The sequence below is a fragment of the Streptomyces sp. NBC_01077 genome, assembly GCF_045162855.1.
In the GTDB taxonomy this organism is placed as follows: domain Bacteria; phylum Actinomycetota; class Actinomycetes; order Streptomycetales; family Streptomycetaceae; genus Streptomyces.
Genome location: NZ_CP108669.1, coordinates 7460905 through 7518366 on the forward strand (window position 1 = coordinate 7460905; position 57462 = coordinate 7518366).

Annotated in this window: 48 protein-coding genes and 1 tRNA gene (1 of these 49 only partly in view); 23 read left to right on the plus strand and 26 right to left on the minus strand. The window is 71.8% G+C overall.

Features of this window, described 5'->3' with window-relative positions; genetic code table 11:
- Nucleotides 1–22: 22 nt before the first annotated feature.
- Nucleotides 23–1018, minus strand: a complete 996-nt coding sequence (locus tag OG462_RS33775) for a LacI family DNA-binding transcriptional regulator (RefSeq protein WP_406063553.1) — start codon at nt 1016–1018, stop codon at nt 23–25.
- A gap of 481 nt (nt 1019–1499) precedes the next feature.
- On the opposite strand from OG462_RS33775, the gene OG462_RS33780 reads away from it, so the two are divergent.
- Both OG462_RS33780 and OG462_RS33785 read left to right on the plus strand, forming a co-directional pair.
- Entirely contained in the window at nt 1500–2939 is a 1440-nt protein-coding gene (locus OG462_RS33780; RefSeq protein WP_406063555.1) for an RICIN domain-containing protein, read from the plus strand.
- Nucleotides 2940–2995: 56 nt separating this feature from the next.
- Nucleotides 2996–5443 carry an RICIN domain-containing protein gene (locus tag OG462_RS33785; protein ID WP_406063556.1) on the plus strand — a complete coding sequence of 816 codons (2448 nt, stop codon included), beginning with the start codon at nt 2996–2998 and terminating at the stop codon, nt 5441–5443.
- Nucleotides 5444–5586: 143 nt separating this feature from the next.
- Here OG462_RS33785 and OG462_RS33790 read toward each other — a convergent pair whose 3' ends face one another.
- The gene (locus OG462_RS33790; RefSeq protein ID WP_406063558.1) at nt 5587–6258 is read right to left on the minus strand and encodes a DUF4097 family beta strand repeat-containing protein; all 672 of its coding nucleotides are present in this window, start codon (nt 6256–6258) and stop codon (nt 5587–5589) included.
- Nucleotides 6259–6500: 242 nt separating this feature from the next.
- Between OG462_RS33790 and OG462_RS33795 the strand changes: the two genes are divergently transcribed.
- Nucleotides 6501–7253 (plus strand): helix-turn-helix domain-containing protein, encoded by a 753-nt coding sequence (locus OG462_RS33795; protein ID WP_406063560.1) that lies wholly within the window; start codon nt 6501–6503, stop codon nt 7251–7253.
- A gap of 64 nt (nt 7254–7317) precedes the next feature.
- Here OG462_RS33795 and OG462_RS33800 read toward each other — a convergent pair whose 3' ends face one another.
- The 4 genes from OG462_RS33800 to OG462_RS33815 form a co-directional block, all read right to left on the minus strand.
- Entirely contained in the window at nt 7318–9072 is a 1755-nt protein-coding gene (locus OG462_RS33800; RefSeq protein WP_406063562.1) for a glycoside hydrolase family 35 protein, read from the minus strand.
- Between the two features lie 377 nt (nt 9073–9449).
- On the minus strand, nt 9450–9938 hold the full coding sequence (locus tag OG462_RS33805; RefSeq protein ID WP_406063563.1) for a molybdopterin-dependent oxidoreductase: 489 nt from the start codon (nt 9936–9938) through the stop codon (nt 9450–9452).
- A 163-nt stretch (nt 9939–10101) separates the two neighbouring features.
- Nucleotides 10102–12906, minus strand: coding sequence for a molybdopterin-dependent oxidoreductase (locus OG462_RS33810; protein WP_406063565.1), 2805 nt, complete (start codon nt 12904–12906; stop codon nt 10102–10104).
- Nucleotides 12903–13775: an FAD binding domain-containing protein gene (locus tag OG462_RS33815; RefSeq protein WP_406063567.1), complete on the minus strand. Its 873-nt coding sequence runs from the start codon at nt 13773–13775 to the stop codon at nt 12903–12905. Before OG462_RS33815 ends, OG462_RS33810 begins: the two co-directional genes overlap by 4 nt.
- 394 nt (nt 13776–14169) lie before the next feature.
- Here OG462_RS33815 and OG462_RS33820 point away from each other — a divergent pair, with 394 nt between their 5' ends.
- Nucleotides 14170–14640: an SRPBCC domain-containing protein gene (locus tag OG462_RS33820; protein WP_406063569.1), complete on the plus strand. Its 471-nt coding sequence runs from the start codon at nt 14170–14172 to the stop codon at nt 14638–14640.
- Nucleotides 14641–14704: 64 nt separating this feature from the next.
- Here the strand turns inward: OG462_RS33820 and OG462_RS33825 are convergent, their stop codons facing one another.
- On the minus strand, nt 14705–15124 hold the full coding sequence (locus OG462_RS33825) for a hypothetical protein (RefSeq protein ID WP_406063571.1): 420 nt from the start codon (nt 15122–15124) through the stop codon (nt 14705–14707).
- A 147-nt stretch (nt 15125–15271) separates the two neighbouring features.
- Complete coding sequence (gene helR, locus OG462_RS33830) at nt 15272–17476, minus strand: RNA polymerase recycling motor ATPase HelR (protein ID WP_406063573.1); 2205 nt, start codon at nt 17474–17476, stop codon at nt 15272–15274.
- A 315-nt stretch (nt 17477–17791) separates the two neighbouring features.
- Here helR and OG462_RS33835 point away from each other — a divergent pair, with 315 nt between their 5' ends.
- Nucleotides 17792–19033, plus strand: coding sequence for a cytochrome P450 (locus tag OG462_RS33835; protein ID WP_406063575.1), 1242 nt, complete (start codon nt 17792–17794; stop codon nt 19031–19033).
- Between the two features lie 108 nt (nt 19034–19141).
- Here OG462_RS33835 and OG462_RS33840 read toward each other — a convergent pair whose 3' ends face one another.
- Nucleotides 19142–22411 (minus strand): ATP-binding protein, encoded by a 3270-nt coding sequence (locus tag OG462_RS33840; RefSeq protein ID WP_406063577.1) that lies wholly within the window; start codon nt 22409–22411, stop codon nt 19142–19144.
- A gap of 54 nt (nt 22412–22465) precedes the next feature.
- Nucleotides 22466–23668, minus strand: coding sequence for a serine hydrolase domain-containing protein (locus tag OG462_RS33845; RefSeq protein ID WP_406063579.1), 1203 nt, complete (start codon nt 23666–23668; stop codon nt 22466–22468).
- A gap of 214 nt (nt 23669–23882) precedes the next feature.
- On the opposite strand from OG462_RS33845, the gene OG462_RS33850 reads away from it, so the two are divergent.
- The 4 genes from OG462_RS33850 to OG462_RS33865 all read left to right on the plus strand — a co-directional run bounded on the left by OG462_RS33850 (nt 23883) and on the right by OG462_RS33865 (nt 27902).
- Nucleotides 23883–23956 (plus strand) — tRNA-Ala (locus OG462_RS33850).
- Nucleotides 23922–25703 carry a methionine--tRNA ligase gene (gene metG / locus OG462_RS33855; protein WP_406063581.1) on the plus strand — a complete coding sequence of 594 codons (1782 nt, stop codon included), beginning with the start codon at nt 23922–23924 and terminating at the stop codon, nt 25701–25703. The genes OG462_RS33850 and metG overlap by 35 nt, the downstream gene beginning before the upstream one ends.
- 108 nt (nt 25704–25811) lie before the next feature.
- Complete coding sequence (locus OG462_RS33860) at nt 25812–26957, plus strand: hypothetical protein (RefSeq protein WP_406063583.1); 1146 nt, start codon at nt 25812–25814, stop codon at nt 26955–26957.
- 159 nt (nt 26958–27116) lie between these two features.
- The gene (locus OG462_RS33865) at nt 27117–27902 is read left to right on the plus strand and encodes a DUF4239 domain-containing protein (RefSeq protein WP_406063585.1); all 786 of its coding nucleotides are present in this window, start codon (nt 27117–27119) and stop codon (nt 27900–27902) included.
- A gap of 39 nt (nt 27903–27941) precedes the next feature.
- Here OG462_RS33865 and OG462_RS33870 read toward each other — a convergent pair whose 3' ends face one another.
- From OG462_RS33870 to rpmB, 3 genes are all read right to left on the minus strand, one after another.
- Nucleotides 27942–29075 carry an ABC transporter substrate-binding protein gene (locus tag OG462_RS33870; protein WP_406063587.1) on the minus strand — a complete coding sequence of 378 codons (1134 nt, stop codon included), beginning with the start codon at nt 29073–29075 and terminating at the stop codon, nt 27942–27944.
- 194 nt (nt 29076–29269) lie between these two features.
- Nucleotides 29270–29575, minus strand: coding sequence for a 30S ribosomal protein S14 (rpsN, locus tag OG462_RS33875; protein ID WP_406063589.1), 306 nt, complete (start codon nt 29573–29575; stop codon nt 29270–29272).
- Nucleotides 29575–29811, minus strand: a complete 237-nt coding sequence (rpmB, locus tag OG462_RS33880; RefSeq protein WP_406063590.1) for a 50S ribosomal protein L28 — start codon at nt 29809–29811, stop codon at nt 29575–29577. Before rpmB ends, rpsN begins: the two co-directional genes overlap by 1 nt.
- Nucleotides 29812–29879: 68 nt before the next feature.
- Between rpmB and rpmG the strand changes: the two genes are divergently transcribed.
- From rpmG to OG462_RS33895, 3 genes are all read left to right on the plus strand, one after another.
- Nucleotides 29880–30044, plus strand: a complete 165-nt coding sequence (gene rpmG, locus OG462_RS33885) for a 50S ribosomal protein L33 (protein ID WP_406063592.1) — start codon at nt 29880–29882, stop codon at nt 30042–30044.
- Nucleotides 30045–30127: 83 nt separating this feature from the next.
- Entirely contained in the window at nt 30128–30373 is a 246-nt protein-coding gene (locus tag OG462_RS33890; protein ID WP_229315468.1) for a type B 50S ribosomal protein L31, read from the plus strand.
- Nucleotides 30373–31578: a GTP-binding protein gene (locus OG462_RS33895; RefSeq protein WP_406063595.1), complete on the plus strand. Its 1206-nt coding sequence runs from the start codon at nt 30373–30375 to the stop codon at nt 31576–31578. The genes OG462_RS33890 and OG462_RS33895 overlap by 1 nt, the downstream gene beginning before the upstream one ends.
- 38 nt (nt 31579–31616) lie before the next feature.
- On the opposite strand, the gene OG462_RS33900 is transcribed toward OG462_RS33895, so the two are convergent.
- Nucleotides 31617–33164, minus strand: a complete 1548-nt coding sequence (locus OG462_RS33900; RefSeq protein WP_406063597.1) for a carboxylesterase/lipase family protein — start codon at nt 33162–33164, stop codon at nt 31617–31619.
- Between the two features lie 251 nt (nt 33165–33415).
- Between OG462_RS33900 and OG462_RS33905 the strand changes: the two genes are divergently transcribed.
- Entirely contained in the window at nt 33416–34681 is a 1266-nt protein-coding gene (locus OG462_RS33905; protein ID WP_406063599.1) for an NAD(P)/FAD-dependent oxidoreductase, read from the plus strand.
- Between the two features lie 48 nt (nt 34682–34729).
- Here the strand turns inward: OG462_RS33905 and OG462_RS33910 are convergent, their stop codons facing one another.
- Nucleotides 34730–35686, minus strand: a complete 957-nt coding sequence (locus OG462_RS33910; RefSeq protein WP_406063601.1) for a helix-turn-helix transcriptional regulator — start codon at nt 35684–35686, stop codon at nt 34730–34732.
- Nucleotides 35687–35781: 95 nt separating this feature from the next.
- Between OG462_RS33910 and OG462_RS33915 the strand changes: the two genes are divergently transcribed.
- The 3 genes from OG462_RS33915 (at nt 35782) to OG462_RS33925 (ending at nt 38366) form a co-directional block, all read left to right on the plus strand.
- Complete coding sequence (locus tag OG462_RS33915) at nt 35782–36249, plus strand: hypothetical protein (protein ID WP_406063603.1); 468 nt, start codon at nt 35782–35784, stop codon at nt 36247–36249.
- Nucleotides 36246–37385, plus strand: a complete 1140-nt coding sequence (locus OG462_RS33920) for a winged helix DNA-binding domain-containing protein (RefSeq protein ID WP_406063605.1) — start codon at nt 36246–36248, stop codon at nt 37383–37385. Before OG462_RS33915 ends, OG462_RS33920 begins: the two co-directional genes overlap by 4 nt.
- A gap of 561 nt (nt 37386–37946) precedes the next feature.
- Entirely contained in the window at nt 37947–38366 is a 420-nt protein-coding gene (locus OG462_RS33925) for a molybdopterin-binding protein (protein WP_406063606.1), read from the plus strand.
- A gap of 205 nt (nt 38367–38571) precedes the next feature.
- On the opposite strand, the gene OG462_RS33930 is transcribed toward OG462_RS33925, so the two are convergent.
- From OG462_RS33930 to OG462_RS33940, 3 genes are all read right to left on the minus strand, one after another.
- Nucleotides 38572–40575 (minus strand): ABC transporter permease, encoded by a 2004-nt coding sequence (locus OG462_RS33930; RefSeq protein ID WP_406063608.1) that lies wholly within the window; start codon nt 40573–40575, stop codon nt 38572–38574.
- Between the two features lie 82 nt (nt 40576–40657).
- Nucleotides 40658–41485, minus strand: a complete 828-nt coding sequence (gene modA / locus OG462_RS33935) for a molybdate ABC transporter substrate-binding protein (RefSeq protein WP_406063611.1) — start codon at nt 41483–41485, stop codon at nt 40658–40660.
- A 91-nt stretch (nt 41486–41576) separates the two neighbouring features.
- Entirely contained in the window at nt 41577–41972 is a 396-nt protein-coding gene (locus tag OG462_RS33940; protein ID WP_406063613.1) for a molybdopterin-binding protein, read from the minus strand.
- Nucleotides 41973–42294: 322 nt separating this feature from the next.
- Here OG462_RS33940 and OG462_RS33945 point away from each other — a divergent pair, with 322 nt between their 5' ends.
- Nucleotides 42295–43824: a PucR family transcriptional regulator gene (locus OG462_RS33945; RefSeq protein WP_406063615.1), complete on the plus strand. Its 1530-nt coding sequence runs from the start codon at nt 42295–42297 to the stop codon at nt 43822–43824.
- Nucleotides 43825–43833: 9 nt separating this feature from the next.
- Here the strand turns inward: OG462_RS33945 and OG462_RS33950 are convergent, their stop codons facing one another.
- Complete coding sequence (locus tag OG462_RS33950; protein ID WP_406063616.1) at nt 43834–44232, minus strand: molybdopterin-binding protein; 399 nt, start codon at nt 44230–44232, stop codon at nt 43834–43836.
- Between the two features lie 100 nt (nt 44233–44332).
- On the minus strand, nt 44333–44491 hold the full coding sequence (locus OG462_RS33955; RefSeq protein ID WP_406063618.1) for a hypothetical protein: 159 nt from the start codon (nt 44489–44491) through the stop codon (nt 44333–44335).
- Nucleotides 44492–44511: 20 nt separating this feature from the next.
- Between OG462_RS33955 and OG462_RS33960 the strand changes: the two genes are divergently transcribed.
- Together OG462_RS33960 and OG462_RS33965 are read left to right on the plus strand one after the other, a co-directional pair.
- Entirely contained in the window at nt 44512–45105 is a 594-nt protein-coding gene (locus tag OG462_RS33960) for an SDR family NAD(P)-dependent oxidoreductase (RefSeq protein WP_406063620.1), read from the plus strand.
- A 30-nt stretch (nt 45106–45135) separates the two neighbouring features.
- Nucleotides 45136–45573 (plus strand): NUDIX domain-containing protein, encoded by a 438-nt coding sequence (locus OG462_RS33965; RefSeq protein ID WP_406063621.1) that lies wholly within the window; start codon nt 45136–45138, stop codon nt 45571–45573.
- A 71-nt stretch (nt 45574–45644) separates the two neighbouring features.
- Here OG462_RS33965 and OG462_RS33970 read toward each other — a convergent pair whose 3' ends face one another.
- Nucleotides 45645–47018: a hypothetical protein gene (locus OG462_RS33970; RefSeq protein ID WP_406063623.1), complete on the minus strand. Its 1374-nt coding sequence runs from the start codon at nt 47016–47018 to the stop codon at nt 45645–45647.
- 607 nt (nt 47019–47625) lie between these two features.
- Entirely contained in the window at nt 47626–48732 is a 1107-nt protein-coding gene (locus OG462_RS33975) for a magnesium and cobalt transport protein CorA (protein WP_406063624.1), read from the minus strand.
- A 193-nt stretch (nt 48733–48925) separates the two neighbouring features.
- Here OG462_RS33975 and OG462_RS33980 point away from each other — a divergent pair, with 193 nt between their 5' ends.
- Complete coding sequence (locus OG462_RS33980; protein WP_406063626.1) at nt 48926–50041, plus strand: winged helix DNA-binding domain-containing protein; 1116 nt, start codon at nt 48926–48928, stop codon at nt 50039–50041.
- Between the two features lie 21 nt (nt 50042–50062).
- On the opposite strand, the gene OG462_RS33985 is transcribed toward OG462_RS33980, so the two are convergent.
- Complete coding sequence (locus OG462_RS33985) at nt 50063–50905, minus strand: helix-turn-helix transcriptional regulator (protein WP_406063628.1); 843 nt, start codon at nt 50903–50905, stop codon at nt 50063–50065.
- A 91-nt stretch (nt 50906–50996) separates the two neighbouring features.
- Between OG462_RS33985 and OG462_RS33990 the strand changes: the two genes are divergently transcribed.
- Together OG462_RS33990 and OG462_RS33995 are read left to right on the plus strand one after the other, a co-directional pair.
- Nucleotides 50997–52673 carry an AMP-binding protein gene (locus OG462_RS33990; protein ID WP_406063630.1) on the plus strand — a complete coding sequence of 559 codons (1677 nt, stop codon included), beginning with the start codon at nt 50997–50999 and terminating at the stop codon, nt 52671–52673.
- 2 nt (nt 52674–52675) lie between these two features.
- Entirely contained in the window at nt 52676–54283 is a 1608-nt protein-coding gene (locus tag OG462_RS33995; protein ID WP_406066827.1) for an AMP-binding protein, read from the plus strand.
- A 41-nt stretch (nt 54284–54324) separates the two neighbouring features.
- On the opposite strand, the gene OG462_RS34000 is transcribed toward OG462_RS33995, so the two are convergent.
- From OG462_RS34000 to OG462_RS34010, 3 genes are all read right to left on the minus strand, one after another.
- Nucleotides 54325–54885 (minus strand): GNAT family N-acetyltransferase, encoded by a 561-nt coding sequence (locus OG462_RS34000; protein WP_406063632.1) that lies wholly within the window; start codon nt 54883–54885, stop codon nt 54325–54327.
- Between the two features lie 19 nt (nt 54886–54904).
- Nucleotides 54905–55717, minus strand: coding sequence for a TIGR04222 domain-containing membrane protein (locus OG462_RS34005; protein WP_406063634.1), 813 nt, complete (start codon nt 55715–55717; stop codon nt 54905–54907).
- Between the two features lie 135 nt (nt 55718–55852).
- Complete coding sequence (locus OG462_RS34010) at nt 55853–57004, minus strand: hypothetical protein (RefSeq protein WP_406063636.1); 1152 nt, start codon at nt 57002–57004, stop codon at nt 55853–55855.
- A 332-nt stretch (nt 57005–57336) separates the two neighbouring features.
- On the opposite strand from OG462_RS34010, the gene gcl reads away from it, so the two are divergent.
- A protein-coding gene (gene gcl, locus OG462_RS34015) for a glyoxylate carboligase (RefSeq protein WP_406066828.1) crosses the window boundary here: on the plus strand, nt 57337–57462 show its start. The gene runs 1653 nt beyond the window's last position; 126 of the gene's 1779 nt are visible here — the first part of the coding sequence; its start codon is at nt 57337–57339; its stop codon lies off the right edge, out of view.

Genomic DNA, 57462 nt, shown 5'->3' on the forward strand with positions numbered 1-57462 from the left:
TGAGGGCGGGCCGTGTGCCGGGTCAGGCCGAGGTTCCCGGCGGTGGCGGGGCCGTACTCGAGCGGATCACCAGGACCGGTTCCACCGCCCTGCGGCGCGGGCCGTCCGTGTGGCCCTCGATCTGGTCGAGCAGCAACGAGACACAGTGGCGGCCGACCACCTCGAAGTCCTGGTGCACCGTCGTCAACGGCGGATGGAGATACGCGGCCTCGGCGATGTCGTCGAAGCCGGCCACGCTGATGTCCCCGGGCACGTCCCGCCCCGACTCGCGCAGGGCTCGCAGCATCCCGAGCGCCATCTGGTCGTTGGCGGCGAAGACGGCGGTCACCTCCCGGCGGCGCCCGAGGCCGAGGCCGGCCCGGTAGCCGGACTCCGCCGTCCAGTCCCCGTACAGCACCGGGGGTACGGGCGCGCCCGCGGCGGTCAGGGTCCGCTCCCAGGACTCGGCGCGCCGCCGCGCCGCGAACGAGTCGCGGGGGCCCGACAGATGCCAGACCGTCCGGTGCCCGAGGCCGAGGAGATGGCTCACCACGCTGTGCGCGCCGTGGGCCTGGTCGAAGTCGACGTTGGGGTAGCGGTGGCCGGTGTCGCCGTCGGCGACGACCACCGGCATCGACGGTGGCAGATGGAGGGACGGGGTGTCGAGCATCTGCGACTCGACGAGCACGATGCCGTCGACGGACTGCAGCATCAGATGCTGGAACGCACGACGGACGGCGGCCTCCGTCTGGGCCCGGACGCCCATGAAGTTGACGGAGAAGTCGGCCTCGCGGGCGGCGTCGGCGATGGCGGCGAGGGTACGGGCGTTGCCGTGCGCGCCGACGTCGAAGCTGACCACGCCCAGGGCACCGAACCTGCCCGTGACCAGGGCGCGGGCCGCCGTGTTGGGGCGGTAGCCGAGCACCTGCATGGCGGAGAGCACCTTCTCGCGGGTGTTCGCGTCGACGTTCTCCCGGTTGTTCGCCACACGGGACACGGTCTGCGAGGAGACGCCCGCCATCGTGGCGACGTCCGCCATGGACGGCCACTGCCGGGCGGGCCGCGACCGCGGAGACTTCGTTTTCCTGTCCGTCACCACGCACGCGACCTTCCGCAGGGAACTGGGGGGCCGACCGCGCGCGCGGGCAACCGTACTGCGTGCATGTTGACGCAAACATGAGGGGCGGTCAAACCCTCGACGGATGTTGTCCGACTCCTTGACAGTCCGATTCGCCCCTCCCAGACTCTCCCCCGAACCGCTCGTGTTAACGCGAACATGGAAGGGTGGCACCTCCGTGACACACGGCGGACATCCAGGCCGCGGCGTGCGCGACCCCGCTCCGGCCGGCTCCCCGCGCCAGCTCCGGCCGACTTCCCGCACCCCGCTCCGGCCGACTTCCCGCACCTCGCTCCGGCCGACTCCCCTCACCCGCTCCGGCCGACTTCCCGCACCCCGGTGCGTCCGGCCGCCCCGCACCGCCCTCCCCTTCCCCTTCCCCCCAGCCGCGAGGTACGCGATCATGCGACGCACCCCCTCGGGGACGTTCACGGTGCTCACCGCACTCTGTGCCGTCCTCCTCACCCTTCTCGGCCCGCTGGGCACGGCCCACGCCGCCACCGCCACCGTCACCAACGCCACCCAGTTCACCGACCCGGCGGGCAACCCCGTCCACGCCCACGGCGGCGGAGTCGTCAAGGCCGGCTCGTACTACTACTGGTTCGGCGAGAACCGGAACGCCGACAACACCTTCCGTCACGTCTCCGCCTACCGCTCCACCGACCTGAAGACCTGGGAGTTCCGCCACCACGTCCTCACCCAGGGCACCGACCCCGAGCTGCAGTCGGCCAACATCGAGCGCCCCAAGGTCATGTACAACGCGGCCACCGGGCAGTTCGTGATGTGGATGCACAAGGAGAACGCCACCGACTACGGCGAGGCGCGCGCCGCGGTCGCCGTCTCCTCCACCGTCGACGGCGACTACACCTGGCTCGGCAGCTTCCGTCCGCTCGGCCACATGTCCCGTGACATCACGACCTTCGTCGACACCGACGGCGCGGGCTACATGATCTCCGCCGCCAACGAGAACGCCGACCTCCACGTCTACCGGCTGACCGCCGACTACACCGGCATCGCCTCCCAGGTCCAGAAGCTCTGGCCCGGCCAGTGGCGCGAGGCACCCGCCCTCTTCAAGCGCGACGGCGTCTACTTCCTGCTCACCTCCGGCGCCACCGGCTGGTCCCCCAACCAGCAGAAGTACGGCACCGCGACCAGCGTCACCGGTACCTGGAGCGGTCTGAACGACATCGGCGACGGCACCACGTACGGCTCCCAGACCGCGTACGTCCTGCCCGTCCAGGGCACCGCCGGCACCTCGTACCTCTACCTCGGCGACCGCTGGGGCGACTCCATCGGAGGCAACGTCAACGACTCGCAGTACGTCTGGCTGCCGCTCCGCTTCCCCACCGGGACGACCATGGCCATGGACTACTTCCCGCAGATCACCGTCGACGCGGCCGCCGGCACGGTGAAGGGCCTCGGCAGCTGGGAGACCCTCACCGCCGCGCACAGCGGCAAGTGCGCCGACGTCGCCGACCGGTCCACCGCCGACGGCGGTGCCCTGATCCAGTGGAGCTGCGGCGGCAACAGCGTCAACCAGCAGTTCTGGCTCCGGAGCGTCGGCAGCGGCCACGTGCAGATCGTCGCCCGCTTCAGCGGCAAGTGCCTCACCGTGAGCGGCGGTTCGACCGCCGACGGCGCCGCGGTCGCGCAGTACACCTGCGACGGCAGGGCGGGGCAGCGGTGGAGCGTGACCGGCGCGAACACGGCCGTCCGGCTGGCCGCCGTCCACAGCGGCAAGTGCCTCGACGTCACCAACACGTCCACGGCCGACGGGACCGCGCTGGTCCAGTGGACCTGCAACAGCGGCACCAACCAGCGGTGGAGCCGTACGGCGGTCTGAGCACCGTCGCACGGACACGCCCGTCCATGTCCTCGCACACCTCAGGGAGTGAACACGTGCAGACCTCCTCCGTTCGGGGCGCCTCCGGGCGCCGACGGAAAGTCCGGCTCGGCGCGCTCGCCGCGGGAGCCGCGCTCGCCCTGCCCACCCTCGTCGGCGCCCCGGTGGCCGCCGCCTCGGCGGCGCCGACCGCCGAGGCCGGATCCGAGGCCGAGGCCGACGCGCTGACCGTCCGGCCCGACCCCAGCTACCAGCAGCCGGCCTTCGAAGGCTGGGGGACCGCCCTCGCCTGGTTCGCGAACGTCACCGGCGGCTGGCCGGACGAGCGGCGCAACGCCCTCGCGGACGCCCTCTACGGCGCGGACGGCCTCGGATTCACCGTCGCCCGCTACAACATCGGCGGCGGCGACAGCCCCGAGACCGTCCCCTACATGCGGGCCGGCGGTGCCGTACCCGGCTACTGGAACCGGCCCGGTGCCGAGTCCCCCGACTGGTGGGACCCGGACAACCCGGCCCACTGGAACGACCGGGCCGACGCCAACCAGCGCTGGTGGCTCTCCGCCGCCAAGGCCCGCGGCGCCTCCACCTTCGAGGCCTTCTCCAACTCCGCCCCGTACTTCATGACCCGTAGCGGTCTCGTCTCCGGCGCGGCCGACCCCCGGCAGGACAACCTCCGCTCCGACCAGTACGAGCGGTTCGCCGCCTACCTCGCCGGTTCCCTCCATCGCGCCGAACAGGGTTCCGGTGTCACCTTCGACTCGATCTCCCCGGTCAACGAGCCCAACACCGACTACTGGCGGGCCGGCGGCCGACAGGAGGGATCCCACTGGGACCCCGCGTCCCAGGCCCGGATGATCAGCACCCTGCGCGCCACCCTCGACGCCCGGGGCGTCACCACCCCGATCGCCGCCATGGACGAGACGAACCCGTCGACGGCCCGCGCGAACTGGGAGCAGTACGCGCCGGCCGTCCGTGATGCCGTCGGCCGGATCAACACCCACACATACGGTACGAGCGGGCGCACCGGGGTCCGTGACGTCGCCAAGGGCGAGGCCAGCCCGCTGTGGATGTCGGAGGTGGACCTCGGCGGCAGCGTGCCGCAGAGCTTCACCGACATGAGTCCGGGGCTCGACCTGGCCCGCCGGATCAACGACGACATCAGGGAACTGGAGCCCCGGGCCTGGGTGTTGTGGCAGGCCGTCGAGGACTACGAGAACATGACCCCGGAGCGTGAGAACTCCAACTGGGGCCTCATCCAGACCGACTTCACCCCCACCGACGCGGCCACCGAACCGCTGCGCAAGAACAAGAAGTACGGGGTGATGGCGCAGTACAGCCGATTCGTCCGGCCCGGCGCCCGTGTCCTCGCCACCGACGACCCCGACACGCTCGCGGCCGTACGGCCCGGAGGCCAGGGGCTCGTCCTCGTCCACACCAATCGCAGCGGTGCCGCCCGTGAACTCACCCTCGACCTCGACGGTTTCGGGACCGTCGGCGGAGCGGTCGAGCGGTACACGACCGACGCCACCCGCGACGTCCAGCGCGGTACGGACCTCAGCACCGCGGGGAGGACGATGACGGCCACCGTAGGCGCCGGCTCCGTCACCACCTTCGTCCTCCCCGGCGTCACGGGGGTGAACCCCGCCGCCACGAGCGCGCCCGTCGGCGCGGCCCGGCAGATCCTCAACGACCACAGCGGGATGGCCCTCTCGGTCACCACCGCCGCCGGGAAGGACCTGCCGGTGCAGCGCGCCTCGAACCCGGCCGACACCGCCCAGCAGTGGACCTTCACCAAGCTCGCGGCGACCGACTGGGGCAACGCGGCCACGTACCGGGTGACCAACGCCAGGACGGGCAAGGCGCTCGCGGTCACGTCCGGGACGCTCGGCCTCGCGGCCCCCGGGACCGGTGCCGAACAGCGGTGGATGCGTTCCACCACGGGCGACGGTCACGCCACGCTCCTCAACAGCGCGTCCGGGCTCCTCCTGGACGTCTTCGGCGCGGCGGCCCACGACGGCGCCGAGGTGGGCGTCTACCGGCCGACCACCGGGGCCAACCAGTCCTGGACCTTCCGCCCGGCCGCGTCCGCCGCCTGGCAGACCCCGGTGTTCCGACACAGCTCCAAGTGCCTGGACGTGGTGGGTGGTTCGACGGCCGACGGCACGTCCGTCGTGCAGTACGGATGCAACGGCGGAACGAACCAGCAGTGGTCGCTCCGGCCCGCCGCCGCCGGCTACGTGAGCGTCGTCGCCCGGCACAGCGGCAAGTGCCTGGACGTCAGCGGCGCTTCGACCGCCGACGGCGCCCAGGTGTTCCAGTACACCTGCAACGGCGGCCGGAACCAGGAGTGGGCGGTGCGGTCGGCCGCCACCGGACATGTCACGCTCGTGGCTCGGCACAGCGCCAAGTGCCTTGAGGCGGAGGGGTCTTCGACGGCCGACGGCGTCGCCCTGCGCCAGTACGCCTGCAACGGCGGAACGAACCAGCAGCTGCGGTTCGGCTGACGGACGGAAGGCGGCCGAGAACGCCGACAGGGCGGCGTACTCCGACTCGGTGTCGGAAGTACGCCGCCCTCGGGTGGGACGAGGCTCGGGCGGCGGAGACGGCCCGCCTTGTCACGGTGGCCGGCTCGGTCGCGGTGACGGTTTCAGAGGCTGCGGGCGGTGATGTCGCCGTAGGAGGTGGTGGCGTGGATGTTGAGGCCTGCGGTGGTGCCGGCGGTGTGGGTGAGGGCGTTGTGGATGCGGCCGTAGGCGGTGCCGGCGTCGAGGGTGGCGGAGACGCCGCGGGCGGCGCCGACGGTGATCTCGCCGGACTGGGTGGTCAGGGTGACCGTGCCGCTGACGGCTTCGGTGATGCGGAGGTCGCCCTTCTGGGTGCTGATCTCGGCGGGGCCGCCGAGGCGGCCGACCGTGATGTCGCCGGCCTGGAGGGTGAGGCGGGCGGTGGCGGTCTCGTCGAGGTTGACCGTGCCCTGTGCGCCCTCGACGGTGACGTCGCCGAGGCGTCCGACGCCGCGGAGTTCGGCGGCGGCGGTCTTGGCCTCGACGTGGGAGCCGGCGGGCAGCTGGACGGTCACCTCGACCGATCCGGAGTCGCCCAGGATCCGGTTCTTCGCCGGGGCGGCGGTGATCCGCAGGACGCCGTCGGCGTACTCGACGGTGATCTGCTCGGCGGCCTTCACGTCGGCGCCCTTGGCGGCGTTCGCGGGGCGGACGTCGACGGTGGCGTCGGCCCGGTCGGCGGCGATGAGCTGGATGCGGCCGGCGGGGATGTCGAGGACGGTGGAGATCGCGGCGGTGGTGGCGAACTTCTGCAAGGTTCTTCTCCTTCTTGGGGCGGGCCCACTGTCGGGCCGCCGTTTCCGATGAGGAAAAAGCTACGTTGCGTTCACGATATGGGCAACAGTTCTGTTGCGTGAAATCATGATTATCGCAGGTGAGGGCCTAGAATTCATTGCAATGGTTCTGGCCTTAACGCAACACCCCCACGTCTGTTCGTTGCAATGGATTGAGGGTGAACGCTAAGGTGGGGATTCCACGGACCACGAAGGAGACCGCGATGCCGGGCGGCAGACTCACCCAGCAGGAACGTCAGCAGATCGCGCTGGGGCTGGCCGAAGGCCTCGCCTACGCCGAGATCGCCAGGCGTCTCGACCGTCCGACCTCGACGATCACACGCGAGGTCATGCGGAACGGCGGCCCCACCGCCTACCGCTCCGACCTCGCCCACCGCGCCACCGAACACCGGGCCCGCCGCAAGCAGTCCACGGTCCGGGACCCGAAGGTGCTCCCGCAGGCCCACGGACGCGACGCCGAGGCCGTGCGCGCGTACGAGGAGGTGTTCACCACCGTCATGATGCAGTCGGGCATGCCCCAGATGATGGCCCGGGTGATGGGTTCCCTCTGCCTCGCCGACACGGGCAGCCTCACCGCGTCCGAACTCGCCCAGCACCTCCAGGTCAGCCCGGCGTCCATCTCCAAGGCGATCACGTTCCTGGAGAGCCAGGGCCTCGTCCGCCGGGAACGCGACGAACGCCGTCGCGAGCGTTACATCGTCGACAACGACGTCTGGTACCAGTCGATGATGGCCAGCGCCCGGTCCACCGCTCGGATAGTCGAAACCGCACGCGAGGGCGTCGGCGTCCTCGGCCCCGGCACCCCGGCCGGCGCCCGCCTCGAGAACATCGCCCGCTTCCTTCAATTCGTCTCCGAGAGCACCGCCCGCGCGGCCGAGCAGGCCCGCGAAATCCTCCACACGAAGCCCGAGGCTGGGCCCTCGCCCGAGGCTGCGCCCTCGGACAGCGCCACCTGAGCCACACACGGATCGCGGCGCCCTGATCCCCCCGGGGGGTCAGGGCGCCGGCCGGTGAGAAGTCCTACTCCTCCGTCGGACCGAGGTCCGGCGTCGCGCGGAAGGTGACCGTGCGCGCCCGGTGGCCGGCGTGGAGTTCGAGGACGACCAGCTCGTTCGCACCGGAGCGCAGCACCGGAGCGGGGACGTACAGGGAACGCTGCGGCCCCCGGGACCAGTAACGGCCCAGCGGGAAGCCGTTGATCCAGGCGTTGCCCTTGGTCCAGCCGTCGAGGTGGAGGAAGGTGTCGGCGGCCTCGTCCACGTCGAAGAAGGCCCGATGGAAGGCGGGTCCGACGGGTGTCGTCGTGGTGGGCGCGAAGGGGATGCCGGCCGGGCCGGGCAGGGGGAGGGGGCGGTTGGTCCAGCCCGCGAGTTCGACCCCGTCGAGGAGGACCTTTCCGAGCAGGCCCTTGCGGTCGTGGATGCCCTGGCCGTAGTTCACCCGTCCCTGGTTCTCGACGAGGACGGTGAGGACACTGCCCGCCCGGGGCACCGTGAAGGACAGTGCGTGCTCGTGCTGTTCGCGCTCCAGGACGCCCACGGGCTGCCCGTCGACGAACACCTGGGCGCGGTCGCGGACGTGCTCGACCTCAAGCAGTGCCGGTCCCCGCACGGGCAGCGTCGTCTCGTAGAGAACGAAACCGAAGTCCTGCTCCAGCTCCTCCATCGTGAGCGGGCGGCGCGACTCGACGGCCACCGGGGCGAGCGCGGCCGCGTTCGGCAGCAGCTCGGCGCTCTCCGTCAACGCGAGGGCGGGCAGGGCGAGTTTGGGGCCGGGAGCCGGTACGGGCTCGCTCGGAACCGGTGCGTACTTGGCGATGACCTCACGGAAGGCCGTGTACTTCGCCGTCGGGTCCCCGGCCTCGTCGAGCGGGGCGTCGTAGTCGTAGGAGGTGACGGTGGGGCGGTAGGTCCCCTTGTCGTTGGCGCCGTTGGTGAAGCCGAAGTTGGTGCCGCCGTGGAACATGTAGAAGTTCACGGAGGCGCCGGAGGCGAGGAGTTCGTCCAGCTCCCGGGCCGCCGTGTCCGCGTCCCTGACCACATGGTGCGCGCCCCAGCGGTCGAACCAGCCGATCCAGAACTCCGTTGTCATCAGCGGCCCTTCGGGACGCCGGGCGCGCAGGGCGGCCAGATGGTGGGCCGAGCGGCTGCCGAAGTTGGCCGTGGCGAGGACGCCGGGCAGCGCGCCGCGCTCCAGGTCCACCGGCTGGTCGCAGGTGAAGAGGGGGACGTCGACTCCGCAGCGGCGCAGGGATGCGGCGAGGTGCTCCAGATACGCGGTGTCGTCGCCGTACGCCCCGTACTCGTTCTCCACCTGTACGGCGAGGATCGGGCCGCCCTGTGAGGCGAGGTACGGCCGGAGGGGCGTCAGCAGGCGGGTCAGGTAGTCGTCGACGGCCGCGAGGAACCGGGGGTCGCGGGAGCGCAGGCGTATGTCCGGTTCGGCGAGCAGCCAGGACGGAAGGCCGCCGCCCTCCCACTCGGCGCAGATGTACGGGCCGGGCCGGAGCAGGACGTGCAGTCCCTCGGCGGCGGCGAGTTCGAGGAATCGCGGCAGATCGAGGCCGCCGTCGAGGTGGAAGGTGTCGGGGCGTGGCTGGTGGAGGTTCCAGGGGACGTAGGTCTCGACGGTGTTGAGGCCCATGAGCCGGGCCTTGCGCAGGCGGTCGGCCCACTGGTCGGGGTGGACCCGGAAGTAGTGCAGCCCGCCGGACAGGAGCCGGAAGGGGCGGCCGTCGAGCAGGAAACCGGCCTTGTCTGTCTGGAGATCGGGCATGGGGTGGCGGCTCCTGTACTCGGGAATTGCTGCTACGAGTATGTTTACGTAAACATACTCGTAGGGCAAGCCTTGCGGTGCGACCGCGACTCGTGGGTGGAATTCGGGTCCCGCAGTCGTGCCCTCAAGGCCGCCACCCGCCTCGTGGGACTGGGGCTCACCACCGCCTGCTCGTCCGGCAGGACCGCATCCGGCGACTCCGCCGGGTCCACCGGCGGCTCGGCCCCGTCAACGACACCGCCGCCCGCCTCGCCGGCACCCGGATCAAGCGGTACCTGATCGCGGTGTACGCCCTGATCGGCATCGTCGCTGCCGTCGCGCGGCGAACGCGCGGTCGGTCTCCCCCCGACTGAGCGCCGCCGCGACCCGCCCCCGGGTCAGGCCGGTACCGGTACCGGGCAGGCCCCGATCCAGATCCCGGTCACGGCGCTGACGTACCGGGCGCCGCAGCGGTCGGAGGGGACGACGAGCTGCGTACCGGCCGCGTCGAGGTCCGTGTCGTCCATGCGGGTCGCGAGGAGGACGGGCGCGTTGCCGAAGTCGGCGTCGATCTCCGCCCACGACAGGACCGTGTGATGGCCGTCGCCCCCGCTCACGGCGAGCACGAACCGCGAACGCTCCTTGCGCCGGGCGGGGTCGAAGTCCGGCCGGACGTGGGCGAGCACTTCGCGGAGCAGGGGCCCTTCGAACGTGTGGTGCTGGGGCCCGGCGGTGGCGCAGTCGAAGACGACCTCGGCCCGGTGCTGCTCCCAGCCGGTCCGGAGATCGGCGACGGTCAGGCGGTTCGGCCGCGCCACCTCCCCCCACAGCGTGAACTCACCCGCGCGGGTGACGGGCGGGGCGGGCGGAGCGCTGGGTCGACTCATCGGAAATCCCCTTCGGACGGCCGGACAGCCGGGCGGTCGGTGCGGCGACTGCGCCCAGTGATACCCGACCGCCGGTGCGAGGAACCGTGTGTGCCAGGTGAATCCCACTCTCCAGTCCGCGATTGTGAGCTTTCTACGAGTGTTCCGATCGCATCTTCCGGGTTCAAAGCCCAACGGGTCGTGGGTCGCCCCCGGCGGCTGCGCGCGCCTGTTCGAGCGCCAGCCACACCCGGTCCCGGGTCACGGGCAGTTCCGTGAAGCGGATGCCGGTCGCGTCGCGGAGCGCGTTCGCGAAGGCGGGGCCCACCGGGTTGAAGGGGCTCTCGCTCATCGACTTGGCGCCGAGCGGTCCGATCGCGTCGGCCGTCTCCGTGAAGTGCACCTCGGTGCGCGGCACATCGGCGTACTGGGGGAGCCGGTAGCGGCGGAAGGCCGCTGTGGTGACCTCGCCGCGCTCGTCGATCCGGACCGTCTCGAAGAGGGTGGCGCCGAGCGCCTGGGCGACACCGCCCTCGACCTGGCCCCGGCACTGCATCGGGTTCATGACCTTGCCGGCGTCGGCCGCGTGGACGCTGCGGAGGATACGGATCTCCCCGGTGTCCGGGTCGACGGCCAGCCGGAACCACTGGGCGTTGAAGGCCACCGAGCGCGGGGATCCGCCCCAGTGCCCGTCCGCCCCCAGCTCCTCCGCCGCGCCGAGCGCGTGCCCCGCCTCGTACAGCTCCTTGAGGGGCACCGTACGGCCGGCGCAGTCGACGGCCTCGGCGCCGAGCACGCACAGATGGCGGGCGACGCCGGTGTGGCGGGCGGCGAGGGTGCGCAGCCGCTCGGCGAGCGACTGCGCGGCGAGGAGGACGGCCTTGCCGGCGACAACGGTGCCCGCCGATCCGAAGGCGCCGGTGTCATGGCGCACGACGTCGGTGTCGGACTGGCGGATCGTGACGCGGTCCCCGGTGGTGTGCAGGGCGCCGGCGGTGATCTGCTGGTGGACGGTGGTGGTGCCGTTGCCGAACTCGGCGGTGCCGACAGCGACGTCGTACGTCCCGTCCTCCAGGAGCGAGACGCGCGCGTCGGCGTAGTGGCCGCCGGGCGGGCCGGTGGCGATCATCGCCATCGCCGTGCCCTGCCCGGTGAGCCAGCCCTCGGGCACGTCCTGCTCGCTCGTGTCCTCGGCGATGGCCGTACGGACGACCGCGAGGCACTGGTCGAGGCCGTACGAGGCGATGTGGAGGTCCTCCTCCTCGCCGATGGGGCTGTGCATGGCCTCACCGGGGCCGATGATGTTCTTCTCGCGGACCACGAGCGGGTCCATGCCGAGGCGGCGGGCCAGTTCGTCCATGACGGACTCGACGGCGAAGGTGACCTGGCCCAGGCCGTAGCCGCGGAAGGCACCCGCCGGGACCGCGTTGGTGTACACCGACCAGGCGTCGACCTTCTTGTGCGGGGCGCGGTAGACCGCGAAGGACTCGCCGACGCTGTGGAACATGACCGCCGGACCGTGATTGCCGTACGCGCCGGTGTTGGACACCACCCGCATCTGTACGGCGGTCAGGGTGCCGTCGGCGCGGGCGCCCACCTTGATGCCGATGGTGAACGGATGGCGGGTGGTCGCCCCGTAGAACTGCTCGGCCCGGGTGTACTCCAGCTTCACGGGCCGCCGCAGCTTCAGCGCGGCCAGCGTCACGATGTCCTCGGTGAGCATCTCCTGCTTGCCGCCGAAGCCGCCGCCGACGCGCCCCGCGACCACCCGGACCTCGTCCTCCGGCAGGCCGTACAGCGCGCAGAGCGCCCGCCGGGTCAGGAACGGCGTCTGCGTCGAGGAGCGTACGGTGAGCCGCTCGCCCGTCCCGTCCTCCTTCGGCTCGAAGTACGCGACGCAGCCGTGGGTTTCGAGACTCGCGTGCTGGACCCGCTGGGTACGGAAGGTGTCCTCGACGATGAGGTCCGCCTCGGCGAAGCCCCGTTCGACGTCCCCGATCTCGCCGTGCACCTCACCCGCCACGTTGTCCGCGGCGCGGGCGATCCGCGCCTGCGGACCCTTGTCGCCGTGGAGCGCCGGAGCGCCCGGCCGCATCGCGGCCTCCGGGTCGGTGACGTACGGCAGTTGCTCGTACGTCACCTCGATCCGGCGACAGCCCTCCTCGGCCGCCTGCTCGCTGTCGGCGACCACGGCGGCGACCCGTTGCCCGACGTACCGGACGACGTCGTCCAGGACGCGGGTGTCGTCGGGGTCCTCGGTGGGATGCTCGTGGCGGGCGCTGGAGTACAGCGTCGCCGGCGCGTCCTCATGGGTGAGTACGGCATGGACCCCGGGGACCCGGAGCGCGGCCGAGGTGTCGATCGCGAGGATGCGGGCGTGCGGGTGCGGGGAGCGCAGCAGCTTCATGTGGAGCAGGCCGGGGACCTCGATGTCGAAGGTGTAGCGGGCCCGTCCCGTGACGACCTCGGGCCCGGCCGGCGCGCCGACGTTCCGGCCGACCGACTTGCCCGCGCAGGGCCGTTCGGTGTGCTGGACGCCGTGGACAGCGTCCTCGATCGCCCGGTAGCCCGTGCAGCGGCAGATGTTGCCCTTGAAGGCACGGGGCAGATCGTCCAGCTTGCCGTCGTCGTGCGCGGTGCCCCGCTCGGCTTCGAGGGCGGCCGTGGTCATCAGGAAACCGGCCGTGCAGAAACCGCACTGGTATCCCTGAGCATCGAGGAACTTCCGCTGTACCGGGTGGAGTTCACCCTCACGGGAGGCGAGGCCCTCGACGGTGGTGACGCTGCGCCCGTCCGCCCGTACCGCCGGATAGAGACAACTGTGGACCGGCTCGCCGTCGACATGGACGGTGCAGGCGCCGCAGTCCCCGGCGTCGCAGCCCTTCTTCACTCCGAACCAGCCGCGTTCGCGCAGATAGGTACGCAGGCACTGGCCGGCGCGCGGAGCGTCCTCGAAGGGACGGTCGTTGACGTGGATGCGGAAGCTCATCGGGGGTCCTCCTGGGTGCCGGGCCGGGTCGGTTCACGGCGGGCTTCCGCGGCTTGGGGTCGGGTCAGTTCGCGGCGGACCTCCTCCGCGAGGCGCAGCCCCATGTGCCGTCGCCAGGCGGGCAGTCCGTGGATGTCGTCGAACCAGTCGTCCTCCGCGACGGTCGACTCGACGGCCTGCCGGAGCCGCTCGGCGTCCGGTGGCAGCGGAAACCAGAACCGGAACGGGCGCACGGTCGCTGCGCTGATCGTCACCGCCATCGAGCCGTCCACCGGATCGAGCGTCCCGGTCACCAGAGCACCGGAGCGGCCGAGGCCGTACAGCGACGCCTGACGGAAGGCCGTACGGCAGCGCAGGGCGCGCGCCGGCAGGGTGACCGACCGCAGGAGCTCCCCCTCGGCGAGGTCCTTGCGGCCGGCACCGGTGATGAAGTCGACGACCTTCACGCGCCGCAGCGAGCCGTCCTGGGCGCGCAGCAGACACTCCCCGTCGAGGGCGGCGGTCAGCGAGATCATCGGCCCGGCCGGAAGGCCGTTGCAGAGGTTCCCGCCGACGGTCGCCATGTTCCAGATCTTGAACGAGGCGAGGAAGGCCCGGCAGCACTGCTCGAACAGCGGTGCCGCCGCGGCCCGCGACGAGCGCCCGAACCGGGACAGCTGGGCGACCGTGCAGGTCGCGGCGATCTCCAGGGACCCGTCCGCCCGGTGCGTGAGCGGCTCCCAGCCCATACGGCTCAGATCGACCAGCCGGCGGAGGTGCGGCTGAGGCTCGGAGAACAGATACGTCCCACCGCCCAGCCATGCGTCCCCCGGCCGCCAGGGTTCCTGCCGCCGGGCGTCCCGTACGTCCGTCACGGTGTTGAGATCCATGCCTCTCCCCGCCTCCTGACCTGTTCAATTCAGGCCAGTGAAGCTCGGGAGGGGCGAGGCGGACGACTGGTGCGGCAGCCGGAAAATCCCAGCTCGGAGGGTGGGTGCACTGGAGGATCAACCAGGAGGAATTCCGGACGGGTCTCGCTGATCACCGGGATCCCGGCCTCGTCGGCCGGTGGAGGTGACCGCGGTCATGGGGGTGCTTCGGAGCACCTCAAGGTGCTGCGGGACGCCGGTCTGGTTACGCTGCGCAAGGACGGGACGAAGCGGTTCCACCGGGCGGACCGGGAAGCGCTCGGCCCGCTCGCCGACTACCTCCAGGCGATGTGGGCCCCACGCTCGACAGCCTGGCCCGGCTCGCCGAAGAGGCCGAACGGAGCGAGAAGCCCCGATGACGATCCCCCCGACCCCCATGGACACCGTCACCCTGGAGCGGCGCATCGCCGCCCGCCCCGAGACCGTCTTCGGCTTCTTCACCGACCGGGAGAAGTGGCTGTCGTGGATGGGCACCGACGGCATGTTCTTCTTCGAGCCGGGCGGTTCCTACCGCGCCCGGCTCACCGGCGAGAACATCGTCTCCGGCCGCTTCATCACCGTCGACCCGCACCGGCGGATCGTCTTCAGCTGGGGCTGGGAGTCCGGCCCCATGCCCGTCCCGCCGGGTTCCAGCACGGTCGAGATCACCCTCGAACCCACTGCAGACGGCACCGTCCTCCGCCTGATCCACAGCGGTCTGCCCTCCCCGGAGGCCTGCGAGGCCCACGCGGAGGGCTGGCAGCACTACGTCGACCGCCTCGCGACCCGCGCCGAGGGCGGCGACCCGGGCCCGGACGCCTGGATGCGGGAACAGCCGGAGGGCTGAGCGCCGGACTCCTTCGAGGGGCTGAGCGTCGGACTCCGTCAGGAGTCGAGGTCAAGGGTCGACGTCAGGCGCCCACCGGTACGGGGGTCCGGCCCGTGGCCCCGGCGCCGAGTTCGCGGACGAGCCGGAGCCCGAGCCGCAGGTACGCGGCGAGGTCCGCGCGCGGGGCCTTACGGACGAGCTGACGGATCGCCTGCATGGCCTCCCAGGCGGAGGTGTGCGCGAGGGACCCGCCCCAGGTCTCACCGAGACCGTCCGAGAGGTAGGCGCTGAACCCGAGCTGGAGCGCTCCCGCCCGGCGCCGCTCTTCCTCGTGCGCGTCCAGAGCCCGTACGAAGAATCGTTCCGCCTCTACGGGGGGAAGGGCGGAACGGATGATGCGCAGGTACGGCGCGACAAGCGACGCGACCTCGGGGCACTCCCCACCGGGAACGACCTGGTCGTTGAGAACGGGAGCGGCGGCGTGTTCGCGTGTCTGAGTCATGAACCTATCGATACGTCATCTCATCGCAGGAACGTCCATGGCGCGCCCACGTACGACACCGGTTCGCCCCACGGAGGCAGGGAAGGCCTGGTCCGGCACCTGAACAGGTGCCGGACCAGGCCTCCGCGTGCTGCCGTCCGGTGACCGTCAGGCGCTCGTCAGGACGACGAGTTGCCTGGTCGCGCGGGTCATCGCCACATAGCGGTCCACCGCCCCCTCGATGCCCTCGCCGTACTTCTCCGGGTCGACGAGGACGACCAGGTCGAACTCGAGGCCCTTCGACAGGGTCGGCGTGAGCGACTGGACTCGGGGCCTCGGCCGGAACCTGGGATCGCCGATGACACAGGCGGTCCCGTCGGCGTGGGCGTCGAGCCAGTCGTCGAGGATCGCGTCCAGCTCCGTCACCGAGTCGTGGACGACGGGAATGCCACTGCTGCGCACCGACGTCGGTACGTTCGCGTCCGGGAGCGCGGCCCGGATGGCCGGCTCGGCCTCGGCCATGACCTCTTCCGGCGTCCGGTAGTTGATGCTCAGGGACGCCACGGTGATCCGGTCGAGCCCGACCCGCTCCAGACGCTCCTGCCACGACTCCGTGAAGCCGTGCCTGGCCTGGGCGCGGTCGCCGACGATGGTGAAACTGCGTGACGGGCAGCGGAGCAGCAGCATCTGCCACTCCGCGTCCGTCAGTTCCTGCGCCTCGTCCACGACGATGTGCGCGAACGGGCCGGCGAGCAGGTCGGGTTCGACACCGGGCAGCGCGGCCGTGTCGACCAGACTGTCCTTGAGGTCCTGTCCGCGCAGCATCGTCACCGCGCCCTCGCCGTCGACGTCGGCGGCGAGCACGTCGGCGATGACATCGGCCATGCGCGCGCGTTCGGCGGCGACGGTGGCCTGCTGCCGGCGCCTGCGCCGTGCCGCCTCCGGGTCGCCGAGCCGCTGCCGCGCCGCGTCCAGGAGCGGCAGGTCGGACACCGTCCAGGCCTGCGCGTCCTCGCGCTGCAGCGTCCGGACCTCCTCACGGTCGAGCCACGGGGCGCACTTCCGCAGGTACGCGGGGACCGACCACAGGTCCCCGACCAGGTCGGCGGCCTCAAGCAGCGGCCACGCGCCGTGGAGGGCCGCGGACAGCTCCTCGTCCTGCCGCAGTGCCCGGCGGAACTCGTCCTCCGGGACCTCGTCGCCGAGCTTGCCCAGGAGGATCGTTCCCACCTCCTCCCAGATCTGCTCGCGCGCCTCGTTGTGCGGCGTACCGGCCTCCGGCGCTTCGAACGCCTCGGCCCAGTCGCCGACGCTCAGCCGGACGTCGGCCCAGTCGGTCGAGACCGTGATCCCGTGCGTGGGCGGCTCCTCGTAGAACCGGACGGCCGCCTCGATCGCCCGCACCATGCCCGCGGACGACTTCAGACGCGCCACCTCGGGATCACGCTCGGTCGCCGCCTTCGCTCCCTCGGCGACGAGGTCCCGCACGGTGCAGGTCTGGACGCCCTCCTCGCCGAGGCTGGGGAGGACATCGGCGACGTACGCCAGGTAGGGCTGGTGCGGACCGACGAACAGGACGCCGCCCCGACGGTGCCCGAGCCGCGGGTCCGCGTACAGGAGGTGCGCGGAGCGGTGCAGCGCGACGACGGTCTTTCCCGTGCCCGGCCCGCCGTCGACGACGAGGGTGCCGCGGGAGCCCGCCCGGATGATGGCGTCCTGGTCGGCCTGGATGGTGGCGAGCACGTCGCGCATCCGGGGCGACCGGCTGCTGCCCAGGCTGGCGATGAACGCGGACTGGTCGTCGAGCGCCGCGTGCTCCTCGAGCCCGTCGGCGGTGAACACCTCGTCCCAGTAGTCGCTGATCCGGCCGCCGCTCCAGCGGTACCTGCGACGGCTCGCGAGACCCATCGGGCTGGCGTGGGTCGCCGCGAAGAACGGCTCGGCCGCCTGGGAGCGCCAGTCGACGAGGAGACGACGGCCCGTGCTGTCGGTGAGGCCGAGGCGACCGATGTACACGGGCTCCGCGCCGTCCGCCCCCTCCGTACCTTCCGCACCTTCCGCACCTTCCGTGCCGACGATACGGCCGAGGCACAGGTCCAGGCCGAAGCGACGCAGGGTGCGCAGGCGCCCGGTCAGCCGGTGGATCTCCGCGTCCCGGTCCATCGCCTCCCGGCCGGCACCGCCCGGGGCCTTGCGCGTGGCGTCGAGCCGGTCGGACAACTCGGCGATCGTCTCTTCGAGGCTCTTCGCGATGGCCGCGAAGTGCCGCTCGTCGCCGGCGATCAGCGCCGGGTCGGCCTTGGGGGAGAGGCGGTCGGGAAGGTCGAAGGCACTGGTGCCGCGCGACTGGTCCACCGACGAAAGCACACGCACTGGGTAAGTCTCATTTCTGCAGGTCCTGGCTGAGGAGAGTGATTCTGCGGTACGACGGGGGCCTTGCCGCAAGCCCCCCTGTGCGCTATAAGTTGTAAGTGGCGAGAGGTGAGTACACCTTCTCGCCCTTCCTTTTTCGGGCGTCGCCGCCGCCGGTTTCAGACGCCCGGTCTCACACGCCCGCTCTCGGACGACCGCTTTCAGGCGCCGGCACTGCGGCCCCCGCCCTGAAACCAGCCTGAAGCCACGCTGAAGCCGGCCCCGGCCAGGCTCTGCCTCATCACCTTCCCACAGGGCTTCGAAAGGCAGACCGACATGACCGCCGTGCACCTCACCCCCGAGCAGGTCCAGCACACCGCCCCCGGTTACGCCGGACTCCGCCGGCGCCCCGAGCTGCCCCACGTGGTCCTGCCCGGCCTCCGGACCCCCGCCCGGCTCGTCACCGGGTACGCCGACGTCAAGGCCGCACTCACGGAGCCCCGGCTCGTCCGCGACCGGGGTGCGATCCCCAGCGGCTCCGAAGAGGCCGACCCGCAGGACGAGTTGATGGAGGCCGCGTCCGCCGGACTGCCCGCCGAGTACGTGAAGTACTTCTCCGGTCACCTCGCGCTCTTCGACGCCGAGGAGCACGCCCGCCGCCGCGCCCCGCTCACCCGGGCGTTCACCGCCCGCCGGATCGCCGCCCTGCGGGAGTTCGTCGAGCGCAAGGCCGACGAACTGCTCGGCGCCGCCGAGCCGGACGGCGACGTCATCGACCTCCTCGGCGAGTTCGCGTACCCCCTGAGCACACACGTCATCTGCGAGCTCGTCGGAGTCGACGAGAAGGACCGCGACCAGGTCTGCGCGTGGATCCGCGACTTCGCGTACGGCGACGGAAGCCGGATGGGCGAGGCCCTCGTCGGCATCGTCGAGTACTGCAAGGAGCTCGTCGTCCGTCGCAGGGCCGAGCCCACCGAGGACCTGATCTCCGCCCTCGTCGAGGGCGCCAGGGAGAGCGAGGACCCGCTCAGCGACGACGAGTTGGTCGGCATCGTGTTCCTGCTCATCAACACCGGCATCACCCCGCCCGCGCTGTTCCTCGCCCACGGCGCGCTCGCCCTGCTCGACCACCCCGAGCAGGCCGCCCGCCTCCACGCCGAGCCCGAGCTGCTCCGGACGGCCGTTCCCGAACTCCTGCGGTACATCACCCTCGTACGGATCGGGGCCACGCTGTACGCCGCCGAGGACTTCGACTTCGCCGGGACCGCGCTGACCGCCGGCGAGGCCGTGACCGTGGCCCTGCTCGCCGCCGACCACGACCCGGAGGAGTACGGGGAGAGCGCCGAACGACTCGACATCACCCGCGAGTTCGGCCGGGGCGACGGTCGCCTCGCCTTCGGTCACGGTGCCCACTACTGCATCGGCGCCGCGCTCGGCAGGCTCGTCACGACCGTCGTCCTCGACCGGCTGTTCGTCGGCCGTGACAGCCTCCGTCTTGCCACCGACCGCGAGGAGCTGGAGTTCGGGCACTGGCCGGCCGACGGCTTCCACCTGGTGAGCCTGCCCGTACGGCTGTGAACGGCTCAGGGGCCAGGCTCCGGGGCCCAGGACTCAGGCCCCGGGGCCCAAGACCCAGGGGCCCGGGGTCCAAGACCCAGGGGCCCAGAGTCCAAGACCCAGGGCTCGTCAGTCCTTCCGCTCGGCGAGCAACGCCAGGGCTACGGATGCCAGTTCGTCCCGTTCCAGGGCGACGTACTCCGACACCGCGTCGGCGTAGGCCGCCCGGTCGGCGTCCTCGGCGGCCTGCCGGGAGCGGGTGGAGGACATCGTCGGCTGGAAACTGCGCAGACAGCGGAACCGGTCCGCGAGGGCGACGAGCCGGACCCCCGTATCCGTACGGCCCCGGTCCAGATCCGCGTATCCCAGCGCGAGGAGCAGCGCCCCGCAGACGGGGAAGCCGACCGGGACGAGCCGCCCGGCGCCGCCCTCCCGTTGGGAGAGCAGCGAGGCGAGTTCGTCCGGGAGTGCGGCGAGGAGCGTCTCGACGGGACCGAGCCGGGAGTGCTGTGCGTGGGCCGCGACCGCGACCGCGGCTATCTCCAACGACCATGATTCCAGGGGAAGTCCGCTGCCCAGGATCGGATCGTCGACTTCTTCGAGGGTGCCGACGGCCCGCCGCCACAGCGCCAGTCCCCGCTCCGTGTCGCCGCGCGCGAGGGCGAGCTCGGCGCGGGCGCCCAGGTCGGGCGTGAGCAGCTCCACGGCCTCCTCGGGCCGGTGGCGTACGGCCAGGTCCAGCCAGTGCTCGGCCCCGTCGAGGTCGCCGGTCTGGAGCGAGGCCAGCACCATGCCCCACCGCAGGCCCACCATGTCCTTCCAGTCGCCGAGGTCGTCCATGACCCGCATGGCCTGCTCCATGTATCCGAGCGCCTCGGCGCCGCGCTCGGTGTTCAGACAGAGCTCGCTCATCCGGGACAGCCCCAGGATCGCGAGCCAGGGAATGCGCCGGCCCTCGAAGTGCGCCAGCATCCGCTCGGCCGACTCCCTGGCCCGCTCCGGCTCGTGCGCGCTCTCCCAGAGATATCCGCTCAGGCCCTCGGCGACCCCGGCGAGCAGCGGTTCCTCGCGTGCGCACAGCGCGTCGAGCGGCGTCCTGTCCTGACCCAGGATCCCGGGCATGGCGTTGAGTACGGTGGCGATGGCGCCGATCAGGGTGACGGGGGAGGGCGGCGGCAGCCGCCGCAGCGCGACCATGAAGCGGGGTGCGCCGGAGCCGGAGCCGAGGTAGGCGTTGGCCGTCACCAGGGTGGCGAGCGTACGGGTGACCTCGACGTACGGCGGCGCGGGCCGGTAGCGCGACAGGAGGTGCCCGGTGTCCTCCGTGAGGGCGATGAGGCGGGCGTAGTTGGCCTCGGTCGTCCACAGACTGCCGAGGACCGCGGCGGTGGCGGTGACCGTCGGCAGGTCGGGACCGGCGTCGGAATCGAGCGCGAGCCGAAGGGCCCGCAGCAGGTTGTCCTGGTCGGCACGGATCCGGCGCCAGGCGTGGTACGCGTCGGGGCCGAAGGGCGCGTCATGGTGGGCGAGCCCGAAGTCCCGGGCCCAGACGGCGAATCGGCGCTCGATCGCCTCGCCCTCGCCCGCCTCGGTCCGCCGGGCCGTGCTGAACTCCCTGACGGTCTCCAGCATGTGGAACCGGGTGCCGGTCGGGGTCTCCGTGACCTTGAGCAGCGACTGGTCGACGAGGTCCTGGAGGAGATCCAGGACGTCGAGCACGTCGAGGCCGCCGAGGCGCCCGCCGCCACCGCCGTCCCCGAGGGTTCCATGGTCACCGCTGTCCCCGATGCCTCCGTCTCCCCCCTCGTTCCCCTCGCCCCCGTCCAGGAGGTGACACGCCGAGTCGGCGGTGAAGCCCCCGGGGAACACCGACAGGGCTCGCAGCGCCGCCCGCCCCTCCGATGTCAGCAGGTTCCAGCTCCAGTCGACGACCGCGTGCAGCGTGCGATGGCGCTGCGGCGCGTCCCGGCTGCCGCCGCGCAGCAGCGCGAACCGGTCCCCGAGACGGCGGTCGATCTCGGCCACCGACAGGACCCGTACCCGGGCCGCGGCCAGCTCCGCCGCCAGCGGAAGCCCGTCGAGGCGGCGGCACAGCGCGTCGACCGTGTCCGGCGGCAACTCGACGTCCGGCCGGGCGGCCCGGGCCCGTCGGGTGAACAGTTCGACGGTCGTGGCCCGGTCCAACTCGGGCAGCAGGTACACCGATTCGGAGGAGAGGCCGAGCGGTGTACGGCTCGTGGTGAGCACGCGCAGGTCCCGACTGGACGCGACCAACTCCCGTACGAGCTCGGCGACTCCGCGCACGACCTGCTCGCAGTTGTCGAGCACGAGGAGCGCGGGCCCCGGCCCCAGGGCGGCCACGAGCCCGGCCACCAGCTCTCCGGGCGGTCCGCCCGCCGGGGTGCGGGGCGCGTCGGCGACCCCGAGCGCGGCGGCGACCTCGCCTGCCACGTCCGCGTCGTCCGTGACACCGGCCAGCGGGACCATGTGCACCAGGCGCTGCTCGGCGGCTCGGGACACGGCGCCGGCGAGGCGGGTCTTGCCGAGGCCGCCAGGACCGAGGACGGTGGTCACACGGGAGGAGCGCAGCAACTCCGCGACGGCGTCCAGGTCGCGGTTCCGGCCGAGCAGCTCGTTCGGCTCGTGCGGCACTCCCCGGCGTACCGTCGGCGCCTCCTCGCGCAGCAGTTCCTGATGGAGCGCCCGGAGGGCCGGGCCGGGGTCGGTGCCGAGCTCGTCGCGCAGCCGGCGCCGGTAGCGGTCGTATGTGGTGAGGGCGGCGGCCGTACCGGAGGTGGCCGCCTCGCACCGGACGAGTTCGAGCAGCAGTTCCTCGTCCCTCGGCAGCTCCCGTACCAGCTCGCCGAGCCGGGCCGCGGCCTCCTCGCGGCGCCCGGTGCGCGCGAGCTCGAGTGCCCGGACCCTCTCCAACGCCCGGTGAGCACCTGCCCGTTCGGACCGCAGCGCCGCCACCGGATCGCCGAGCACCGCCCCCGCGTCCGCAGCCCCGGGGCCGCCCCACAGTTCGAGCCCCGCCTCGGCCTCGGCGAGCGCCCCGGCGTGATCCCCCGCGCGCGCCTTGTCGGCGGCGTCGGAGACGTGGAGGAGCAGGGCGGCGCAGTCGACCTTGTCCTCCGACAGTGCGAGCCGATAGCCGGCGGGAGTCGAGACGAGCACGTCGGCACCGAGCTTGGCGCGGGTCCGCGAGACCAGGATCTGCACGGCCTTCACCGGATTCTCCGGCTGCTCGTCCGGCCACAGCCCCTCGACGATCCGAGCGGTGCCGCACCCCGCCCGTAACTCCCCGGCGAGCAGGGCCAGAAGCCCGCGCAGCCGGGGAGCGGTGATCTCCTCCCCGCGGTACGACACCGTCGACAGCAGGGTCAGCTCAATGCTCATTCCCGCAGGCTAGCGAAGCGGCCGCGGGGTACCAGGTCCCTTCATCACGACTTCCTAGCGCGGGGACACCCCGCCGGCGTAGACGTTGTTCGGGGTGGCGACCGCGGTGATCGCCCGGGCGAGCAGCGTGGACGGCTCCTGGCCCCCGACCTGGGAGTCGGTGTTGAGGATGAGGACCAGGGTGGCCTTCTGCGCGGGCAGGTAGACCGTCACGGTCTCGTAGCCCGGGATGGAGCCGTTGTGGCCGATCCAGCCGTTGGTGTTGAGGATCCCGAGGCCGTAGTTGGTGCCGGGGAAGCCGGTCGGCAGCGTCTTGAGGCGCTGCGCCTGCGTCTCGGGGCTGAGGAGCTCGCCGGTGGCGACGACCTTGGCCCAGTGGCGCAGATCGTGCAGGTTCGAGATCATCGCGCCGGCCGCCCAGGCCCAGCTGGGGTTCCAGTCCGTCGCGTCCGCGGTCGTGTTGTCGAGCGTCTGGTCGGTGTAGCCGCGGGCGTGCGGCTCGGGGAACTCGGCGCCCTGGGGGAACAGCGTGTGGCGCAGGTGGGACGGGCGGAGCACGCGCCGGTCGATGAAGTCGGCGAGCCGGCGACCGCTGACCTTCTCGACCACGAGGCCGAGGAGGACGAGATTGGTGTTGGAGTACTGGAACTGTGTGCCCGGCTTGAACGTGTTCTTGTGCTTGAAGCCGTACGCGAGCACTTCCCGCGGAGTGAAGGGGCGCTGGGGGTCGCTCAGCAGGTCGTGGACGAAGTCCGCGTCCGAGGTGTACGGGAACAGGCCGCTGCGCATCTCGGCGAGGTGACGCAAGGTGATCCGGCGGCCGTTCGGCACACCGTGGACGTACTTGGAGATCGGGTCGTCGAGGCCGATCCGTCGGTCGTCGACGAGTTCGAGCAGGGCGGTGACAGTAAAGGTCTTGGTCTCGCTGCCGATCCGGGCGAAGGTGTCGGTGAACATCGGCTCGCGGGTGACCTTGTCGGCGACCCCGGTGGCGCGGACGTAACGCCCCTTGCCGGGCATCCACAGCCCGACGACGACACCCGGGATGTTCGCCTGCTTGCGGACGTCCTCGATCGTCTTGTCGAGCCGGGCGGTCAGCTCCGGTCCGAGACCACCCGGCGGGCAGTCGTCCTCACCGTGCCGGTCGACGGCGGCGGCCGCATGGACGGGCGTGGCGGGAGTCGCCGCCATCGGCGCCAGCACGGAGGCCACGAGCACCGTCGCGGCGAACAGTCGGCGATAGGGGGTACGTCGCATGTCGGCACGCCTCTTCCAGGGTCATGGTCAGGGACGGCCACATCACCACCGGCACCCCGCACGAAAGGCCCCCCGCCCACCCCGCCCCCCGGCGAGTCCACTCGTTCGGCGCCACCCGGGTCACCGAGCCGGCCCTGAGCCCGGCGCCCTCGTCCCCACCCGCCGAAATTCGGCAGCGGCGGAGTGGGGGCGGCTCGTAGGATCGCCGGCGGATGGGGCTCGTAGCGCAGTGGTTGTCGCGCCTTCACCGCATGTGGGAGGACGCCGGTTCAAATCCGGCCGGCCCCATCCCCCTACGAAAGAGAAGGAGCATTCGAGAATGACTCGACACCTGGTGACCAGCGCGCTTCCCTACATCAACGGGATCAAGCACCTGGGCAACATGGTCGGGTCGATGCTCCCGGCGGACGTGTACTCCCGGTACCTGCGGCAGCGCGGCCACGACGTCCTGTACATCTGCGCCACCGACGAGCACGGCACCCCCGCCGAGCTGGCCGCCAAGGAGGCCGGGCTGACGGTCGCCGAGTTCTGCGCGCGGGCGCACGACGCGCAGAAGGCCGTGTACGACGGCTTCGAGCTGGCCTTCGACCACTTCGGCCGCAGCTCCTCGCGGCAGAACGTCGAGATCACCCAGCACTTCGCGCGGAGGCTGTACGAGAACGGGTTCATCGAGGAGCGGGTCGTTCGCCAGGTGTACTCGCCCGTCGACGGACGCTTCCTGCCCGACCGCTACGTCGAAGGGACCTGTCCCCACTGCGGTTACGACAAGGCCCGCGGCGACCAGTGCGAGAACTGCACCCGCGTCCTCGACCCCACCGACCTGATCGAGCCGCGTTCGGCGATCAGCGGCGCCACGGACCTGGAGGTCCGTGAGACCACGCACCTCTTCCTGCTCCAGTCCAGGCTCCAGCACGAGGTCGAGGCGTGGATCGACGCCGTCGGCGGCGACTGGCCCGCTCTCTCGACCTCGATCGCCCGCAAGTGGCTCACCGAGGGTCTCCACGACCGCGCGATCACCCGCGACCTGGAGTGGGGCGTGCCGGTGCCGGCCGACACCTGGCCGGATCTCGCCGCCGAGGGCAAGGTCTTCTACGTCTGGTTCGACGCCCCCATCGAGTACATCGCCGCCACCGAGGAGTGGGCCGACGCCGCACCCGAGGGCGAGACCCGCGACTGGAAGTCGTGGTGGTACGAGGCCGACGACACCGTTCGCTACACCCAGTTCATGGCCAAGGACAACGTCCCCTTCCACACGGTGATGTTCCCCGCCACCGAGCTCGGCGTGCGCGAGCCGTGGAAGAAGGTCGATCTCGTCAAGGGCTTCAACTGGCTGACGTACTACGGCGGGAAGTTCTCCACCTCGCAGAAGCGCGGAGTCTTCACCGACACCGCCCTGTCCCTGCTGCCCGCCGACTACTGGCGCTACTTCCTCATCGCCAACGCCCCCGAGTCCGACGACTCCTCGTTCACCTGGGAGCACTTCACCGCCACGGTGAACAAGGACCTCGCCGACACCCTCGGCAACTTCGTCAACCGCGTCCTCTCCTTCTCCCGGAAGCGTTTCGGTGACGAGGTCCCGGCCGGCCACGCGGCCGGCGAGGCCGAGGCGAGGCTCGGCGACGAGATCGCGCGCCTGCTCGCCGCGTACGAGGAGCAGCTGGACGCCCTCCAGTTCCGCAGGTCCGCCGCCGCTCTGCGCGCCCTGTGGTCGGCGGGCAACTCCTATCTGGAGGAGAAGGCCCCCTGGCTGGAGATCAGGACCGACCCGGAGGGCGCCGCCCTCACCCTCCGCACGGCGATGAACCTCATCCACCTGTACGCGATCGTCTCCGAGCCATTCGTCCCGGCCACGGCCGCCGCGATGCGCGGCGCCTTCGCCCTCGCCGACGACACCGCGACCTGGGTCGGCGCCGACCGGGCCAGGACCCTGGACGCCGTCCCGGCCGGCACCCCCTTCACGGTTCCGCCGGTCCTTTTCGCCAAGATCACCGAAGAGGACATGGAGTCCTGCCGCGCCCGCTTCGGCGGCGCCTGATCAGAGGCGCCCGCCCGGGGCGGCTCCAGCGGAGAGAACTCCCCAACAGGCCCTTGTTCTCCGGGGATTCCGCCCGGGGAGGGGTGCGAGCCTGGCACGCTTGCCGATGTGAGCTACGTCGTAACTGTGGAAACACGCCTGCCCGACGGTGCCGGCGAGTTGGACGCGCTGCAACAGGTCGGCGCGTCCGCACTCCTGGAGCGCGGCTTCGACGCCGTGGAGGGGATCGAAGGCCCCGACGGCGTCGAGGTCGACGTCCTCGAGACGATCGTCGCCGTCCACCCGGGCGGGTCGATCCTCAAGGTGTTCGTCCACGCCCCCTCCTTGGAGACCGCTGAGGACGCCGTCGGCTCCGTCGCCGCGGAGGTCCTGGAACGCTCCGAGCTCCTGGCCGACTGGGTGGTCGAGAGCAGCGAGGTCAAGCTCCACATCGATCTGACCCGCGAGAGCCTGGAGGCCGCCGACGGGCCGGACGTGCCGCCCAGCGACCTCAGGGCCCGCCTCGCCCACCACACGGCGGGTCCGGCCGCCGTCGAGGGAACGGAGGAGGACGGGGACGACGAGCACCGGGTGGACCTGGAGGACCAGATCCGTGCCCTGGCCCCGCGCCTGAGCTCCTTCGGCCCCCGTTCCTTCGGAGGCGTCGACCCCGAGGAAGCGGAGGAGGGCGAGGAGACGGCCCCGGTCGCCTCCGAGGCCGCCGAACTGGCCGCCGGGGCCCTGGTGTACGCCGCTGAGGTCCTCATCGACGAGCTGTACGACGACGTCCAGACCCTCGCCGACGAGGAGACCAACGTCGCCGACTGCCAGGGCGACCTGTGGCACCTCGCCGAGCTCCCGCCGCGCTACGTCCTGGCGTACGACGAACTCTTCGCGCGCCGCTTCCTCGTGACAGCCATCGCCTTGACCACCCGGTTCACCGACGGGAGCTTCCAGCAGCTCGGCTGCCTCGCGGAGGAGCTCGTCCTGAAGATCCTCCTGCAGCAGACGCACGCCACTCTCGACCTGTACGGGCTCCTGAGCGACGACGTCGCGGACTCCCTGGACCGCTTCGCGGACGGGGTGTACGAGGACATGGACTTCGAGTGGCTCTACGACGAGTCGAACGACGGCATCGACGAGGACCCCGCCCTGGCCGGCACGGGCATCACACCCCTGACCATCGGCACGTGGTTCACTCCGTTCGGCGACGGCAGTTACGTCCACCCGTACGCGGTCGACGAGGAAGCGGGCCGGCAGAGCGCCGGTGACTGAGGCGACCTCGGGACGACAGTGTCGGCGTGCTCACTCGATGGTGTGAACCTCGGGTGGGGGCCCAGGGGCGCGTACGCGTGCGCTCCGGCGGTTGTACCGGGCACGAGCGCTGATTCGGGCGCCGGGCCGCGCCTGCGTGAGCCCCTAGAGTTCCCGCACATGTCGCTCTGGCTGCTCAATCACTTCAGCACCTTCACCCTGGCCGCGGTCACGGTCGGCGGGACCGTCCTCGTGGCGGTGATCGGCAGCGTGCTGTTGCGCCGCAGGCACCCGTCGCTGGCCGACGGCGAACACAACGACATGGTCGGGGTGACCCTGGGCATGTTCGGTGCGATCTACGGGATCATCCTCGCCTTCGTCATCGTGACCCTCTGGACGCAGTTGGAGAGCACGCAGACCATCGTGGCCTCCGAGGCCACCGACGTCGCGCTCATCGCCCGCGACGCCGCCGCCTTCCCGCCCCCGGTCCGCGCCCGCGTCGACACCGCGCTCAGCGGGTACGTCCACTCCGTCGTGGAGGTCCAATGGCCCCGGATGCGTGCGGGACAGCCGAGCTACGGGGCCACAGCGCAGAAGCTCCAGACCGTCTACGACGTACTCCAGGCGTACGACCCCAAGACCCCGCGCGAACAGGTCTTCTACGAGGAGGCCGTCAGCAACCTCAACGAAGTGGCCTCGCAGCGCCGGGCCCGCCTGACCATGGCCGAACAGGAACTGCCCCCGCTCCTCCAGGTCCTGGCCTTCGGCGGCGCCGCCGTCCTGATCCCGCTCACCTTCCTGTACGGCATGCGCAGACTCCGCATCCAGATCCTCTTCGTCGCCTCCGTCGCCTCCCTGATCGGCTTCAGCCTGCTCCTGGTCTTCGTCCTGGACCGCCCCTTCGCCGGCGAACTCAGCGTGAGCCCCGCCCCGTACAAGGAAGGCGCCCTGGAGCGGTACTGGTAGCGGACTCTCCCCGGGGCCGGCCGCCGGGGACGACGCCGCTCATCCGCTGTGGAGGATCCGGAAGCGATCGCGGTCCGCCGGATCCCGGTCGACGACCTGGACGGGCGCCCAGGCCCATTGCCACACACCGATGCCTGGCGTGCGGGAGAACCGGATCTGCCCGCGGGTGCCTTCGACGGTGACGCTCGGCCAGGACGCCGCGGTGCGCGCCCGGTCCGCGCCGTGGGAACGCAGCACGTCGGCGAGGACGGTGACCGTGTCGTAGCCCTCGAAGGCGACGAAGGACGGCGCTTCGTCCAGCCGCTCGCGCAGGGCCGTCGCGACTCGTGCGCCGAGTGGCGTGAGGCGCTCGGGCAGATAGCGCAGGAACGGGATCGCGGTGCCGTCGTCGCCCAGCAGCGTCGCCCACTCGGCGAACTCCGGCTGCCCGGCCGGGGCACCGATCATGACCGCGCCGAGGCGCCGGTCGCGGCGGACGGCCTTGACGATCGGGACGGCCGGCTCCGGGTGGCCGACCAGAAGGAGGAGGGCCGTCGCGCGATGGTCGACGAGTGCCTCGCACACGGCCGCGGGGGTGAGCGCGCGCATGTCGAGCTCGATGACGGTGCCGCCGCGCGGGGCGAGGTGGTCCCGCAGAATGCGGGCCCCGGATGCCCAGTAGACACTCGGGTCCGCTGCGACGGCGATGCGGCTGTGGCCCGCGCCGCGAAGGAAGTCCGCGTAGATCTGCCAGCCGTGGGACTGCGCCGGGGCGAGGCGCGCCACCCAGTCCGTCGGCTCTTCGGTGAGCGCGTCGAGAACGGCCGACGAGCAGAGGAACGGCAGGCCGAGCGTGTCGGCCCTGGCGGCAGCGGCGCGGGCGACGACGCTGTGATACTCCCCGGCCAGGGCGGCCACGCCCAGGCGAGCCAGTTCGTCCACGGCCGCCGCGGCCCGCTGCGGATCAGCCGCGGTGTCTCGGACGACCAGCTCAAGCGGTCTTCCGGCGATCCCGCCGGCGCCGTTGACCTCGCGAACGGCCAGCTCGAACCCGGCGAGCAGGTGTCGGCCTGCTTCGACCCAGCCGGGCCGAGTCAGCGGGGCGAGAGCGCCGATCCGGATGGACGAGCCGTCGGTCCGCTCCGCTCCAGGTGCCGGTGACGAGGGCGAGGGCGGCAAGGGCGGCGTGGTCATGCGGTGGCGTCTCCCATGAGGCGAGTCGGACGATGCCGGTCATTGCATCCACCGAGGTCGCCGGCGGGCAACCGATTATCGATTCCGCCAGGTGTTCGCCGACCACCGTCCCGGCCCGCTCGGCGGGTGGTCGAACGCCCCACCGGTCTCGCGGTGGGGCGTCCGGTCGAGGTGCGGGCGTCAGTCGGTGGGGATCACCAGGAGGACTTCGTCACGCCGGGAAGGAAGCCTGCGTGGGCCAGCCGGCGGGCGCGGACCCGGGAGAGTCCGAACCTGCGCAGGTAGCCGCGAGGGCGGCCGTCGACGCTGTCGCGGTGACGGACCCGCGTCGCGCTTGCGTCGCGCGGCTGGCGGGTCAGCTCCGCCTGGGCGGTCCGCCGCTCCTCCGCGGTCGACGAGGGGCGGCGGATGATCTCCTTCAGTTCGGCCCGCCGGGCGGCGTGGCGCCCGACGACCTCCTTGCGCTTCTCGTTCCGCGCGATCTTGCTCTTCTTCGCCATCAGACCTTCCCGCCTCGCGCCCGGATCCGGGCCACGGCCGCCTCGATGCCGATCGCGTCCACCGTCTTGATCGCCCTGGCGCTCAGGGTCAGGCGGACGGTGCGGCCCTCGCTGGGGAGCCGGTAGCGCTTGTGCTGGATGTTCGGGTCGAAGCGACGCGAGGTGCGTCGGTGGGAGTGGGAGATCTGGTTGCCGAAGCCGGGCTTGGCGCCGGTCAGCTGGCAGTGGGCGGACATGGGTGTTACCTGCCTCTCTCGTGGCCAGTAGTTATTGGAAATGAAAACCGTTCCCATATACTAGCCTCATGGCACGCAACGAACTCCGCCCGATCATCAAGCTGCGCTCCACCGCGGGGACCGGCTTCACGTACGTCACCCGCAAGAACCGGCGTAACAACCCCGACCGGTTGGTGCTGCGCAAGTACGACCCCGTGGCCCGCCGCCACGTCGACTTCCGCGAAGAGCGCTGACGAAGAGCGCTGACAAAGAGCACTGTCAAAGAGCGCTGGCAAAGAGACCCCACCCCCGATCAACCCCGAAGGACGCCCCTGTCATGAAGCCCGGCATCCACCCCGCCTACGGCCCCGTCGTCTTCCGCGACACCGCCTCCGGCTCCGCGTTCCTCACGCGCTCCACCCTCACCAGCGAGAAGACGATCGAGTGGGAGGACGGGCAGACGTACCCGGTCGTCGACGTCGAGATCTCCTCCGTGAGCCACCCCTTCTACACGGGTACCGCCCGCGTGATGGACACCGCCGGACGCGTCGAACGCTTCGAGCGCCGATACGGGGCCCGCTGATGGCGCAGGACCCCCGGCTGCCCGTCGTCATCGTCGCCGGGATCCACTCCGACGCCCGCGAAGAGGTCGTCGAGCGGCTTCTGCGGACCGTTCCCGGCAGCGTCGCGCTCCACCACGACCTGACGGGTGCGGCGGACGGCACGGTGCGTCGCCTGATCCGCGATGTCACAGGGCTGTGGTCCGAGGGTGAGGTGCCGCTCGTCGACGACGGCGCGTGCTGCGCGCTGCGCGAGGACCTCGTACCCGAACTGCGGCGGCTGGCGGGAACCGGCCCGACCCGGCTCGCCGTGGTCGAACTGTGGGACTCCGTCGAACCCAAGGCGATGGCCGAGGTCGTGGCGGCACACGGCGGGGACGACCTGGTCCTCACGAACGTGATCACCGCGGTGGACCCGGCTCTCGTGATGCCCTACCTCGCCAACGGCGACGACCTCGCCGAAGCCGGCCTGGCGGCGGCCCCCACGGATCGGCGCACGATCGGGGACACCTGGGCCCGTCAGCTGGAGTACGCACCCGTCCTCGCCCTCGTCGAGAACGAGGAGGCCGACGACGGGGACCGCGCGCTGCTCGCGCAGTTGCACCCCACCGCCCTCCGCGTGGCGGCCGACTCGGCCGATCTGGCCGCAGCGGCCCTCGCCGGCTTCGACGGTGCCACCGGCATCCCCGGCATCCCCGGCTTCCCCGGCTTCCCCGGCTTCGACGTCGAGGCGGCCGCTGCGGCGCAGCACCCCGCGTGCGCGCTGCTGCCCCAGGACGCGGACGACGCCGGTGTCACGACGCTCGTCTGGCACCGACGGCGTCCCTTCCACCCCGAGCGCCTCTACAGGGCGCTCGAGGATCTGTGTTGCGCCGCCGCGCGCAGCCGCGGCCGGTTCTGGCTCGCCGACCGGCCCGACACGCTGCTCGCCTGGGACGCCGCGGGCGGCGCACTGTGTGTGGAGAACGCCGGCCCCTGGCTCGCTTCCCTGCCCGACGCCGCCTGGGAATCGATGCCGCCCATGCGCCGGGCCGCCGCGGCCCTGGACTGGCATCCCGAGCACGGCGACTGCTGCCAGCACCTGGTCTTCACGTCGCCGGGCCTGGACCGGGACGGACTGGAGCAGCTCCTCGAGTCCTGCCTCCTCACGGACGAGGAGTACGCGGCCGGGCGGGACGGCTGGAGGCGGCTGCCCGCCGCCTTCGACTCGCTCCTCGATGCCGCCTGACCGTACGTCGGCCGGTGGTCAGGTCCCTGCCCGTACTGCTACCGGTCGATCAGCGGCAGTACGGGGAACGCGTGGTCCTGCCAGATCAGACGGGAGGCCTCTTCCGGGTAGGCCGTGACGACGGGGCGGGTGTCGAAGATCTGGACACGTCGTCGCTCGGGGTCGTACGCGGGCCAGCCGGGGTCGCCGTGGGCGGCGAACGACGTCCACGCGGCGCGCATGCGGGCGGACAGGGCCTCTGCCTCCGGGGAGGGGGTTTCGCCGATCAGCATGGCGGGCCGGCCCCGGTCCAGGTTGCCGAAGACGAGGGGTACGTCGAGGCCGTGGCAGGCGCCGAGGGCGCCGCCCATGCCCGGGGCGGTCCAGGCCAGCTCGTAGACGTGGGTACGGCCGCCGGCGGCGGTCTGCGCCTGGGCCAGGTGGAGCGACGGCATGCGGAACAGCCAGTCGGAGTGGACCAGTTCGTACAGCCGGTCCGGGCCCGCCGACGGGAACACGTCGCGATACCGGCGCGCGCCGTCCGGGCTCGGGGCGAGGAAGCGGAGGGCGGCTGCCGCCTGTTCCTCGCTCACCTCCCCGAGCAGGCCGGTGATCGCGGTGAAAAGGCGGTGCTCGTCGCGGGTGTGGCCGACGAGGAGCTCGACGTCACGGCCGGCGCCGTCGGACAGGGCCTGCCACGGTGTGGTGGGGAGGATGTCGCCGTCGACGACCGGCGAGAAGGGGATCGTCTTGTGCGCGGGCCGCCCCCAGCGTTCCGCCCACTGGTCCATCGTGGCGCTGACCGCGTCGGCCGCGGCCGGCAGCTGGTGCGGGGAAACGCCGGACAGATCGGTCACCGTGGCCCGCAGCCCCAGTTCGGCGGCGCAGGCCGCGGTGATGTCCGAGGCGAGGTCCGGTGAGAAGAACGTGCCCTGCACGCTCTGTGCGATGGCCCGGCGGAAGAGCCCGGCCGCCCGGTCCATCGCGAGCAGGGCGGCGATCGATCCGCCGCCCGCCGACTGACCGAAGACCGTGACCCGCTCGGGGTCGCCGCCGAAGGCCCGGACGTTGTCGCGCACCCATTCCAGAGCGGCGACCTGGTCGAGCAGCCCACGGTTGGGCGGAGCGCCCTCGATCTGCCCGAAGCCCTCGATCCCGACGCGGTAGTTGAACGTCACCACGACGACGTCGCCGTCGCGCGCGAGCCGGCCGCCGTCGTACTCGGGGAGGCCGGACATGCCGAACACGTAGGCGCCGCCCTGGATCCAGACCATCACCGGCAGCCCGGCGCCCGGGGTCGGTTCGGGCGACCAGACGTTGACCGTCAGCCAGTCGTCACCCGGCGCGTCCTGCGCCAGCGCGTCCATGCCGAACTGGCCGGACTGCGGCGGTGGCGGACCGTACGAGACGGCCTTCCGTACCTCGCCCCAGCCCCGTACCGGCTGCGGCGCGGCGAAGCGCAGTGCCCCGACCGGGGGCTCGGCGAACGGGATGCCCCGGAAGACCGCCACCCCGGCCTCACGGCTGCCACGGAGCCGTCCGGCCGCTGTGCGGGCTTCGGGCCGGGACCCGGACGGCTCGGGCGGCTCGGACGGGGCAACGGTCATGACGACTTCTCCCGAAGGGGTGAGCGGGCACGCAGCGGGCGTGGACCCTGCGAATCATGCGTCGCGTCCGGATGCCACGCCAGCCATTTATGGATGATTCGGACTGCCGGCCGCGGTGGCCGGGTCACCTGTCACCCCTCCACGGCTCCTTGCGTTCCGCCATGTGCCTGACAGGAGTGGCGGCGCACAAGCACCATGCACCATGCACGACTCCATGAACGGCACCACATCCCGAAGGGGGCGATCGGCGCATGACCCAGCCTGAGAGCGCGGTACACGACTACGACGTCGTCATCAGCGGAGCCGGCCTCGCCGGCAGCGCCGCGGCGATCCTGCTCGCCCGCCGCGGAGTCCGCGTCGCACTGCTGGAACGCCGCTCGGACCCCGAGGCGTACAAGGTGCTGTGCACCCACTCCATCTCGGCCAACGCCTACCCGGTCCTTGAGGAACTCGGCCTCATACCCGCCCTGGAGAAGGCGGGAGCCGTGCACAACGACGCCCGCTGGTACACCCGTTGGGGATGGATCGAACCGCGGGCCGCGCCGGATGGCCCCGGCCTGCCGCACGCGTACAACATTCGGCGCAGCATCATCGATCCGATGATCAGATCCCACGCGGCGGAGACCCCCGGCGTCGATCTGCTCCTCGGTCATCGGGTGACCGGGCTGGTCCGGGAAGCCGGGCGGACCGTGGGGGTGCGCGCGTCGACACCGCAGGGCGAGCGTGAGATCCGGGCCCGGCTGGTGGTCGGCGCGGACGGCAAGGACTCGGCCGTGGCGAAGTTCGCCGGGGTGCCCGCCCGGGAGTACGAGAACACGCGGTTCGCCTATCTCGCGCACTTCCGCGACCTTCCGCTGCGCGGCGGGATCGGTCAGGCCTGGTTCCTCGAACCCGACATGGCGTACGCGTTTCCGAACGACGACGGGGTGACCGTCCTCGCGGTGGTCCCGGACAAGAAGCGGCTGCCGGCCTTCCGGGACGACCTGGAGGGCAGCTTCCTGGACTTCGTCCGCGCCCTGCCCGAGGCACCGCCCATCGACTCCGCCGAGCGCGTCTCGAAGTTCATCGGCACGGTCGACTACCCGCTGTACAGCCGCAAGCCGACCGCACCGGGCGTCGCGCTCATCGGCGACGCCGCCCTGACCGGCGACCCCGTGTGGGGAGTGGGCTGCGGATGGGCCCTGCAGTCCGCGCACTGGTTGACGGAGGCGGCCGCCTCGGCCGCAACCGGTCGGGGGGACCTCGACAGCTCCCTCGTGGCGTACGCCCGCAGACACCGGCGACGGCTGCTCGGGCACCAGTACCTGGCCGCCGACTTCGCCAAGGCCCGTCCGTTCAACCCCATCGAGCGGCTGATGTTCTCGGCGGCAGCGCGCGACGCATCGCTGGCCCGGCACATGCACCTGTTCGCATCCCGGCTGATCGGTCCGCTGGGCTTCCTGAGCCCCCGGGCACTGGCCAAGGCCGCGGCCGTCAACCTCAGGCACCGCAGGGCCACGGTGCCACGCGCACGGTGAGGCCTGCCGCGGAACTCGGGGGACACGGAACTCGGGGAACGAGGAACGTCATTCGGGTGCGCGGGTGGCCCGGACGAAGCGAGCACCCCACTCCTGGACGTACGCGGCGAACTCCGGCGGCCCCAGGACCTCGAACTCGGCTCCCACGGTGCCCAGTGCCTGCGTCGGCCAGTCGAGGGACGTCGAGGTCATGGTGAGCCGGCAGCTGTCCCGGTCGAGCGGCTCGACCGAGCCCCACTGGCCGACCGCCTGCCGTACCCGCGCGGCGGGCGCGTGGACAAGGGCCTCGACCGTGTACGGAGCCGGGGCCCCGCTCGCCTCCCGGACGAAGGCCACGGCGTCGTCCGCCGGGAGCGGGCGCGGCCGGAAGCGGGCGCCGGTCGCCGTCGGCCCGGTCAGCCGGTCGAGACGGAAACCGCGCCAGTCGTGCCGGTCCAGGTCGTAGGCGACCAGGTACCAGCGCCCGCCGAGGGCGACGACGCGGTGCGGCTCGACCTCGCGGTCAGTGGCCCCGGAGCCCCGGGCCGTGTAGCCGAACCGCAGCCGTTCCTCGTCCCGGCACGCCTGGGCGACCGCGGTGAGCACCCCTGCCGCGACGGCCGGCCCGGACGCGGAGGCGGAGAGGGTCATCGCGCGCAGGGCGTCCACCCTGGCCCGCAGCCGGGGCGGCAGGACCCGCACCACCTTGGTGAGCGCCCGCAGGGACGCGTCCTCGATCCCCGCGATCCCGCTCTGTGCCGCGTCGCCGATGCCGACCGCGAGGGCGACCGCCTCCTCGTCGTCAAGGAGGAGCGGCGGCAGGACGGCACCGGGGGCGAGCTGGTAGCCGCCGTCCGTACCGCGGGCCGCGCTGACCGGGTAGCCGAGCTCGCGCAGCCGGTCGATGTCGCGGCGCAGGGTCCGCTCGGACACGCCGAGCCGTCCGCACAGCTCCGTACCGGGCCAGTGGCGGTGGGTCTGCAGGAGGGAGAGCAGTCGGAGAGTCCGAGAGCTGGTGTTGGCCATGCGGGAACACTGCCCGGAGTTCCGGCCGGAAAGTGACCGGAACTGTCCTTAGAGTCGTTTCGACGGCGCTACCGGACCGATGTGAGGACCAAGAAATGATCAGCCGTGAGATCCGGCCGGCCACGCAGATCACCGGCGTCCCGACGCTCGACCACTTCACCGTCGCCGAGACCGACCCGGGCCATCACCTCGGGCAGGGGCCGACCGCCCACTACGGGATGGCCGACGTGGCGCGCGTCGGCGAGGGCGACGTGGTGTTCGTCTCCGGTGCGGCGGGCGGGGTCGGCTCGCTGCAGAGCCGGCTCGGTGATGCGGCGGACCGCCTCCCCAAGCCCGACCGCGCGGCGGCCGGGGCCAGGGGCGTCGAGCTGCTGCCGTTCTCCTGCCACCACGCACCCGATCAGACCGAGGCCTGGCAGAAGCACTTCCGTACGTGGCTGGGCGAGGGCCGCTTCGTCTACCCGCAGACGGTCGTCGAGGGCGGGATCGAGGACGTACCGGGCGCGTTCCTCTCGCTGTTCGAAGGTGCCTACCAGGGCGACGTCTCGGTGCGTCCGTCGTGACCACACTCTCCCTCCGGGTCCTGAACCGGGCGCTGCTGGACCGGCAGTTCCTGCTCGCGCGCACCGATCGCCCTCCCTTTGAGGTGATCGGGCGGCTCGTCGCACTCCAGGCGCAGGAGCCCAACTGGCCGTACGTCGGACTGTGGAGCAGGATCCACGGCTTCACCCAGACCGAGCTCGTCACACTTCTCGAGGCCAGGCAGGTGGTTCGCTCCGGCCTGCTCCGCAGCACCCAGCACCTCGTCGTGGCCGACGACTTCCGCCGTTTCCGGCCGCTGGTGCAGCCCGTACTCGACCGCACCGCCGGCTCGCGCCACTTCACCCGGAACCACGTCACCCGGCACGGCACAGGCCTGGACGTGGCGTCCCTGGTCACCGAGGGACTCGACCTGTTCGGGGGCGGGACGCTGTCCCGCAAGGAGCTGGCCCGGAGGCTGGCCGAACGCCACCCGGGTCACGACGGACGGATCCTGGCCGGGGAGGTCGAGCTGCGCACTCCTCTCGTCCACGGCGCCGCCACCGGCGCCTGGGGCCGCTGGGGCAACCGGTCGGCGGTCTCCGTCACGCCCGCCGAGGTGTGGCTGGGACAGCCGATGGAGACCGCGGCGACGGCGGGCGGAGCCCGCGACGCGGCGAAGGAGTTGATCCGCCGCTATCTGGCCGCCTTCGGCCCGGCCGGGGTGAAGGACGTCCAAGCCTGGTGCGGCCTGACCCGCCTGGGCGAGGTCATCGCGGAGATGCACGCCGAACTACGCGGCTACCGCAGCCCCGACGGCAGAGAACTGTTCGATCTCGCCGACGCGGAGCTGCCCGACGACGAGACCCCCGCTCCGGTACGACTGCTGCCCGCGTTCGACAACGTCCTGCTCGGCCACGCCGACCGGACCCGCATCATCAGCGACGAGCACCGCGCCCACGTGATGCCCGGCCAGGCGCAGGTACGGCCCAGCTTCCTGGTGGACGGCCGGGTGCACGGAACATGGACCCTCGACGCAGGGACGCTACGACTCACCCCGTTCCGCCCGCTCCGCGCCTCCGACCGGGCGGCCCTGGAGGAGGAGGCGGCCCGACTGCTGCGGTTCGTGGGTGGGACGAGGGCGACCTACGACGACACGAGCGCGACCCGGCCGTCCTGAGGTTCCACCCCGGCATGCACCGCCGGCGGCCGACCTCCGCGAGATGCGCCGTGTGACGTGCACGCTGAACAGCGTCATCGCGGCGTCAGGGGCGGGACCGCCGGATGTGCGCATCGCAGGGTTCCCTGCGCGCCGAACACCGCGAACGGCGCGCAGGACCCTCCTGGCCGGTTGTCCTGTGCGGCGAGAGCCACTTCACCGCACGGGCCGGTGAGATTCAGTGAATCAAGCGTCACCCTGGCGGGACGACTGGTTTCGGACACAGAAACAGTCCCCGGCGGCCGGTGTGGGTACGGTGAATCATCCAAGAGGGAATTCGAGAGTGCGTGGGGAACTGGGTGAAAGATCCTCAGTACCAGGTCAGGACGGTTGATCACCCCGTAGAACAGGCAACTTTCGTCCTCCCTGGGATTCCATCGGATACGCGAGGAGATTGCGCCCATTCGACTGGTGAATGCGACGCGGGTTGCGGGATGCAATTTTCGCTCCGGTACGGTCGGTCATGACGCAGGTCACAGAAGTGATGACTGTTCCGTTTCCGGCTTTGCGAGGCGTGTTTCCATGACCCTGTCCATTCGGAACCAGCTGCCCGGCACCGTCACGTCCGTCACCGCCGGTGAGGCCATGGCGTCGGTGAAGGTGCGCCTGGCGGGCGGCCAGGACATCACTGCCGCGATCACGACCGACGCCGTCAAGGACCTGGGCCTGGCCGAGGGATCCGCGGTCAAGGCCCTCGTGAAGTCCACCGAGGTCGCTCTCGCGACCGGCCCCGTCGACGGCATCTCCATCCGCAACCAGCTCGCGGGCACCGTCACCGAAGTGGCGACCGGCGGCGCCATGGGCTCGGTGAAGGTCACCGTCGAGGGCGGCGAACTGACCGCCGCGATCACCAAGGACGCCGTCGAGGACCTCGGCCTGAACGCCGGCGCCTCCGTCGTCGCGCTGATCAAGTCGACCGAGATCTCCCTCGCCTCCGCCTGACCCCGGCGCCCGCGCCTCCGCCTGATCATGGGCGTCATCGTCGAGGGCCGCGCACCGCGCAGGTGCGCGGCCCTCGTGCGTCTGCGACTCACATGTGCAGCCGGACAGCCGGACAGCCGGGACAGCCGGACAGTCGGACGGCCGGACGCGGACACGTTTCGCGGCGGCCGGTGGACAGGTTCATGGCGTGCGTCGCCCGGGCTCGTCAGAGCGGCACGATCGTCGCCTCGGTCGCCTTGACGCTGGTCCAGACGGACACCCCGTCGGTGATGCCGAGTTCGGCGGCCGCCTGCGGCGTGATCTCGGCGACGAGGTCGGGGGCCCGGTCGGAGGTGATCAGGACCCGCAGCCGGCTGCCGCTCGTGGTGATCTCACGTACGGTGCCGGGCCAGACGTTACGGGGGCTGCCGCCGGGCCGCTCGCGGTGGACGGACACCGCCTCGGGCGCGACGATCGCGAGCGCCGGGGTGCCGGCCGGCGCCGGTTCGGCCGCGACCAGGGTGCCGCCGCCGTCGAGCGCGAGGCCCTCCGGGCTCGCCGTGCCCGGCCAGGCGTTGCGGCCGAGCATGCGGGCGACCCAGGGGGAGCGCGGATGACGGGTGACCTCGACGGGCGGCGCGTCCTGGAGGGCCCGGCCCTCGTCGAGGACGAGGACGCGGTCGGCGAGGGAGACCGCTTCGACCGGGTCGTGGGTGACGATCAGGCAGACGCCGCCGAAGCCGGTGAGGTGGGTGCGCAGGGTGTGGCGTACATGGGCGCGGGTGGTCTGGTCGAGGGCGGCGAGCGGTTCGTCGAGGACGAGCAGCCGGGGCCGGGCGGCCAGCGCGCGGGCGAGGGCGACGCGTTGGGCCTGGCCGCCGGAGAGCTGGGCGGGCCGGCGGTGCGCCAGGTGACCGACGCCGAGCCGGTCGAGCCACTGCTGCGCTTCGCGGCGGGCCTCCGCCCGGCGGACGCCTTGCGCCCGGAGGCCGTACGCGGTGTTGGCGAGGGCGCTCATGTGGGGGAAGAGGGCGCCGTCCTGCGGGACCCAGGCGACATGGCGCCGGTGCGGGGGCAGGGCGGTGACGTCGGTGTCGCCCAGCGTCAGGGTGGCGTGGGCCCGGGGGGTGAGGCCGAGGAGGGCGCGGAGGAGGGTGGTCTTGCCGGCGCCGTTGGGGCCGACGACGGCGATGGTCGTGCCCGGCTCGGCGTCGAGGGTCAGCTCGGTGAAGCCGGTGACCTCGGCGTGCAGCGCCCACCGCGCGTCCCCGCCCTGGTTCCCCTCCCCGGCGACGTTCCTCTTCCCGGCGGCGTTCCCCTTCTCAGGGGCGTTCCCCGTCTCGGCGGCGGGCGCGGGGGGAGTCTGCCGGACCTGCGCGGGATCCTCGGGTCCCACCTCCGGGGCGGGACGCGTACGGCGGTCCGAAGGGGTTCCCGTCCACCGGCCGCGCAGGGCGATCAGCACGCCCATCGCGATGGCGAGCAGCAGCAGCGAGACGGAGGTGGCGGCCTCGGGTTCGTCCTGGAGCAGGAGGTAGACCTGGAGGGGGAGGGTCTGGGTGGTGCCGGGGAGGTTGCCGGCGAAGGTGATGGTGGCGCCGAACTCGCCGAGCGCCCGCGCCCAGGTGAGGGCCGCTCCCGCGATCAGGCCGGGCGCGACCATGGGCAGGGTGACGGTGAAGAAGACCCGTACCGGCGAGGCGCCGAGGGAGGCCGCCGTCTCCTCGTACCGCGGCCGCAGCCCGCCGAGCGCACCCTCCAGGCTGATGACGAGGAACGGCATGGCGACGAACGTGGCGGCGATGACCGCCCCGGAGGTGTGGAACGGGAAGGTGATGCCGAAGGTGCCTTCGAACCACGGGCCGAGCAGCCCCCGCCGGCCGAAGGCGAGAAGCAGCGCCACACCACCGACGGTGGGCGGCAGCACCATCGGCAGCAGGACCAGGGAACGGACGATCGCCTTGCCGGGGAAGGACACGCGGGCGAGCAGCCAGGCGAGCGGCACGCCGAGGAGCAGGGAGAGTCCGAGCGCCCAGAAGGAGACGACCAGGGAGAGCTTCAGCGCCTCGACCGTGCCCGGTGAGCGGAGGTGGCCGACGAGTTCGCCCCACTCCGTCCGTACCAGGATGCCGATCAGAGGCAGCGTCAGGAACGCCACGGCCAGCAGCGCGGGCAGCGCCAGGGCGAGGGGCGGCCGGGTGCCGGACGCGCGTAGGCCTGCTCGCTTCATCTGCAACCTCGAAGACATGAGGAATGAGGGCTGTCCGTTTCCCCGGGACGGACAGCCCTCACGATCTGGTGAGCCCGGTCGGCTACGGCTTCTGGAAGCCGGCGTCCTGGAGGATCTTCTGCGCCTCGGGCGAGGAAAGCCAGGCGACGAACGCGGCCGCGGCCTCGGCGTTCTTGGAGTCCTTGATCGTGGCGGCCGGGTACTTGGCGACGGCGTTCTGCGCGTCGGGGATCTCGACGGCGTCGACCTTGTCCTTGGCGCTCTCGGCGTCGGTCTTGTAGACGAGTCCGGCGTCGGCCTCGCCGAGCTCGACCTTGCTGAGGACGGCGCGGACGTTGGGCTCCTGGGAGACCGCCTTGACCGTGATCTTCTGGGCGTCGAGGATCTGCTTGCTGTACTTGCCGGCCGGGACCTCGGGGGCGGCGAGGACGACCTTGAGCTTGGTGTCCGCGAGGTCCTTCAGGTCGTCGACCTTGAACGGGTTGCCCTCGCCGGTGGCGATGACGAGCCGGTTCCTGGCGATGATCACCGGGGTGCCGGTGTCGGCCTTGACCTTGTCCATGCTCTTGGTGTCGGCGGTGATCAGGGCGTCGGCGGGCGAGCCCTGGGCGACCTGGGCGACGAGCTCCTGGGAGCCGGCGAAGGAGAAGGTGATCTTCGTGCCGGGGTGGGACTTCTCGTACGCGGCCCCGGCCGTCTTGAAGACGTCGGTGAGGGACGCGGCCGCGAGCACGGTGAGCTGGGCGGCGGGCGCGCCGCTCGCGGAGCCGGAGGCCGTGGACCCGCCGGTGTCCTTCTTGGTGTCGTCCTTGGTGTCGTCGTTGCCGCAGGCGGCGAGCGGGACGAGGAGGGCCGCGGTGAGGATCGCGGCGGCGGTACGGCGTCTGGTGGACGTGAGGGTGAGCGACATGAGGGTCCGAACTCCTTGGGGACGAGAGCGAGATGCGTGGCGAGGTGGCGGCCGCGCCGACGGCCGTTGCCACCCGGTACTGCGTGAGGGGTCAGGTGCGGTCGATGTGCACGCTGGTCGACTTCACGCGGGCGGTGGCCTGCATGCCGACTTCCAGCCCCAGTTCCTCCACGGCCTCCCGGGTGAGGAGCGAGACGAGGCGGTGCGGCCCGGCCTGGATCGTGACCTGGGCCGCGATGTCACCGAGCTTGATCGCGGTGACGATGCCGGGGAAGGCGTTCCGGGCCGAGGTGTAGGACGGGTCGTCCTCGCCGCTGCCGCCCTGTGCGATCTCCGCGGAGAACGCCGCCAGCGACTTGCCGTCGATCAGACGCCGGCCGCTCTCGTCCCGGTGGGTCGCGATCCTGCCCGCGTCCGCCCAGCGCCGCGCCGTATCCGGGCTGACGCCCAGCACACGTGCGGCCTGACCGATGGTGTAGGACTGCATGTGCGACACCGTAGGTGGACCTGGCTCTTATCTGCAACAAACCCGTGTGAGTCTCCATGGCGAATAAGAGGGGGATTGGAGGAAGAGATGAACGCGGGCCCGAGCGCCTGAGCCCTTCCCGCGCCGGTCCCGGCGTGCGGGGGCCTGAACCCCTCCCGTGCAGGTCCCGGCGTGCGGGGGCCTGAACCCTCCCGCGCAGGTCCCAGCGAACCGAGCTACAGGGATTCTGCGGGGTTCTCTTGGCACTTACGATGGCCTGACTCGTGTTTGCCTCGTGAATGTGAGATGCGGGCCCGGCCCGTGAGCGCACTAGGAGTCCCGCATGCAAGTCGATCAGCTTCTCCACCTCGACCGTCTCGATCTCTCCCTCGTCTGGGGTGACGAGCCGTTGCTCGGCCAGGAGATCGGCGGCGTGATGGCGACCGACCTGGAGGACCCGGCCCGGTTCCTTCAGCCGGGCGAGGTCGTGCTGAGCGGGCTGGTGTGGTGGAGCCGGGGCGGCGACCGGGCCAAGGCCGACCGCTTCGTGTCGGCGCTGAGTGACGCCGGCGCCGTGGCCCTCCTCGCGGGGGAGGAAACGCACGGGGAGGTGCCGGCGGAGCTGGCCGACGCCTGCCGGGCGCACCGGATCGCGCTGCTCGCGGTGCCCGCGCACACCAGCTTCCGGGCGATCACCGAAGCCGTGTACCTGCGCCAGTGGGGCGAGCTCAGCCGGCGCCCCACCGATCACTACGCGCTGCCGGAGAACGTGCGCGTCGACATCGACCGCGCCCTGGAGGGCGGTGCGTCGGCCGGTGCTCTGCTCGACCGCGCCTTCGCCCATCTGGGGACGCCCGCCTGCTACTTGCTGACCGGGAGCGGCCGTACGCTCGCCCGCACCGCCACAGCGCCCGAACTCCCGGCGCGGCACGCGGCGGAGGCGCTGGGCGGTCCGCACGGCACGACGGTCCGCGTCGACGCCGACGACACCGTGTTCGACGCCTGGCACCTCCATCTGCCGGAGGAGAGCCGGGTGCCGCCCCGGGTGCTGCACGAGATAGCCGAGCTCCTCGGCCGACACCGCCGTCGCCAGGACCGGCGCAGGAAGGAACGCAGGCAGGCGTACGAGGAGCTCATGGGGCTCGTCGGCGCGGCCTACGGCGAGATCAACGGCCTGGAGAGCGCGCTGGGTTCGAGTGGTCTGCCCGCCACCGGGCCGTACACCGTGGTCGTCGCGTCACTGGAACCGGCGGGGGAGCGGGCCGACGGCGTCGCCGCGCTCACGGAGGCCCTGAGCCATCTGCCGTCGGCCGCGTTCGCCGTCGCCGAGCGCCCGGGCGGCGAGGTGATGGCGGTGCTGGCCCACGAGGAGAACGGGGAGCCGGACGTACGGGACCTCCTCGGCGAGGTGTGGCCCCTGCTGCACGCCTGCCGACCGAAGACCTCCCTGCACGCCGGTGTCGGGGGACCGGTCGGCACCCCGGGCGAACTGGGCGCCGCCCTCACGCAGGCCCGCTACGCCCTCGCCGCCGCCCGAACGACCGCTCCGTCGGCGGCACGTGTGGCAGGGCTGGGTGACCTTCGAGGCCTGGAGATGCTCCTCGCGGGCGTCCCCGCCGACGTCCGTTCGGTCTACCGTGACACCGTCCTCGGCCCGCTCCTGCGGGACGGGCGCGCCTCGAACGGTGCCCTGCTTGAGACCCTGGAGGTCTTTCTGGCACACAACTGCTCCTGGGCGAGGACCGCCGAAGCCCTGCACCTGCACGTGAACACGGTCCACTACCGCATCGAGCGCATCCAGACCCTCACGGGCCGGGACCTGTCCCGGCTCGACCACCGACTGGACCTGCGGGCCGCGCTGCTGTGCCGCTGACGACCGGACTCAGGGAAGGTCGATGTGGACGTTGGTCGACTTCACGCGGGCGGTGACGGTGACCCCGACGCCGAGCGCCAGCTCCTCCACGGCCTCCCGCGTCAGGAACGAGACGAGCCGGTGCGGCCCGGACTGGACCTCCACCTGCGCGGCCACGTCGTCGACCCGTACCGACGTCACGATCCCGACGAACGAGTTGCGTACCGAGGTCGGCACGTCGTCCTCCGGGACCGCGTGCAGACCGGCCCCCCGCTCCTGGGCGAAGCGCGCGAGACCCACCCCGTCGATCACCCGGTTGCCCGAGCCGTCCCGGTCCATGCGCAGCCGACCGCCGTCCGCCCACCGGCGAACGGTCTCCGAACTCACTCCGAGCAGCCGCGAGGCCTGCCCAATGCTGTACGACGGCACAACGGCACTCTAGGTCACCCCGGTCCGCCCGAGTCACGCGCCGGCGCCGGGCTCGCGCATGCGGTCCTGGGCGGTGGCGGCGCAGAGCATCGCGTGACCGTCATGCGCCCCACCCATCCTTCGGGCCGAGGTCGGCAAGCGCGGTTCCCAGCCGCCGTGCGCCCTCGGTCAGCTCGGCGTGGTCGGCCGTCGTGGCGAACCCGATGCGCAGGTGAGCCGCCGGCGGCTCGGTGGCGAAGTAGCGGCTGCCGGCGCTCACGGGAGGTCCCCGGTGCGACGTTGGCCGCCATCGCGGTCAACGCCGACCTGACCGACCCGGGCCCCGTCCGGACCATGGCCGACCTCGTCCGCACCGAGATCGGGCCCGTCGACATCCTGGTCAACAACGCCGGCTCCTACCCCCGCGTCGCCTGGCAGGATACGGACGAGGTTGCCTGGAACTACTCCCTCGGTGTGAACCTCACCGCCCACTACCGCGCCTGCCACGCATTCACGCCCGGCATGGTCGAGCGCCGCTGGGGCCGGATCGTGAACATCGGCAGCGTCAACGCCCGCGCCGGCCGGACGAACCTCGTCGGGTACAGCACCGCGAAAGCCGGGTTGCTGGGCCTGACCCGCTCCCTCGCCCGCGAACTCGGCCCGTACGGGATTTGTGTCAACACGGTCATGCCCGGAGCCATCCAGGTCGAGGCAGAGAACGCCCTCCCCGCCAGGCACCGTGCGCGGCCGGAGGACCAGATCAAGCGCCAGTGCGTCCCGCGCCGTGGCCGGCCCGAGGACGTCGCGGCCCTGGTGGCGTTCCTCGTGGGCCCCTCCGCCTCGTTCATCACGGGGCAGTCCGTCCACGTCGACGGCGCCTGGCTGCTCCACTGAGACCGTCAACAAGCAAGGAGACGAACCGAAATGATCGAACGAGTCCGCGCCGTCCTCGTCACCGCCGACGACACGATGCTGGTCATCCGCCGCACCAGGCCCGGCATCCCCGAGTACTGGGTCCTGCCGGGAGGCGGTGTCGAGCCCAGCGACGAGTCCCGGGAGGCCGCCCTCCACCGTGAGATCCACGAGGAGATCGCGGGGAAGGCGGACATCGTCCGCCTCCTCCACACGATGGAGACCGACGACGAGCGCCAGCTCTTCTACCTCGCCCGCATCGCGACCTGGTCCTTCGACGACCGCACCGGCCCCGAGTTCAGTGCCGAAGGCCGTGGCGAGTACGCGCTGGAGGAGGTCCCACTGACCCTGGAGGGGCTCGACGGAATCGACCTCAAGCCCGAGGAGATCGCCCACGTGCTGAGGGGAGCCATCGGCGCCGGGAGCCTTGGGGCCGGGGTACCGCTCTGAGCCTGCGAGTAGATCGACACCCCGTCGGGGCCAGCTCCGAGGTGAGCCGGCCCCGACGGTGATCCCCGGTCCTACTGGGGCTCCTCGTCCTGCCCCGGCAGCTGCCGCAGGGCGAAGACGGAGCCGTCGGCGTGGACGGAGACGGGGCCTCCCCAGCTCTTGTCGAAGGTGAGCCGGGGGCGGGCGTCACGGCCGGCGTGGACGACGGTGCGGTACTCCTCGACGTCGCCCCTGGAGAGGAGGCGGAGGAGTACCTGGTCCACGCCGGAGAACGCCTCGACGCGAGGGCCGTTCAGGCGGAAGACGTGGTCGGTGCCGACGTACTCGGTGCCCAGGAGCGTGTGGGCGGCGTCCTGCACACTCGTGCTGGCCGCGTGTTCGAGGCCGGTGAAGCGTTTGTGGCCCTGCCGTTCGGTCAGGTGGCGGGCGGTGGCGTGGCCGGAGCCCGTGAAGGCCATGAGGCCCGCCGCGGTGGTGTGGGCCAGGGACTCTTGGAACCAGGCGAAGTCCTTCGGCTGCACGTGGCAGCCCCGCACCGGATCCGGAGCCACCAGGCCCTTGGCCGGCGGGTGGATGTCCGGCATCACGTTCGCCTGTGTTGGAGGTGCCTTCAGGTTCGGCTCCCGCCCCTCCGCCGGGGACAACCGGCCGCCGCTGCCCGGCGCCTCAAGGGCGTGGACGGCCATCGTGCCCCCATCCGTCGGGATCTCCGTGCTGAACAGCAGGGCCGGGGTCTCGTTCCACGCGCCGATGTGGACTGCTTCGGCGTGGACGGAGGCGGAGGCCAACTGGTCGGCGGAGGTGGCGGAGTTGCCGTGGTTGCCCTTGCAGGCGAGGGGGAAGACGCGGGACGGCTCGCCCGGCCGCCAGACCTCGGCGAAGTAGTGGGGCCGGTAGCGGTACTTCACCTTCTCGCCCTTGTCCCTGCTGGTGAGGGCCCAGCCCGCGCGTAACACCGTGTCGGCGGGGACGATCGTCACCGAATGGCCGGGGAAACGGCGGCGCAGCATGTGCTCGGCGAGGGTGAGCGCGAAGCCGATGCCGAGCTCGCCGGACTGCAGCGACTTGTAGTGGTCCGCGATGCGGTGTCCCTCGTCGGTGAGGCCGAGGAAGGAGTCTCCGCCGCCGGCCAGGGCCTGGGTGTACTTGAGCGCACCCCAGTGCTCCGCCAGTCCCCGGCCCGCACCACGCCACGACAGGGAGGTAGCCCGGGCGAGGGTGTGGAGCACGTCCCAGACGGTCACCCCGAACTGCTTGGGCAGCTCCGTGCGCTGAATCGGGATGAGGGCGGGCTTGCGGCGGAGCGGCTCCTCCTCCTTCTCCTTCCGTTTCTCGTCGTCCGCGGCGATGGCGGCCTTCGTCTTGCCGACGAGCGCGTCGTCGGAGCGGACGGAAATGTTCGACGGCTGGGTCAGGGCCTGGAGCACTTCTTCGGTCGGCTTCAACAGCTCTCCCTCGTGGCGTGCGCGGGCGGTTCACCATCGGCCGGACCGTACGGAGGGGGACGGCGGCGCACGCAAGTGCGCAGGAGCGCGTGACCTGGAGCTCGGCCCTGGCGACGGACAGCACGCGGCCGGTGGCGGGATCTCGCCACCGGCCGGCTGTTCCGCATGGGGCTTTGGTCTGTGCTCTCAGTTCTCGTGGATCACGAATCGGCGCCCGCGACGATGATTCCGCTCCGCGTGGACCTCCAGATCGGTTGTAGCGGTGACCACCGACAGAACCTGATGCATCGTTATGATCGAGCGGACGGCAAGCGGGCGAGTCGGCCACGCCTGCGTGAGTCTCTGCCCACCCTTAGAGATCTCTGGCCTGCGTCGAAGCCTTATGTCTGGGTGCCATGCCGCGAAAATACGGGACGCGCCGAATGGCCTGTTCCTATGGAGCGTGGTCAATGGTGACTGCGCCGGGCGCCGCCCCCGGCGAGGAGCAGATGCCATGCCTTGCCCGACCGTCTCCCGCGCATTCGCCCCAGATTCTCCCCAGGATGCCTCTGGGGGTGACACCTGGGGTTTGCTCATGCTGAGTGGATCAAGGTTTCGGGGTGGATGGCTACAGCCAGTCCTTCTTCTTGAAGACCACGTACAGGCTCACGCACACCGCCGCCATCAGCAGCACCGCGAACGGATAGCCGCCCGCCCAGTGCAGCTCCGGCATGTTGTCGAAGTTCATGCCGTAGATCGTTCCCACCAACGTGGGTGCAAACAGAATCGCCGCCCAGGAGGAGATCTTCTTGATCTCCTCGTTCTGCTCGAAGCCCGCCTCCGCCAACGCCCGCATTTCCGCGTTCTGTTGTTGCGTGACCAGGGTCGCGTTGACCGTGAGGATGTCCGTGAGTGCCTGGCGGAAGCCGTCGACTCGTTCGCTGGTGTGGGTGACGTGGTCCGCCACGTCGCGGAGGTAGCGCTGGAGTTCCTCGTCCGTGCCGTACTTCGCGAAGCCGGCCATCAGGCCGTGCAGCATGCCCACCAGGGGGCGGGTGGCGCGTTGGAACTCGACCATTTCCCGGGAGAGTTCGTAGATGCGGCGGGAGACCGCCGGGTCGCCGCCGAAGACCTCCGTCTCGATCTCGTCGATGTCGTTCTGGACGCCCGCCACCACCGGGGCGTAGCCGTCGACCACCGCGTCCAGGATCGCGTACAGGACCGCCTCCGGGCCCAGCGCGAGAAGGTCCGGGTCCTTCTCCATGCGGTGGCGGACCGTGGAGAGGTCCGGTGCGGCGCCGTGGCGGACCGTGATCAGGAAGTCCGGGCCCACGAAGATGTGGAGTTCACCGAAGTCGACCTCCTCCTGGGCGTCCAGATAGCGGGCGGCCCGGAGGACCACGAAGAGGGTCTCGCCGTACCTCTCCAGCTTGGGGCGCTGATGGGCCTCCAGTGCGTCCTCCACGGCCAGTTCGTGGAGGTCGAACTCGGCGGCGAGGGAGTGGAGTTCCTCCTCGGTCGGGCGCTGGAGGCCGATCCACGCCATGCCGTCCGGGTGCTCGCGCAGCTGTCGGAAGGTCTCCGCGAGCGTCGCCGGGGACGAGACGCGACGGCCGTCCCGGTACAGGCTCGCCTGCACCACGCTCGGCCGCTCCTCCGGTGTTTCCGGGGAGGCGGTCGTGGACGGCTCCGCCGGGGGGCGGCGCCACGCGGCGCGCGGGCGACGGTCGGACATCTCGTGCACCTCCTGAGTCTTCGGGAAGGATATATGGGGTTGGTTTCGGATGAATGGTCACAGCTTGGGGCGGGCCTGGCGGCAGCTCGGGGCCGGCCGCAAGGCCCACCCCTGCCGCGGAGGCCGGCCGCCAGGCCCACCCCCGCCGCCTTGCGGACCGTATCTGTCCGCAAGCCCGGGTAGCGTGCACGTCATGGCCCTCAAGACGACCCACCCCGTGCTCGGTCCCCGCGCCCTGAACCGTGCCACCCTCGATCGCCAGCTGCTTCTCCGCCCCGCCCCGATGGGCGTCACCGAGGCGATCGACCACCTCCTCGGCCTACAGGCGCAGAACACCAAGCCCCCGTACTACGCACTCGCCGCCCGCCTCGACGGGTTCCGGCCCGAGCAGCTGTCCGCGCTCATGGAGTCCCGCGACGTCGCCCGTATCGTCACCATGCGATCCACCGTGCACACCCACACCGCCCGCGACGCGGTCGCCCTGCGCCGGCTCGTCCAGCCCGGGGCCATCGACCGCGAGCTCGCCATCTTCGTCTCCCGCAAGGGGCTCGACGGCGTCGACCTCGACCGGCTCGCCGACACCGCCCGCGTGCTCGTCGAGGAGCGGCCCCGCACCCCCAAGCAGCTGCGCGACGAGCTTCTTCCCCAGTGGCCCGACGCCGACCCGCAGTCCCTCTCCCTCGCCGCCCGCTGCCTCCTTCCCCTGGTCCAGGTCACCCCGCGCGGCCTCTGGGGGCGCGGCGGCCAGGTCGCGCTCACCACCACCGACCGGTGGTTCGACGGCCCCGCGCAGGAGGCCGCCGACCTCGACGAGACCGTGCTCCGCTACCTCGGCGCCTTCGGGCCCGCCTCCGTCAGGGACATGCAGACCTGGTGCGGCCTCACCAAGCTCGGCCCCGCCTTCGAACGCCTGCGGCCCGGGCTCCTCGTCTTCCAGGACGAGCGCGGCACCGAACTCTTCGACCTGCCCGACGCACCCCGCCCCGACGAGGACACCCCGGCCCCGCCCCGCTTCCTGCCCGAGTTCGACAATCTCCTGCTGTCGCACGCCGACCGCAGCCGCGTCGTGCCCGCCGAACACCGGGGCCGCACCTGGACCGGCAACCAGGCCCACCGCGTCTTCCTCCTCGACGGCCTCCTCGCCGGCATCTGGCACCTCGACGAGGCGAAGGACCGCACGCTCCTCACCATCGAACCGTTTGCGCACGTGACGCGTGCCCAGCGCGCCGAACTCACCGCGGAGGCCGAGCGCACCCTCCAGCTCATGACCTCGCCGGGCATCCCGTACGACATCGTCCACGCCGAGTGACAGGGGAGGAGGTCGAGGCCGTTACGGCAGCGCCCCCGCCCTCCGTGCCGCCACCACCGCCTCCAGGCGGGTGTGTGCGCCCAGTTTTCGCATCGCCGAGCGCAGGTAGCCCTTCACCGTCTCCGGGCGCAGGCCGAGTCGCTGTGCCGCCGCGGCGTTCGTCGCACCCGAGGCCACCGCCGCGAGTACGTCCGTCTCCCGTGGCGTCAGCGCCACCGCCGGCAGCTCGCGGGGTGCACCGGAGGCCGTCTCCAGGCGGCCGCACACCGCGAGGAGGCGTTTCCGCAGCTCCGGGTCCGGGACCTGCGGGGCCAGTTCGCGCAGTTCCCCGTACGCCTGACGGACCTCCTCCCAGGACGGTCCGGACGGGCCCGAGGGCGTCGGGGCGAGGTGGTGGCGGGCCTCTTCCTGCTGCCGGACCTCGTCCCGTACGGCCAGGGCCTGCTCCAGGTCGCGGGCCGCCGCGACCGCCGCGTCGAAGATCCGCTCACCGATCGGCAGGGCGTCCCGCAGTGCCCCGTACAGCACACCGCGCACCTTGCGGCGTACGACGACGGGCACCGCGATCACCGACCGCAGTCCCTCCGCCGCGACCGGGCCGTCGTACTCGTGCGTGATGTGCCGGGCCGAGGGGTAGTCCGTGACCGCGCACGGCCGCGACAGGGCGAGACACTTCCCGCCCAGACCGGATCCGGTCGAGATGCTGAGACCGTGCAGCGCCGGCGTCACCGCCCCGGACATCTCGCCGATCCGCAGCGCCCGCCCCTCCTGGAGCAGCCCGCCGAAGACCACGGGCAGTCCGCTGCCCCGGCGCAGCCGCAGCAGCGCCGCGCGCAGTTCGGCCGTTTCCATCTGCTCGGGCACGGAACCACTCCTTCACCCCCGAACGGGGGTAGTGAGACCTGGGTCACTGATTACACGATGTCCGGGACCGGTCCCGCAACGAGGAGGACACATGACGGCGACGAGCGCGACGGAGAGGTTCCGGGCGGCCCGGGACTTCCTGCTGCAGCATCGCGAGGACTACGAGACGGCCTACGAGGGCTTCGCATGGCCCCGGCCCGACCGGTTCAACTGGGCGCTCGAATGGTTCGACGTCATCGCCGAGGGCAACGACCGGACCGCGCTCCACCTCGTCGAGGAGGACGGCGAGGAGACGAAGGTCAGCTTCGCCGAGATGTCCGCGCGCTCCAACCGGGTCGCGAACTGGCTGCGGGCCCAGGGCGTGCGCGCCGGCGACCGGATCATCGTGATGCTCGGCAACCAGGTCGAGCTGTGGGAGACCGTGCTCGCCGCCATGAAGCTGCGCGCCGTCGTCATCCCCGCCACCCCGCTCCTCGGCCCCGCCGACCTCCGCGACCGCGTCGACCGGGGCCGCGCCCGTCATGTCATCGTGCGCGCCGAGGACACCGCGAAGTTCGACGACGTCCCCGGCGCGTACACCCGGATCGCGGTCGGCGGCGACGGGGTGAACTGGCTGGGGTACGAGCACGCCGCCCGCGCGTCCGAGGTGTTCGAGCCCGAGGGCGTCACCCTCGCCGACGACACGCTCATGCTGTACTTCACCTCCGGGACGACCGCCCGCCCCAAGCTGGTCGAGCACACCCACACCTCGTACCCGGTCGGGCACCTCTCGACGATGTACTGGATCGGCCTCAAGCCCGGCGACGTGCACCTCAACATCTCCTCCCCGGGCTGGGCCAAGCACGCCTGGTCCAACCTCTTCGCCCCGTGGAACGCCGAGGCGACCGTCTTCATCCACAACTACACGCGCTTCGACCCGGCCCGGCTGATGAACGAGATGGAGCGCAACGGCGTCACCAGCTTCTGCGCCCCGCCGACCGTGTGGCGCATGCTGATCCAGGCCGACCTGAGCCGGCTGAAGACCCCGCCGCGCGAGGTCGTCGCCGCCGGCGAGCCGCTCAACCCCGAGGTCATCGAGTCGGTGCGGCGCGCCTGGGGCGTCACCATCCGCGACGGTTTCGGCCAGACCGAGACCGCCGTCCAGGTCTCCAACAGCCCCGGTCAGCGGCTCAAGGAGGGCTCCATGGGGCGCCCGAGCCCCGGCTTCCGGGTCACCCTCGTCGACCCGGTGAGCGGCACCCCGGACGTCGAGGAGGGCGAGATCTGTCTCGACCTGTCCGCCGGCCCGGTGGGCCTGATGACCGGCTACCACGGCGATCCGGAGCGTACGGCGGAGGCGATGGCCGACGGCTACTACCGCACCGGTGACATCGGCTCCAGAGACGCCGAGGGGTACATCACCTACGTCGGGCGCGCCGACGACGTCTTCAAGGCCTCCGACTACAAGATCAGCCCCTTCGAGCTGGAGAGCGCCCTCCTGGAGCACGAGGCCGTCGCCGAGGCGGCCGTCGTCCCCGCCCCCGACCCGCTGCGGCTCGCCGTACCCAAGGCGTACGTCGTCCTCGCGGCCGGCTGGGAGCCCGACGCGGAGACCGCGAAGGCCCTCTTCGCCCACTCGCGCGCGGTCCTCGCCCCGTACAAGCGGATCCGGCGCATCGAGTTCGCCGAGCTGCCCAAGACCGTCTCGGGCAAGATCCGGCGCGTGGAACTGCGCCGGCTCACCGCCGAGGGCGGCGGCAAGGAGTACACGGAAGGGGACCTCGCGTGAGCGTGACCGAGGAACTCTCCTACGCCCACGGGGTGTCCACCACCGCGCTCCTCGGCGACACCATCGGCGCCAACCTGGACCGGGCCGTCGCCGCCTGGCCGGAGCGCGAGGCGCTCGTCGACGTGTCCACCGGACGCCGCTGGACGTACGCCCGATTCGGGGCGGACGTCGACCGGTTGGCCGGGTCCCTGCTCGGCAGTGGGGTGCGGAAGGGCGACCGGGTCGGCATCTGGGCGGTCAACTGCGCCGAGTGGGTCCTCGTGCAGTACGCCACCGCTCGCATCGGTGCGGTCATGGTCAACATCAACCCCGCCTACCGGGCCCACGAGTTGGCGTACGTGCTCAACCAGGCCGGGATCACCCTGCTCTTCGCCTCGCTCGCGCACAGGACGAGCGACTACCGGGCCATGGTCGAGCAAGTGCGGGGAGAGTGCCCGGAGTTGCGCGAGGCGGTCTACTTCGGAGACCCGGGCTGGGACGCGTTCCTCGCCCGTACGCCCGGAGAGCTGCGTCCCGAGCCGCTCTCCTGCGACGAGCCCGTCAACATCCAGTACACGTCGGGGACGACGGGCTTCCCCAAGGGGGCCACGCTCTCCCACCACAACATCCTCAACAACGGCTATTTCGTCGGCGAGATGATCGCCTACTCCGAGCAGGACCGGATCTGCATCCCGGTGCCCTTCTACCACTGCTTCGGCATGGTCATGGGGAACCTGGCCGCCACCTCCCACGGCGCCTGCATGGTGATCCCCGCGCCCTCCTTCGACGCTGCCGCCACCCTCCGGGCGGTGCAGGAGGAGCGCTGCACCTCGCTGTACGGGGTGCCGACGATGTTCATCGCCGAGCTGGACCTCCCCGACTTCGCCACCTACGACCTGTCGAGCCTGCGCACCGGCATCATGGCCGGCTCGCCGTGCCCGGTGGAGGTGATGAAGCGGGTCGTCGCCGAGATGAACATGGCGGAGGTGTCGATCTGTTACGGCATGACCGAGACCTCACCGGTCTCCACCCAGACCCGCCGCGACGACGACCTGGAGCGCCGCACGGGCACCGTCGGCCGCGTCATGCCGCACGTCGAGGTGAAGGTCGTCGACCCGGTGAGCGGCCTGACCGTCGAGCGCGGCACGGCGGGGGAGCTGTGCACCCGCGGCTACAGCGTGATGCTCGGCTACTGGGACGAGCCGGAGAAGACCGCCGAGGCGATCGACGCCGGCCGCTGGATGCACACCGGCGACCTGGCGGTCATGCGGGACGACGGCTACGTCCAGATCGTCGGCCGTATCAAGGACATGATCATCCGGGGCGGCGAGAACGTGTACCCGCGCGAGATCGAGGAGTTCCTCTACGGGTACGCGAAGATCGCCGACGTCCAGGTCGTGGGCGTGCCCGACGAGCGCTACGGCGAGGAGATTCTCGCCTGCGTCATCCCCCGCGACCCGGCCGACCCGCCCACCCTGGAGGACGTCACCGCCTTCTGTCGCGACCGGCTCGCCCACTACAAGATCCCGCGCAGGGTGGAGATCCTCACCGAGTTCCCGATGACGGTGAGCGGGAAGGTACGGAAGGTGGAACTGCGGCAGCGGTACGGGGAGCGGGGCGGCACCCCTTAGCGGTCCTCTCGGTCCTCTCGGTCCTCCGGGGCCTCCCGGGTCTAGCGGGCCTCCCGGGCCCCGCGGGCGCCCTGGTCCTCCGGGGCGTTCCGCACCTCCCGGCGCATGCATACCCGGGGCCAGACCGAGAGGCCGTGGGCCGCCTCCGCGCGGCTGATGGCGCGCAGGCCCTCCGTGAGAGCCGGGTCGGACTCGGTGAGCGGGCGGAAGCCGAGCCGCGTGTAGTACGGGGCGTTCCACGGCACCTCGGTGAACGTCGTCAAGGTCAGCGCCGCCAGGCCCTGTTCCCCGGCGGCCGTGGCCAGATGCTCGATCAACGCCCGGCCGACGCCCCGGCGCGCGGCATCGGGATGCACCGACACCTGTTCGATGTGGGCGGAGCCGTCGACCGTGTCGGCCAGCAGATACGCGACCGGGTGATCGGCGGTGTCCACCGCCACCCATGCCCGGCCCGCACAGCGGTAGGACTCCAGGACGTCCAGGGGCAGGGGGTCGTCGTCGGCGATCGCCGCCATGCCGAGAGTACGGAACGGCTCGCCCGCCGCCCGTTCGATGTCCTGGAGCAGCGGGAGTTCGGCCGGAGCGGCCGCTCTGATGCGCATACGACAGTATGGCGCGGCCTCACCCCGCGGCGTCGCCCGGACCGGGACCCGGATCCGGACCACGCTCCTGCGGCGGCCGGTTCCGGTCCACCTCCCCGGGCCGGTCGAGCAGCCCGCCGTCCCGCGAGAAACGGGGCAGGAACAGCGCGAGCGCCGCATCGCCGTACAGCGCCACGTACAGCTGGACCAGCCACCCGTCCGTCACCTCGCGCCGATGCGCCGGCAGCGGGTACCGCTCCCGCAGCCCGGTGAGGAGCCGCCGCGCCGCCCGGGTGGCCGGCGGCAGCCGCAGCAGCACCATCGCCAGGAGTACGGGCAGGGCGCCCGCGGCGAGCGCCCCGGCGAGACCCGTGCCGGACGCCGCCGTCGCGTACGCCCCCACCGCCACCGTCAGCGGTACGCAGCCGAGCAGCGTCCTGGCCGCCCACAGCCGCCTCGACGGCCGCAGCAGCCCCGCCCCGCGCAGCTCGCGGCGCAGCGCGTCCACCGCCCGCCGCGCCTCGGGGCGCAGCGCGAGATCCCGCAACGCGAACGCCCGGTGGAGCGCCCCGTGCACCCCCAGCTGTACGGGGTCCAGGGTGCGGCCGGGGCCGCCGTTGGCCCGAATCGTATGTTTGCGGCCCGCCGCGACCGCTCCGCGCTGGTGCAGCGCCACGAGCGCCACGATGACGGCCGCCCGCCGCCCGCCCCGCAGCAGCGCCAGGGCCTGCGGCGGCGGCACGTCGTCCGGACGCGCCCCTTCGCTTTCCCGGCTGCGGGTTCGCAACAACGCGGCGGCGAGCAGCAGTTGCCCGCAGGCCGCACCGATGAACCACCACATCACCGTCGGCATGAAGCCCACCCCCCGAGGGTGTTGTGCCCGGGGGAGCGTGATCGTCACGCGTGAATGGCCGGTTTCGGATGCCGAGGTGTTGTGGACGGTACGTCTCCGGGGCCGGCCGGGCCCCCGAGACGCCTCCGTCGAGCCTCAGGCGGCGCCCGAGGCCAGATCGTCGGCGGCGTCGTTCACCGGCTGCGGGGTGCCGGTCAGGTCGAGCACGAAGAGCGGAAGCCCGACCTCGGCGGCCCGTGAACGGGCCTCCGGGGTGTAGCCGGCGAGCGAGAAGAACACGCTCACGGAGGAGGCGCTCAGCCCGTTCAGCCACAGGCACTCGACGGCCCGCAGGCCGGTGGGCCGCGTGCTCGGGTCGACCTGCGCGACGAGCCCCGGCGCCCGCAGGTCCACTCCGGACGCGGGGCGCTCCTCGGGCTGGACGACGTCCCGGAACCCCAGCCAGCGCAGATACCCGGCCGCGGCCGCGACCGCGTCCCGCGCGGTCCGGATCGTCAGCGGCCGGAAGGCCCCACGCACCGGAGCCGGGCGCGGGGCGGTGGGCGGCAGCGGGATGTGCGAGGGGTAGCGCTCCGCGAACGTACGGTGCGCGCCCGGACGGGGCGGGGTCGCGGGGCCACGGTGGGCGGCGTGGCCGGGCCCGGTGCCGAGTCCGGGGGTGCCGGGGCCCGCACCTGCGGTGCCGGGACCCGTTCCGGGGGTGCCGGGACCCGTTGATGCCGTGCCGGGACCCGTTCCCGCAGTGCGGGGACCCGTACCGAACCACGCCGAGCCGGGTTCGACCGCCGGGGAGTGTGCCGTACCGGCCGAGGTGTCCGCCCGGGGCGGGTAGGGCCCGCCTGCGGCGGACGGACCGGAGGGGGAGGCGGGCGAGGACGAAGGCGAGGGCTGGCCTGCGGCGGTGCCGTGCCGGCTCGCACCCGGCACCGTCGTACCCGTGCCCGTACCCGTGCCCGTGCCCGTACCCGTGCCCGTATTCGTGACCGGTCGGGAAGCACCCGCTTCCGGCCACGATCCGGTGCTTCCGCCGGCCCCGCCGACGTCCGCGCCGTCGCGCCTCGTCTCGCCGACCGCCGGGGCCCCGCCCCCGCCGAACCCGCCGGAGGCCCCCGTGTCCACCGACCGCACCGGCACGCGCAGGACCGTTCCGCACGTGCAGCCCAGTTCCGGGTGGGGCCAGTCGTCCTCGCGGCCGCAGGCGCCGCAGCGGACGGTGACCCATTCGTCCGTCCAGTTCCGGTGCGTGATGGGTTCCGCCGTCGCGCCCGCCGTCACGGGTGGCACCACCGGGTTTCCGCACGCGCAGGGGAAGACGGGCGCCGCGTATGCCTGCGTGCGCAGGCATTCCGGGCAGCGCACCGGTACCGACTCGCCCACAACCAACCCCCTGTCGTTCCGTCCCATCGTCCACCCATCGGCCGCCTCGGGGGGAGGTGTTCGGCCACTTCCGTGATCCCGCCGGTCGGACTTCTCTTGACGGTTCTCCGGAGCCCGACCTACATTGCTTCCGTATAGCAGAACAGTATTTCCGCATTACGGAAACAAGTCGTTCCGGGGCCCCGAGCCGACCGGTGGGCTTGGATCCGCCCGGCCGAAGCAGGAGCACTCCCATGCCTCGTATGACCGCCGCCGCAGCGGCCGTTGAGATCCTCAAGCGCGAAGGCGTCACCACCGCGTTCGGCGTGCCCGGCGCGGCGATCAACCCCTTCTACCGCGAGCTCAAGAACGTCGGCGGCATCGGCCAC

Coding starts and splice junctions, on each gene's coding strand:
- OG462_RS33775 (WP_406063553.1), bottom strand. CDS start 1,018: ATGGCGGACGTCGCCACGATGGCGGGCGTCTCCTCGCAGACCGTGTCC.
- OG462_RS33780 (WP_406063555.1), top strand. CDS start 1,500: ATGCGACGCACCCCCTCGGGGACGTTCACGGTGCTCACCGCACTCTGT.
- OG462_RS33795 (WP_406063560.1), top strand. CDS start 6,501: ATGCCGGGCGGCAGACTCACCCAGCAGGAACGTCAGCAGATCGCGCTG.
- OG462_RS33800 (WP_406063562.1), bottom strand. CDS start 9,072: ATGCCCGATCTCCAGACAGACAAGGCCGGTTTCCTGCTCGACGGCCGC.
- OG462_RS33805 (WP_406063563.1), bottom strand. CDS start 9,938: ATGAGTCGACCCAGCGCTCCGCCCGCCCCGCCCGTCACCCGCGCGGGT.
- OG462_RS33810 (WP_406063565.1), bottom strand. CDS start 12,906: ATGAGCTTCCGCATCCACGTCAACGACCGTCCCTTCGAGGACGCTCCG.
- OG462_RS33815 (WP_406063567.1), bottom strand. CDS start 13,775: ATGGATCTCAACACCGTGACGGACGTACGGGACGCCCGGCGGCAGGAA.
- OG462_RS33820 (WP_406063569.1), top strand. CDS start 14,170: ATGACGATCCCCCCGACCCCCATGGACACCGTCACCCTGGAGCGGCGC.
- OG462_RS33825 (WP_406063571.1), bottom strand. CDS start 15,124: ATGACTCAGACACGCGAACACGCCGCCGCTCCCGTTCTCAACGACCAG.
- OG462_RS33835 (WP_406063575.1), top strand. CDS start 17,792: ATGACCGCCGTGCACCTCACCCCCGAGCAGGTCCAGCACACCGCCCCC.
- OG462_RS33840 (WP_406063577.1), bottom strand. CDS start 22,411: ATGAGCATTGAGCTGACCCTGCTGTCGACGGTGTCGTACCGCGGGGAG.
- OG462_RS33845 (WP_406063579.1), bottom strand. CDS start 23,668: ATGCGACGTACCCCCTATCGCCGACTGTTCGCCGCGACGGTGCTCGTG.
- OG462_RS33865 (WP_406063585.1), top strand. CDS start 27,117: ATGTCGCTCTGGCTGCTCAATCACTTCAGCACCTTCACCCTGGCCGCG.
- OG462_RS33870 (WP_406063587.1), bottom strand. CDS start 29,075: ATGACCACGCCGCCCTTGCCGCCCTCGCCCTCGTCACCGGCACCTGGA.
- rpsN (WP_406063589.1), bottom strand. CDS start 29,575: ATGGCGAAGAAGAGCAAGATCGCGCGGAACGAGAAGCGCAAGGAGGTC.
- rpmB (WP_406063590.1), bottom strand. CDS start 29,811: ATGTCCGCCCACTGCCAGCTGACCGGCGCCAAGCCCGGCTTCGGCAAC.
- rpmG (WP_406063592.1), top strand. CDS start 29,880: ATGGCACGCAACGAACTCCGCCCGATCATCAAGCTGCGCTCCACCGCG.
- OG462_RS33890 (WP_229315468.1), top strand. CDS start 30,128: ATGAAGCCCGGCATCCACCCCGCCTACGGCCCCGTCGTCTTCCGCGAC.
- OG462_RS33895 (WP_406063595.1), top strand. CDS start 30,373: ATGGCGCAGGACCCCCGGCTGCCCGTCGTCATCGTCGCCGGGATCCAC.
- OG462_RS33900 (WP_406063597.1), bottom strand. CDS start 33,164: ATGACCGTTGCCCCGTCCGAGCCGCCCGAGCCGTCCGGGTCCCGGCCC.
- OG462_RS33905 (WP_406063599.1), top strand. CDS start 33,416: ATGACCCAGCCTGAGAGCGCGGTACACGACTACGACGTCGTCATCAGC.
- OG462_RS33910 (WP_406063601.1), bottom strand. CDS start 35,686: ATGGCCAACACCAGCTCTCGGACTCTCCGACTGCTCTCCCTCCTGCAG.
- OG462_RS33915 (WP_406063603.1), top strand. CDS start 35,782: ATGATCAGCCGTGAGATCCGGCCGGCCACGCAGATCACCGGCGTCCCG.
- OG462_RS33925 (WP_406063606.1), top strand. CDS start 37,947: ATGACCCTGTCCATTCGGAACCAGCTGCCCGGCACCGTCACGTCCGTC.
- OG462_RS33930 (WP_406063608.1), bottom strand. CDS start 40,575: ATGAAGCGAGCAGGCCTACGCGCGTCCGGCACCCGGCCGCCCCTCGCC.
- modA (WP_406063611.1), bottom strand. CDS start 41,485: ATGTCGCTCACCCTCACGTCCACCAGACGCCGTACCGCCGCCGCGATC.
- OG462_RS33940 (WP_406063613.1), bottom strand. CDS start 41,972: ATGCAGTCCTACACCATCGGTCAGGCCGCACGTGTGCTGGGCGTCAGC.
- OG462_RS33945 (WP_406063615.1), top strand. CDS start 42,295: ATGCAAGTCGATCAGCTTCTCCACCTCGACCGTCTCGATCTCTCCCTC.
- OG462_RS33965 (WP_406063621.1), top strand. CDS start 45,136: ATGATCGAACGAGTCCGCGCCGTCCTCGTCACCGCCGACGACACGATG.
- OG462_RS33975 (WP_406063624.1), bottom strand. CDS start 48,732: ATGTCCGACCGTCGCCCGCGCGCCGCGTGGCGCCGCCCCCCGGCGGAG.
- OG462_RS33980 (WP_406063626.1), top strand. CDS start 48,926: ATGGCCCTCAAGACGACCCACCCCGTGCTCGGTCCCCGCGCCCTGAAC.
- OG462_RS33990 (WP_406063630.1), top strand. CDS start 50,997: ATGACGGCGACGAGCGCGACGGAGAGGTTCCGGGCGGCCCGGGACTTC.
- OG462_RS34000 (WP_406063632.1), bottom strand. CDS start 54,885: ATGCGCATCAGAGCGGCCGCTCCGGCCGAACTCCCGCTGCTCCAGGAC.
- OG462_RS34005 (WP_406063634.1), bottom strand. CDS start 55,717: ATGCCGACGGTGATGTGGTGGTTCATCGGTGCGGCCTGCGGGCAACTG.